Consider the following 57,498-nt stretch of genomic DNA (forward strand, 5'->3'; position numbering starts at 1 on the left):
GGTCCGGGGGCGGGGCCTCCAGCTCACGCCGCGTGGCCTGCGGCGGGTCCCTCAGCTCACGCCGCGTGGCCGCCGTCCACCGCGAACTCCGCTCCCGTCACATAGGTCGCGCCCGCCAGGTACGCCACCATCGACGCCACCTCGCCCCCCGTCCCGAACCGCCCCAGCGCGGTCATCGCCGCCTGGCCTCCCGCATACGGCCCGTCCGCCGGATTCATGTCCGTGTCGATCGGCCCGGGATGGACGAGGTTCGCCGTGATCCCCCGCGGCCCCAACTCCCGCGCGAGCCCCTTCGTCAGCCCGACCAGCGCCGACTTGCTCAGCGCGTACAGCGTCCCCCCGGGCCCCGGCACCCGCTGGACCATGCAGCTGCCGATGGTGATGATCCGCCCGCCGGCGCCCATCCGCCCGGCGGCCGCCTGGGAGGCGAGGAAGACGCCCCGCACGTTCACCGCGAGCACCCGGTCCACGTCCGCGAGCGACAGGTCCTCCAGCGGGCCGAGCACGCCGACCCCCGCGTTGTTCACCAGCACGTCGAGCCCGCCCAGCGAGTCCACCGCCGTGCCGACCGCACCCGCCGCCTCCGCGGCGTCCGCGGAGTCCGCCCGCAGGGCCACCGCACGGCGTCCCAGGGCCTCGACGGCCCGTACGACGTCGTCGGCCGCCTCCTTGCCGTTCACGTACGTCAGGGCCACGTCGGCGCCCTCCCGCGCCAGCCGTACCGCCGTCGCCGCACCGATGCCGCGGCTGCCGCCGGTCACCAGGGCCACCTTGCCGTTCAGGGTCTTCTCCGAAGTCGTCATGGGTCCATCCCAGCGCCGGACGCCCCGCCGTGCTGGCGGCGAACGGACGCCGACCTCGGCGATGAGTTGCGGGGAGGCACGGGGTCTGACCTGATGACAGTGGACCTCACCCCGAGCACCAGCAAAGGAGGGCACCCGTCATGGGCAAGCTCGTCCTCACCGGTTTCGTCACCCTCGACGGCGTCCACCAGGCCCCCGGCGGCCCTCACGAGGACCCCCGTGGCGGCTTCGGTCAGGGCGGCTGGAGCGTGCCGTACGGCGACGAGGACTTCGGCCGGTTCGTCACCGAGGTCTTCGACCGCGCCGGCGCCTTCCTCCTGGGCCGGCGCACCTACGACATCTTCGCCTCCTACTGGCCGAAGGTGACCGACCCCGCGGACCCGGTCGCCTCCCGGCTGAACGCCCTGCCGAAGTACGTGGCCGCCTCCGCGCCCCTCGCCGACCCGGTCTGGCCGGGCGCCACCGCGGTCCACGGCGACCTCGTCAAGGAGGTCACCGACCTCAAGGAGCGCACCGACGGGGAACTCCAGGTGCACGGCAGCGGCGCCCTGGCCGGCAGCCTCCTCGCCATGGACCTGGTCGACACGCTGCACCTGCTGACGTTCCCGGTCGTGCTGGGCGCCGGCCGCCGCCTCTTCGCCGAGGGCGCCCGGCCGACCGCGTTCCGGCACACCGGCGGGCGGATCACCGCCGCAGGGGTCTCCATCCAGACGTACGACCTCGACGGACGGCCGAGCTACGGGACGTACGAGCTTCCGGACGGTGTCTAGCCGTCCTCGCCGGACCCGCTACTTCCGCCAGAACAGGTGGTGCGTCACGCCGCTCGGGCTGGGCACGACGTCCAGGTGGTACCGGTCGAGCAGTTCGTCGGGCGACTCCCAGAGTTTCAGTCCGGAGCCGAGCTTCTCCGGCGAGACCGCCACGTGCAGGGTGTCGACGAGGCCGGCGTCGAGGAACTGCCGGATGGTGGTGACCCCGCCGCCGAGCCGGACGTCCTTGCCCTGAGCCGCTTCCCGCGCCTGTTCGAGGACCGCGGCCGGGTCACCGCCGACGAAGTGGAACGTGGTGTCGGAGAGTGTGAACGAGGGACGCTCGTGGTGCGTCAGGACGAACACGGGCGTGCGGAACGGGGGTTCGTCGCCCCACCAGCCGCGCCACTCGTCGTCCTGCCAGGGCCCGCGCAGGGGACCGAACTTGTTGCGGCCCATGATCTCGGCGCCGATGTTGCGGGCGTAGTCCCGGGTGAAGTGGTCGTCGAGGCCCCGGCTGCCTCCGGGGTCGGTGCGCATGGGCCAGCTCGCCGTGGCGCCCGCCCAGGCGAACATCCTCCCGGGGTCGACGTGGCCGAAGGGCCGCTCGAAGCTCTGGTCCTCCCCGGCTCCGATGCCGTCGCTCGAGACGTTGAAGTTCTGGACTCGCAGCAGTTGAGTCACGTGTTCCTCCTGGTGCTGTCGGCAACGGAGACGAGACCGTCCGGGCGACCGTTTCTCATCGGTCCGGCCACGGCAGGTTAACTCCCGGAAAACTCGGCCGACTTGACGGGAAATTCCTGCGGTTGTCATTGACATGCCATCATCTACGCGCGTCATCATGGAGCCATGAGATTCCCCCCACGAATCACACGCATCGGCGGTGCCGCCGCCCTCCTGTCCGCCCTCCTCGTCGGCGGCACCGTCTCCGCCGGGTCGGCGAACGCGGCGGCGACCGCGGTCGGCAGCATCTGCTACAGCGACCTGCCCTCGCAGGCGTACACCACGCTGCGGCTGATCGACCAGGGCGGTCCGTTCCCGTACGCGCAGGACGGATCCGTCTTCCAGAACCGGGAAGGCATCCTGCCCTCGAAGTCCTCGGGCTACTACCCGGCGTACAGCCCGACTCGTCTGCCGCTCTTTATTTCCGCAGGTCAGATGCCGTGTTTGGCAGCTAAACAAACCCTCGGGGTCGAATCCGAGCTGCAGGTATCGTCGTTTCTGTCTGCTGCCCGTGCCGCATAACCGGGCATTCCGGGTGTCGAATGCGGTTCGGTGCCGCTCTGCAGCAGACATCTCGGATGCTGATGCACTCGGAAGTACATATACGAGCTGTCTCCTTGCTGACCTGCTCGGTCGCAATCTACGCACGGATGGGCGCGCCCTGCTGAATGCTCCTGCCGCGAAATACGACTAGTTCCTGGCGAAGGCGGTCGTGTTGTCAACGGTCCATTTGCAATCCCTCGGTGGCGACCAGATGTCCCTCGCACTCGTGACGTCTGGGGAGATGCTTGACAGTTCGTTCCCGTGACCTGCTTGACGCTGTCTCCGGAGATGGTTGGCGGTCCGAGGTGTTCCTCGACGCTCAGAGGCTGTCCAGGCGGTAGCGGGTCACCGGGTCACCTTTGCGGGGGTGGGTGGAGAGTTCGGTATCGCCGTCGAGGAGGCGGAAGCAGCCGTGGGCCTCACCGTCACCACCGCGGTCAACGGCGTCGAGATCGACAGCCGCACCCTCACCGGCGACCAGATCATCCGCCATGGCTACGGCTTCGCCGGCGGCAGCAACGCCACGATCCGCAACGTTAAGGTGACCGGCACCGGCGCCCCCGACTTCGCCATCGACCTCACCACCGGCGCGAACCCGTTCGAGGCCGGTATCGGCACGCTCTCGGGCCTGACCTTCCCGCCCAAGAACCCCTTCATCCCCGCCGAGAACGCGATTCTCCCCATCGCCAACCCGGCACCCCTGCTGCCCCGCGCCCGCCGTCTCCAAGGCCCGCCGGCAACGTCACCTTCACCCTCAACGGCGACCCCATCACCGTCGACGGCAAGTGGGCGACCCGCGACAACACCAACGAGCCCGCCTCCTGACCGACCAGAGCAACTACGACCGCACCGTCCTGTACGACACCTTCGACGTCACCGCATTCTTCCGCGACGGCCGCGAGAACGTCGTCGCCCCGAACTCGACCGTGGCTGGCGCGGGGTGACGACCCCTCAGGAGTGGTACTGCAGCTTGCCCCCTACAGCGGCGCGCCTCGCCTGCGCGCGAAGCTCGTCGTGACGTACACCGACGGCTCGGCCACCAGCCTCGTCACCGACAAGGACTGGCTCACCGCGGACGGCCTCACCACCTTCGACTCGGTGTACTCGGGGGAGAAGGACGACGCCCGCCGCGCCGACGAGTTAGGGAGAGTGGCGCTCGGCCGGCCACCGTGCTGATCCCGCCGGGCAGTTGCTCCGGACTGTCCCCGGGTACCACAGCACGCTTGCCGCGACGACGATCCCCGACGGCCATTGGCGGCTCACTCGGCCCTGGTACAGGATCGCGTCGACGATCTCTCACATCTCGTACCGGCCCTCATGACCGCTGACCGAGCGGTGCTGTCCCTTCCAGGACGTGATGACCGGCCGGATTAGCTGCCACGCCTCCAAGTCGCCTTAGCGTCAGCACCGCGCACTGACCGGTGTGATGTCCCGTCAACCGTTCGCGCTGCGCCCGGCGGCTGGCCTGGTAGCTAGACTTGCCGCTGGCTCTGGCCGGTGTCCCAGACCGTCTCATCGTCCAGGCGGTGGGTCGCGCCGAGGGTCGGGTATCAGCGCTGCCGCTGAGGTTCCTCGCGGCGACGGCCGTGCTCTACGAGCGCTCGGCCACCGCTCACACCTCCAGCACCAACCGCTCTCCTTCCGGTGCACGCGAGACGCAGGGCAACATGGCGCCGGCTGTACGTTCGGTGGCGGTGAGCCGACGGTCACGGTGATCGACCTGGCCATGGGCCACCCGTACCCGGCAGGTGCCGCAGAACCCCTGGCGGCAGGAGAACGGCAGGTCCGGCAGGGCCTCGTGGAGAACATCCAGGGCGGAGCGGTCGTAGGGCACCGGCAGAACCCGTCCAGTGTCGCCCAGTTGAAGTTCGAAGGGACGGCCGTCCGTGATCGGGACCGGGCCGAAACGCTCGAAGTGCAGGGACGACGCGCGGCTGCCACCGAACGCGTGCCGAACGCCGTCGATCATGGGCGCGGGCCCGCAGCAGTACACCGCACCCGCCTCCGGGATCGAGCTGAGTAGTTCGGCTGCTTCGGGCACGCCGGACTCGTCGTCAGGACGGATGGAGACCCGGCCATGGGCTGCGGCCGCCAGTTCGGCCAGCTCTGCCCCGAAGGGCATCGAGCCGCGGCTGCGGCCGGTGTGTACGAGCCTCCAGTCCAGCCCGCGTCGGGCGGCTTCCCGGGCCATCGGCAGGATCGGGGTGATTCCGATGCCGCCCGCGATGAGCAGGACGGATGCTTCGGCGGCGAAGGGGAAGGCGTTCCGGGGCGCGGTGACGGCGACCCGCACACCGTCTTCGAGGGTGTCGTGCACCTCGGCCGAACCGCCTTTGCCGTTGGCGATGCGGCGCACCGCGATGCGGTACCGGTGCCGGTCGGCAGGGTCTCCGCACAGCGAGTACTGCCGCTTGCGGCCGGAGGGCAGGTGCAGTTCGATGTGGGCGCCGGGCTGCCAGGGCGGGAGTGTTCCGCCGTCGGGTGCTGTCAGCCGCAGGGAGACGACATCCTCGGCCTCTTGCTGCTTGGTGGCGACCACCAGTTCCCGGATCGCGGGCATCTCGGTGGTCGGCGGGCGCCCAGGCGGAGTGCTGCGCCGCGCAAGGCGCGTGACCGCTTTGTCGCTGAAAGCCGCCAGCTTCTGCATGAAGGAGTCGCTGCGCGGCCTGCCGTACAGGTCCGGCGGCTGAGTGACGGATGTGCTGATGTCCATGTCCATGGGCTGCCTCGCTGGTCGCAGGCTCATCGGGCAGCCGCTCGGGCGGCGGGGGACGCCGCCAGGTAGGCGACCGCCTGTTGGGTCGAGCCCTCCTGGGTCGGGTGGTAGCCGGGGCGGAAGTAGCGCAGCACCGAGCGGGCGAACGCGCCCGGCGGGGGCAACAGGTTCTTGCGGGCCGCGGTCAGGTAATCGCGGAGGCGGACCTTGACCCGGTCGTCGAGTTCGGGGTCGGCGCTCATCAGGAAGCGGACTCCGCGGATCCACAGCCGGGTCAGCACCGGAGCCGTGACGAGCATGCCGACCACGCGGCGCCGGTAGCGGGGATCGAGGTGCACCAGCAGGTCGAACGCGACCGAACGGTGTTCAACCTCCTCCGCGCCGTGCCAGCGAAACAGATCGAGCATCGCGGGGTCCGCGCCGGCCTGGTCCAGGTGCCGGTTGCTGAGAATCCAGTGCCCCATGTACGCGGTGAAGTGCTCGAAGGCCGCTATGAGGGCGAGCCGTTGGAGGAGGTGCGCGTGTGCGGCGACCGGTGTCAGCTCGGGCCGGTCTCCGAGCACCCTCCGGAAGATCCATTCGGACTGCAGGGTGTACGGAGCCGGGTCCAGCCCCTTGGTGAGCAGGTGTTCCAGGACCTCCTGGTGCGCCTCGGCGTGCATCGCCTCCTGGCCGATGAAGCCGCGTACGTCCTCGCGCAGCCGGTCATCGGTGATCAGTGGCAGTGCCTGCTCGAAGGTGCGCACGAACCAGCGTTCGAGTTCGGGGAGCATGAGATGGAGCACGTCGAAGGTGTGGGTCGCGAAGGGCTCACCCGGCAGCCAGTGCAGTGGGGTGGTGCCCCAGTCGAAGGTGACGTCCCGGGGTTGCAACACCAGGTCGTGGTGGTCGATGGGCTCGGACGGACGCTCCGGGTGGGCATGTGCGGCATGTGCGGCTCGGAACATGACAGGTTCCTCCTCCGTCAGCGATCGGTGTGTGGGAAGGGGCACGTCAGGCAGGCGTCCAGTACTGCTGGTCTGTCAGATCGGGTGCGCGGTGTGGTCCGGACTGCGGCGGGAGCCTTCTTCGATGCGGTCGGCGAATTCCGCGATCCGGGACGCGACCTCCTCGGGGTGGCTGAGCTGTACCCAGTGCCCGGCATCGATCGGGCGCCGTTGTATCTGCCGCGTCCAGTGCTCCACTCCGTACGACAGCACCGGGGTGACGCAGAAGTCGCGCGTGGGAATGATGAGTTGAACCGGCACGGTGGTCGGCCGGTGCCGGGGACGCAGCAGGCGGGGCAGCATGTTGGCGCGGTACAGCGCGATGCCTGATGCGGCGTCGCGGGCCAGCGTCGGCGCCGGGTAGGGGGTGTGGTCGGGCACACCTTGGGAGCCGGTGAGGAAAGCGCGCCAGCGGTGTCCCAGTGCTCTCCAGGTCAGGGCGGGCAGGAGCGGAAGGTGGAAGTAGGCGATGTACCAGGACCGTGCGGCCTGTCGCAGCAGCTTCGGCAGGTCCGGGTGCCGCGGTCGGAGGCGGGCCCGGATCAGGTGGCCGACGTGGTCCAGGCAGGGTCCGGAGATGGACGTGAACGAGGCGATCCGCCCGGCCAGGCGGGTGCCGGTGACCGACTCCCAGGAGTGGATCGATCCCCAGTCGTGTCCGACCACGTGCACCGGGCGGTCGGGGCTCACGGCGTCGAGAACCGCCTCCAGGTCGGCTTCCAGGCGGGACATCCGGTAGGCGCGCAGTCCCCTGGGCCGGTGGGAGGCACCGGCTCCCCGCACGTCGAAGGCGGTGACGTGGAAGCGGTCGGCCAGGCGTTCGGCGACCGGGCGCCACACGGCGCTGGTGTCCGGATAGCCGTGGACCAGCACCACCGGAGGAGCCGTGGACGCTCCCCACTGGTAGGAGGCCAACTCCGCGCCGTCCGCGCCGTCCACGGCGATTCGGCGGGCGGCCGGGCCGGTCACCGGCCACCGCCGGCAGGGGTCAGTTCGCCGTAGTTCAGACCGCCGTGGAAGAAGCTGGGCAGCACCGGCCACTGCCGCTTGAACGGGGCCAGCTCCGAGGAGGGCAGGATCTGCAGCCAGCGCGGATCGCGCCGGCTGGCGTCGGCGAGGGTCTTCTCCTTGACCATGGAGTCGTACTGGTCGAGGGAGTCCTCCAGGGTGTTGGCGTTGGGCACCACCTCATGGCCGTAGAACGCGGCGTGGCGGCGCACCCCGGGGATGCGGGATAGCTCGGGCTGCCAGTTGTCGGCCGAGATGCCGTTCTCGGAGGAGACCCACACTCCGTCGGGGGTATTCAGCACCAGGGAGTGGTTGCCGTCCGTATGGCCGGGGGTCCACAACAGGCTGACGCCGACGCCGAGTTCGACATCGCCGTCGAAGGCGGCGACGCGCTCGGGCGGTACCCCGTCCATGCCTCCGTCGACGTACCAGGCCCACTGCATCGGATGCGTCGATTCGAAGGTGCCCAGCTCCCTGCGGTGCACCAGCAACCGGGCGCGCGGGAACAGCGCTTCGCGGGGCGCCCGTTCGCCGGGAATGATGCTGGTACTTCCCATGATCATGCGCACGTCCTGGACGTGCAGGTGGTCGAAGCTGACGAAGTCCACGTCCTCGGGTCGCAGACCGCAGGAGGGCAGGACAGTGTTCGGATCCTGGTAGAAGCGGGCGAAGACGTGCTCGGTGAGAAAGTCCCCTGCCAGCCGCTTGAGCTGGGCGTAGAACGGCGCTTGAGCCGTTCCGGCGGCGACGGTCGGCTCCCACACCAGTGTTTTCGGCTCACCGTCGAAGCCGTCGAACTGCACGACGAGCATCCGGTTGACGATGCTCACGAACGGATTGACGGCGAGCGCGGCGCCGTGGAAGCCGAACCGGGTCGGGTACGGGGCCGCGGCGATGTCGAAACTGCGGACGGCGCGGATGCGGCCCTGCTGGACGAACCGCTCACGGTATGCGGCCGCGGCGCCGCGTACGGCGCGCAGCCGGTCACCGCGGGGCCATACGTCGTGGACACCTTCGAATTCGGGGATGGGACGCAAAGCGGCGGCGTCCTGGACCCTCCTGGCCTTCTTCGCGCTGGGCGCCGGCTTGGGCGTGGTGGTCACGGGCTCAACCTTCGGGATGGCGGGCGGTCCGGGTGCGCTGCTCGTAGGCCGCGCGGACCGACCGGTCGGACAGGGCGGCGAGCTGGTCGGGGACAAGGAAGTGATGCAGGGCGTCGCGGGCACGGCCCGGCAGCACCGCGGCCAACCGGGTCAGGGCGGCTACCTGGCGGGGCACGAAGACCTCGAACCGCGGGCGCAGCACGACGTCGAGCACCGCGTCGGCCACCTGATCCGTCGTCAGGCGTCGGGTGGGGCCGGTCGCGGTGCCCACGGCCAGCTCGGTGTCCACGACGCCGGGCATCACCAGGGACACGTGCACGCCGGTGCCGCGCAGTTCGGCGCGGACGGCTGTGCTGTAGCCGTGGACGGCGTGCTTCGTCGCCGCGTAGGTCGCCTCGCCGGCCGGGGCGACCTTGCTGGCGGCGGAGGCGATGTTCACCACGTGGCCGTGACCGCGTTTCCGCATCCCCGGGATCACGAGTTTCATCCCCCGCAGTACGCCGTGGACGTTGACGTCGAACTGGCGCAGGGCGGCTTCCTCCGGTTCCTCCGCGAAGGGGCCCACCCACATGATTCCGGCGTTGTTGATCAGTACGTCGATCGGCCCGAGCCGGGTTTCCACGGTGTGCAGGAAATCTTCGAAGGACGGTGCGTCGGTGACGTCCAGAGGCAGCCCGAGCAGTTGGCCCCCGGGATGCGCGCCAATGGCACCGGCCGTCTCCATGGCGACCTCCGCGTCGAGATCGCCGATCGCCACGGCGGCTCCGGCCGCGGCGAGCCGGGCCGCGACGGCGCGCCCGATTCCGCGGCCCGCCCCGGTGACCGCGATCACCCGGCCGGTCAGCGGTTGAGTGCGGGGGAGCCTGTCGCGCTCTCTTCGGCTGAACGTGTACGGGTGCTTGGGCGGTGCTGCTGCCACGGTCGAGCCCCTTCCTTGCCCTGAGCATGAGCGGAACGCCGAGCGGCAAACGGCCCTCGTGCACTTCTGACACGATGCCGTGTCAGATGAACTGACAAGCTAGAGTGTCAGTTCGGAGCACACCGGTGTCAACACCTCTGCGAAGGGGAAAAATGACCGGCACACAGGCCGCCGGGCGGCGCTACGGCGGACGCGATGCGGCGCAACGACAGCAGGAGCGCCGCACCCGCCTCGTCCAGGCGGGCCTCGACCTGTTCGGCACGGCCGGATACGCCTCGGTCTCCGTCAAGCAGGTGTGCTCGCATGCCGGACTGACCGAGCGCTACTTCTACGAGTCGTTCCGCGACCGCGAAGACCTTCTCGCCGGGGTCTACAACGAGCTGATCACCACGATCAGCGCCGAGACCGCGCAGGCCGCAGCCGCTGCCGCACCTGATGTCGACGCCCAGCTGCGCGCCGGCCTCGAGGTCTTCATCCGCACACTCACCAGCGACGCCCGCAAGGCGCGCCTAGTACTCATCGAGGTCGTGGGCGCCAGCCCCCGCCTCGAAGTACGGCGCCGCGAGGTCCTGCATGAATTCGCCGCAATGGTCGCCGCCGTCGTCGCAACGCCACCTGGCCCGGAAGTCTCCTCCAGCCGGCTCACCATGACCGCGATGAGCCTGGTCGGCGGAGTCAACGAACTCCTCGTGGACTGGACGCTCGGCCACCAGAACGCCACCGTCGAAGAACTGATCGATCTGTGCCACACCCTGTACATCGCGGCCTACCGAGCCATCAGCGACCAGCCCTGATCACGCGGGCCCGGATTCCGTCCGGAGCTTCTGCACCGGACGTCAGCCCACGCCCTCTGCTCACCGGCCCGGCGCACTCAGCGGCCCTGTTTCGATCAGGGAGGCCGGCGAGAACCATCGCGCAGTGAAGGCAAGTGGCGCACCTGCTGACCAGGTGCGCCTGCGTCTCTGGATCGCAGTCACTGATTCCTACAGCAACCGGGGCAGCCATCCCAGTGCGCGGAAGCGGGGCTGGCAGGGCAGGGTAGCGGCGGGGCAGTCACCCGACGGTGGTCCGGCCGAAGATCTGCCGGGCGATGACCCACTTCTGGATCTCGTTGGTGCCCTCGTAGATCTCGCCGATCTTGCTGTCCCGGTAGATCGCCTCGACGGGGCCGGGGCTGCCGTCGGCACCGAGTTCGCGTGCGAAGCCGAGGCCTCCGAATGCCTGGACGGCGTCGCGCGCCAGTCCACCGACAGTTTGGTGGCGTAGTCCTTCGCCCTGTCCGCGTACAAGTGAACGCGCACAACTCCGCGATCGGCACGGCACACTACGGTTCCGGTTGCGCCCACGCTGCGGGAACGAGAGACCGGAAACTCGTAGTCATCATGAAGTCGCTGGATGTGAGGGGACTCGCAGTACTAGTGCAAAAGTGGTCAGCCGCAGATATTTTGGGTGCCACTTCAGACGCGCGTTACAAGAGGCGAGCTGTCGAAAGGGGGCGGCGCGTGCTCACGGTGCAGAAGACGACCCGGGACGTCAGCGCGGCTCAACGTTTCGAGTTCTGGCGCGAGGCGATCTCTGACACCTTCGTGGACCTCAATCCCACACAGGCCGCAGACGACGGCCGCGGCTTCGAGGGCCAGATCGCAGGCGGCCAGATCGGCGAGTCCCGGCTGTGCACCGTTGCAGCGCGGCCGCACCAGGTCGAGCGGTCGACGGGGCTCATCCGTCGCACGGGCGGCGACTACCTGTTCGTGAGTCTTCTTGTTCAAGGTGACATCGTCTACTCGCAGGCAGACAGGGTCGCCGAGCTCACTCAACCCGGTCAGCTGGTCCTGTACGACAGCGCGCGGCCCTACCGGGTGGCGTTCCGGCAGGACTCGAAGCAGGTCGTGGCGCGCTTTCCGCGAGACCTCCTCACGCGAAGGCTGCGAAACGTCGAGGGCGTCACGGCCCTCAGCATCGGCGGCCTGAACGGCATCGGAGCACTTGCATCGGGGTTGCTCCAGTCGCTGGCCGAGCGGGTGGCGGACGTCGAGGCCGAGGTGACTGCGCCGCTGCTGGACAATGCACTGGACGTACTGACTGCGGCGCTGCGCTGGCAGTCCGGGAGCAATGCAGACGCGGACGAATACCAGGACCTGCACCGAGCCCGCGCTCGCGAGTGCATCCGGAAGCGTCACTCCGACGCGTCGTTGACTCCTGCTGCCATCGCCCACGAGATCGGGATCTCCGAGCGCTATCTCTACCTTCTCTTCCACGCCGAAGGGACCTCGCCGGTGCGGCTACTCATGGAGGAGCGTCTCACCAAGGCACACGCGATCCTGACCCAGCGGGCGCCGCTCACCGGCACCATGGAATCACTCGCGCTGCGGCTCGGGTTCAAGCAGGCGAGCCACTTCAGCCGCGCGTTCAAGGAACGCTACGGACTGCCTCCGCGACAGTTCCGGGAACAGTCGCTTTAGAACCTTTCACGGAATGCTGCAGCTGACCTTGGATGTCGGTGTGTGATGGATTGTTAGCCTGCGCATGAAGGGGCGAGCAGTCGCCGTGGATCGTGCCGGATGGGCTGTGGGCGCGGATCGAGCCGTTGCTGCCGGTTGTGCCGCGCCGAACGGATTGCCCCGGCCGCAAGCGTCTGGACGACCGGAAGGGTGCTGTCGGGCATCCTGTTCGTGCTGTACACCGGCATTCCGTGGGAGTTCCTGCCCCAGGAGCTGGGCTTCGGCTCCGGCATGACCTGCCGGCGGCGTTTGCGTGACTTGAACGACGCGGGAGTCTGGCAGCGTCTGCACGAGTCGCTTCTGGCCGAGCTGAACGCCGTCGGCGCGCTGGACTGGTCGAGGGCGGTGATCGAGGGCTCGCACGTCAGGGCGCTCAAGGGCGGCCCAAAACAGGACCGAGCCCGGTCGACCGTGCCCGAACAGGCTCCAAGCACCATCTGATCACCGAAGGGCACGGCATCCCGCTGGCGGTGTCGCTGACCGGCGGAAACCGCAATGACGTCAGCCAGTTCATCCCCCTGCTCCAGGCCGTCCCGCCCGTACGCGGCCGGCGCGGACCACCCCCACAACGACCGGTCGTGGTCTACGCCGACCTGCGGCTACAACCATGACGAGTACCGCAAGCAGGTGCGGGCCCTGGGGATCACCCCGGTCATCGCGCGGCGCGGAGTCGGACACGGTTCCGGGCTGGGCGCGCACCGCTGGGTGGTAGAGCGGAGCTTTGCACTGCTGCACTGGTTCCGCGGACTGCGCGTCCGCTGGGAGATCCGCGACGGCATCCACGAGGCCTTCCTCGGCCTGGCCTGCAGCATCATCTGCCGACACCGACTGGTCAACCACTCACTCTGTGAGGAGTCCTCAGGCTGACGCGAGGCTCGACGCTGCTTCGTGGCAGCTGTTCGTGAAGGCGGGTGTCCGGCGTCTGGCGTCGTGCCCGCCACGAGCCCGGCTTCGACAACGCGGGCTTTTCCGTACGCCCGCCCTGCTGACTCTGCGCGCTGAGGCAATCACCTGTGCGGGCACGGATACGCCGCCCGGCATGCGGACGTGGCTAATTATCCACGTCCGGCGATCGGGAAAGGAGAGAACGAGCATGGGTCGCAGTGAGATCGACGCCCTCGTGCAACAGATCCGAGAGGCGCCGCTGTCGTTCGAGGCGCCCGCTCCTCAGCTGCGGGAGATCTTCGAAGGGATGCTGGAGTCCTTCCCGCAGCCCGAGACCGAAGTGGTGGCCGCCGACATCGCCGGCGTCCAGGTCCTGATGGATGCCGACCAGACGGTCGACGCGCCGGTGCTGCTCTACCTGCATGGCGGTGCCTACGTGGCGGGGACGGCGAGCGGGTACCGCTCCCTGTGGCTGGCGCTGGCCGACGCCGGTCACGCCCGTGGTGTCGCCCCCGAGTACCGCCTGGCACCCGAGGCGCCGTTCCCGGCGGCCCTCGACGACGCGGTCGCCGTGTACTCGGCGCTCCTCGACGATGGTGTGCGCCCGGACCGCATTGCCCTGGCCGGCGACAGCGCGGGCGGTGGGCTGGCGCTCGCGCTGATGCTGTCGCTCCGAGACGCCGGCATGCCCCTGCCTGCCTGCGCGGTGCTGCTGTCGCCGTGGCTGGACCTGTCCTGCACCTCCACTTCCATGAAGACCAAGGCGCAGGCCGATCCGTCGCTCACTCCAGCGGGGCTGATGATCCGGGCCGCCGAGTACCTGGGGGATGAGGACGCCGCACACCACCTGGCGAGCCCCCTCCACGCCGACCTCCAGGACTTGCCGCCGTTGCTCGTCGTGGCGGGTACGGCCGAGATCCTGTTGTCGGACGCCACGACGCTGGCCGCTCGCTGTGGCGAGGCGGATGTCCGGGTCACGCTCGAGATCTGGCCGCACTTGGTCCACGTCTTCCCGCTCTTCGCTTTCGCGCTGCCCGAGGGGCGCCAGGCACTGGACTCCGCCGGCGCGTTCATCAGGCAACGCACGGGCCTGTCGACACCGAGAAGTCACTGACCTTCTCCTGCACCTCAACCCCACCCGCACGGCCACATCCTCTGATCGCCGAAAGGGCATCGACATGACATCCGGAGCAACCACCGAGTACGACGTCGTGGTGGTCGGCGCTGGCTTCGCCGGTGTGTACATGCTTCACCGCGCCAAGCAGGCCGGGTTCACCGCACACCTCTACGAGGCCGGAGACGGACCAGGTGGCACGTGGTACTGGAATCGGTACCCGGGAGCGCGCTGCGACTTCGAGAGCCTCGACTACTCCTACTCCTTCGACGACGAGCTCCAGCAGGAGTGGAACTGGCCCGAGCGGTACTCCGGGCAGGCGGCGATCCTCGAGTACATCGAGCACGTCACCGACCGGTTCGGGCTCCGTGGGGACATGACCTTCGGGACAAGGGTGGCGGGCGCGTCCTTCGACGAAGGGACGGATCGCTGGCTCGTCGAAGGGGAAGGGGGGCCGCTCGCTGCGGCCCGCTGGCTGGTCATGGCGACCGGTTCGCTTTCGAGCCCGCGCTTCCCGGACATTCCGGGTATCGACAGCTTTCAGGGGCGTACGTTCCACACCGGGGCCTGGCCCGATGAGCCCGTCGACTTCACCGACCGGCGCGTCGCCGTCATCGGCACGGGGTCCTCTGGGGTGCAGGTCTCCGTCGAGATCGCCAAGCAGGCTGAACACCTGTACGTCCTGCAGCGAACCCCCAGCTTCATCGTGCCTGCACTGCACGAGCCGCTGAATCCCGACACCCTGGCCACGGAGAAGGCCGGATACGCCAGGCGCAGGGAGCTCGCGCGTCACTCACCCCTTGGCGTGGACTTCGCGACCCGCCCGGAGCCGGCCATGGCTCTCTCTGCGGAGGAGAGGACCGCGGAGTTCGAGCGCCGGTGGCCGGTCGGCGGCGCCGCACTCCTGCTCGCGTTCCCGGACCTGCTTGCCGACGAAGCGGCAAACCAGGCTCTGGCGGACTACCTGAAGGGCAAGATCCGGGACACCGTCCAGGACGAACAGACTGCTGCTCTGCTCACGGCCATGGACTACCCGGTCGGGGCGCGGCGACTGGTCGTCGGGCCTGGCTTCCACGCGATGTTCAACGAGCCGCACGTCGACCTGGTGGACGTAAGGAGCGCCGCCATCACCGAGTTCCAACCCTCGGGCATCGAGACCGAGGACGCCCTCTACGAGGTCGACGACGTGGTCTTCGCCACCGGGTACGACGCCATCACGGGAGCACTGCTCGCGATGGACATCCGAGGTCGCGAGGGGGAGCCGCTCCGTGATCACTGGGCGGCCGGACCGCTCACCTATCTGGGGCTCCAGGCCGCCGGCTTCCCCAACCTCTTCTTCATCAACGGCCCGCAGAGCCCCTCGGTGTTCAGCAACATGGTCCACTCGCTGGAGCAGCACGTTCAGTTCATCGGGAGTCTGCTGGAGACCGCCCGGGCGCGCGAGGCGACGACTGTCGAGGCGACTGCGGACGCCGAGTCCGCCTGGGTCCAGCACGTGTTCGACGTGGCCTCGCCGACGTTGTTCATGAAGACCGCGTCCTGGTACATGGGCGCCAACGTGCCCGGCAAGCCCCGCGTGTTCATGCCCTATGTCGCCGGGGTGCCTGCGTACCGCGCCACCTGCGACAAGGTCGTCGAGAACGACTACGAGGGATTCGACTTCAACTGACGGGGTCCGCGAAGCGGACTTCACCGGACAGCGCCTCGGGCGGGCCGTCACCAGCCGGGCCACACATCTTGCGCGGTTCACTCAACGAGGAGAAGAACAGCATGACGACACACCGCAGAACCATGGCCGCGGTGGCGGCCCTGATCGCAGTCGCCTCCTTCGCCGGATGCACGCGGAGCCCGGGCGACGCCAAGGGGAAGGCCGACTCCGATCTCGGCCAGAAGGTCGCCAGCTCGGACATCAAGTGCGGGCTCTCGAACGGCAAGAAGGCCGCCGGCAAGCCGATCAAGGTCGGTGCCATCTCCACCATGTCGAACGGCGTCGACTTCTCTTCGAGCCCGTTGGCCGCCAAGGCGTACTTCGACTGCGTCAACGCCAATGGTGGCATCAACGGCCGCCCGGTCGACTACGACAGTCAGGATGACGCCCTCGACCCGCAGAAGGGGTCCGCGCTCGCAACACAGTTCGCGGAAAACAAGGACGTGGTCGCGATGGTGGGCGATGCCTCGTTCGTCTCATGCGGCATCGAGCAGCCGATCTACGCGGCCGCGGACCTCTACTCCATCACCGGCGTCGGTGTCCCGCGGTCGTGCTTCTTCAGCAAGAACATCGCCCCGGTCAACGGCGGCCCGCGACTGAGCATGGTGTCGCAGGCGAAGTTCCTGGTCGACGAGTACGGCGCCACGTCGATCTCGACGCAGGTGACGGGCCTGCCCGACCTGGGTGACTGGCTGGTGCAGGGGCTGAAGGACTACGCGAGGGACGCCGGCATCGCCGTGCCACTGGGTGAGCCTGCCCCCGTCCCGGTCAAGGACGCCAACAGCGTCGCCGTCAGCATCGGCAAGAGCGGCACCGACGCCTTCATCGCAGGATTCCCGGGTCCCGACAACGCCTCGGTACTCAAGGCAGCACTCCAGCAGGGTCTCCAGGACAAGGTGCGGTTCGGATGCCTGACCTCGTGCTACGACAGCACCTTTCCGTCGCAGATCGGCGACGGCTGGAACGGCAAGTTCACCACCAACTCCGAGTTCACCCTGCTCAATGCCAAGACCCCGGACAACCTCAACTGGCGTGCGGTGATCTCCAAGTACGGCGAGCCCGACCAGGTTCGGGATTCCTTCTCCCAGGCCGGCTACGTCGCCGCGCGGATCCTCGTCGACACCCTGATGAGCCTGGACCCGAACGACATCACCAGGAAGTCGGTGTCGAAGGCCGTCGTCGGAATCAAGGACTTCAAGACCGACATGATGTGCACGCCCTGGTACTTCGGCGACAGCGACCACCACAACGCCAACCACCAGCTGCACAACGTCAAGCTCGACGGTGACGGCAATTTCGTCCCGGGTGCCGACTGCTTCGAGACCCCGGACCCCGAGCTGGCCGACGTGTTGGCCCAGGAAAAGGCGGACCCGTCGCTCATCGGTAAATGATCACCTCGCCGGGTGCCCGGGATCGGGTGGGCACCCGGCCGCTCGCCCCTGCACACACTGTCACGCTCGAAGAGGCCTCGGATGCTGTCCTATCTCGTGACCGGCCTCGCGGTCGGCGCCCTCTACGCACTCTCCGGGACGGGACTCGTCGTCCTGTACCGGGCTTCCGGCACCCTGAACCTCGCGTACGGCGCCGCGGGTGCCGGCGGGGTGCTGCTCTGCTGGGAGCTGTACACGTTCCAGAACCTGACCATGCTCACCGCGATCACTATCGGGGTCCTGGTAACCACGGCTCTGTCCCTGGCCTGGGGAGTGTTGATCGAGCCGCTGCTCATGGGCCGCGACGTTCTGGTCAAGGCCGCTGCCACGCTCGGACTCGCTCTGGCGATCCTCGGTCTGTGCAACTGGTACTGGAACGACAAGGCTCGGTCGTTGAACCTGCCCAGTGACGCGCATGGCTTCGACCTTGCCGGGGTCCGCGTCAACCTGACGCAGGTTCTCGCTTTCGCAGTCGCGCTGCTGGCGACGGTCCTGGCGAGCACGTTCCTGCGCACCTCGGTGACCGGCACGGTGATGCGTGCGCTCGCCAACGATCGCCAGCTGTCCAGCATGCTCGGGGTACGCGTTCGTCGCGTCGAAGCGCTCGCCTGGCTCATCAGTGGGTTCACCGCCGGGGTGAGCTCGATCCTTCTCGCGGACCTGACCCTGCTCACGGCGAACAACCTGACGTTCCTGGTGATCCCGGCACTGGCGGCCGCGCTCATCGGCCGGTTGGAGTCGCTGTGGCTGACCTTGGCCGGTGGACTGGTCATCGGTGTGGTCGAAGCGTCCCTGACGCAGTTCCCCGCCATCAGCCCGTACCGGGCCATGGCGCCGTTCGTGATCGCCATCGCCGTGACTCTGTGGCTGGGGCGGCACAAGGTCTACTCGATGAGGTCGATGGCATGAAGCTCGGCACACACGCAACGGCTCGCCGAACCCTCGTGGTGGGTGCGCCGGCAATCATGGGGGCCGCGATCCTTCTCGGTCTCGTCACTCCGATCCTTCTGACCGGCTACTGGACGAAGATCGCGACCCTGGCCGCCGTCTTCTCCGCGGTCGCAGCAGGCGCCGGGCTGCTGTACGGGCGCCTCGGCTACGTGTCCTTGAACCAGGTGGCCCTCACGGGCGTGGGCGGCTGGGTCTTCCTGCGCATCGCGCACGAAGTGGCGCTGCCCAGCCCGGTGCTCCTCGTGCTCGCAGGGGCAGTGACCTGCGTCATCGGCACCGTCATCGGGCTGCCCTCACTCCGGCTAAACGGGCTCATCCTCGCGCTGGTGTCCCTGATGGCGGCCGGCGCCTTCGAGATCCTCTTCTACGGCACCGGGTTCCCGGACGGCGGTGGAGGCTTCACGGGGAGAGCCACTGGCGCCCAGCTGGCCCGCACCGTGCCCCGGCCCGACTTTGCGACGTCCGACGACGCCATGTTCCGCTACACGGTCATCGTGGTCGGCATCCTGTTCCTCATCCTGTGGGTCACGCTCCGCGGCCGGGTCGGGCGTGCATGGGCCGCCATCCGCCAGTCCGAAGCCGGCGCGTACGCCACCGGAGTGCCCGTGACGCGGTACCGGCTGTTGGCGCTGGCCCTGACGTCGTTCTCCACCGGCGTGGCAGGAGCGCTGCTGGCGACCGGAACCGGTCGTCTCGATCCGATCAGCTTCCCGGCCCAACAGAACATCGTGCTGTTCGCGGTGGTCCTCATCGGCGGTGCCTACTCCCTCTTCGGGGGCGTCCTGGCGGGCCTTCTCTACGTGGCCTTCCCGGCCGTGCTCAACGACCTGGGCATCGACGCGAACCTGGTGTTGGTGATCCTCGGACTCGGCCTCGTCCAAGCGCTCGTGACCGCACCGAGAGGGATGGCCGGACAGGTTCAGGGACTCATGGCACGGCTCCGGCTCCCTGAGCATGTTCTCTCCGGCAGTGCCGGGCGGAGTCCCGACCGGCCCAGAGGCGACCAGACCGGCGAACCGGCAGAGGGGTCGAGCGACCTCGGCGCCTCGGAGAGGGCGGCACAAGATGCTTGAGATCCAGAGCCTCACTCTCCAATTCGGCGGTGTGAAGCCTCTTGACGACGTCACCGCGACCTTCGGACCAGGTGTGAACGGACTCGTCGGCCCGAACGGTGCCGGCAAGACCAGCCTGCTCAATGTCGTCAGCGGCTTCTACCGGCCGGCTTCGGGACGCATCCACGTCGACGGCATCGACCTCGGCTCCCTTCCGCCACACAAGCGGGCACGCGCCGGCGTGCGACGGACCTTCCAGCAGGAGCAGGTCATTCGCGAGCTCAGTGCGCACGACAACGTCCTGCTGGCCGCGGAGAGCCTGGGCCTGGGGCGCGGCGACGTCGCAGAGGTCCTGGACGAAGTGGGCCTCTCGAACGTCTCACGACGGGCAACGGACCTCAACATGATGGAGAGACGGCTGGTGGAGATCGCCAAGGCGCTGTTGGGGAAGCCCCGCGTGATCCTGCTCGACGAGCCCGGGGCGGGACTGGCGGAAGCCGACACCGCGTGCCTGGTACCGCTGGTACGCCGCATGGCCGAGCGGAACGATGCCGCGGTGGTCCTGATCGACCACGACATGGAACTGGTGTCCTCAGTCTGCTCCGCGGTCACCGTCCTCGACTTCGGGCGGCTGATCGCCCACGGACCCACCGCTGAAGTCCTGGCCTCGTCGCAGGTGCGACGCGCGTACCTCGGAACGGAGGAGGTGGCATGAGTCGCCGGAGGGACCGCAATGGGCCGGTCACAGGATCCTTGGTGATCAAGGATCTCCAGGTGTCGCGCGGTGGGCGGCCGGTGGTTCGAGGGGTGGACCTTGCCATCCCGAGCGGCAGGATCACGGCACTTCTGGGGCCGAACGGGGCGGGCAAGTCGAGCCTCGTGCTGGCCCTCACCGGCGTGCTTCCCGCTGACTCGGGCTCGGTTCAGGTGGACGGCCTGGAGGTGCGCGGTCGCCGTCCGCACGCCGTCCGCGAGTCCGGACTCGCAGCGGCTCCGGAGGGCCACCGCATCCTGAGCGACCTGTCGGTCGGTGACAACCTCCGCGTCGCCGGCTCCCGGATGCGCGGGCCCGCCTATGACGAGGGGCTTCGGCGGGTTCTCGAGCTCTTCCCTGAGTTGGAGACTCTGCTGAACCGACGCGCGGGCAAGCTCTCGGGCGGCCAGCAACAGATGGTCGCGCTGGGACAAGCGCTCATCGACAGCCCGCGGTTCCTGGTCATCGACGAGCTCTCCCTCGGTCTCGCACCGGTCGTTGTCCGGCGGCTCGCCGCCAGCCTGGGCCAGATCGCCCAGCAGGGAGTCGGCGTACTCCTGATCGAGCAGTTCACCACCCTCGCCCTCTCGCTCGCCGACAGGGCCGCGGTCATGGTGCGGGGCCGGATCCAGCTCACCGAGGACGCCGAGACCCTGCGACTCAACCCACACCTGGTGCACAGCGCCTACCACCTGATCGACGACAAGTCCCCGGCCCAGAGCCGGCCGGCTCTTCCCGCGGGGCACTGACGTCGTCCCGAGACCACCACCATCGAAGAGGAGAAAAGAATGACGAACTTCAGCGGACGGACCGCCGTGATCACTGGGGGCGGCGGTGGCATCGGCCGTGCCACCGCGGTGCGGCTGGCCGAGGCCGGTGCAAACCTGGTGCTCGTCGATCGAGACGAAGCCGCTCTCGCCGAGACGGCCGCACTCCTCGACACGGCGACCACACTCACCCACCTCGGTGATGTCAGCTCGTCGGCCGACGTGGCCGCCTACGTCAAGGCTGCCATCAGCCGCTTCGGCGCGATCGACGCGTTCTTCAACAATGCCGGCATCGAGGGTCCCGTCGCTCCGTTGGCGGAGTACCCCGAGGACGGATTCGACAAGGTCGTCGCGGTCAACCTGAAGGGGGTCTTCCTGGGCCTGCGCCACGTGCTGCCGATCATGATCGAGCAGAAGAGAGGAGCCATCGTGAACACGGCATCCATCGCGGCCGAGCTCGGGCTTCCGGCCACAGCGGCCTACAACGCAACCAAGGCCGGGGTGTGTGCCCTGACGCGTACGGCGGCCACCGAGGTTGCGCACCTGGGTATCCGGGTCAACAGCGTCGAACCGGGTGTCATCGAGACGAGGATGACCCGCTCCCTCTCGCAGGACTTCAACCCAGCCGACCCCTCGGCGGCGTGGAACGCGATGGCGGGGTCCACCCCGATGGGACGGTTCGGTACGCCGGACGAGATCGCGACCGTGGTCAGGTTCCTGCTCTCCGACGAGGCGAGCTACGTCACGGGAGCGGCGTGGCAGGTCGACGGCGGCGTCATCAACTGCAAGGTCGTCGCGGACAACGTGTGACGAGTGGCTCACGAGGAGATCAGATGGAGACCGTCCACGCGCCCGTGGCCCTCATCACCGGTGGCGGCACAGGCTTCGGTGCCGCCACCGCCGAACTGCTGACCGCCCAGGGCTGGAACGTCGCGATCTGCGGTCGCCGGCCGGGCCCCCTCGCGTCGGTCGCCGCGCGCACCGGAGCACTCGACCTCGTCGCAGACCTGATCGAACCCGGAGCATGCGCCGACGTGGTCGACCGCACGGTGGCGCAATTCGGCCGCCTCGACGGGCTTGTCCTCAACGCCGGGGTCCAACGCCTCGGTGACCTTGAGTCGACGACCCTCGAGGACTGGGACCTCATCATGAAGACCAACGTCACCGGTCCCTTCCTCATCGCGAAGCGAGCGCTCCCGAGTCTGCTCGCCAGCGGCGGGCGTGTGGTGGCGGTGTCGTCCGTGGCCGCGGTCCGCACCGCACTGGGCATGACCGCGTACGGCACCTCGAAGGCAGCGCTGACCTCACTCGCTCTGTCCCTCGCCGTCGAGTACGGCCCCCGTGGCCTGCGCGCGAACGTTGTGTGCCCGGGGTGGGGCCGCACGGAGATGGCCGACGACGAGATGGCCGTCATCGGGAGCTCGCGAGGGCTGGACGTCGACGCTGCCTATGACCTGGTGACCTCGCTCGTGCCCATGCGGCGCGCCGGGTGGCCGAAGGAGGTGGCAGAGGCGATCGTCTGGCTTCTGTCCGACGGATCGTCCTATGTGAACGGCGCCACCCTCACGGTCGACGGCGGACACACAGCACTGGACCCCGGTACGGTCCCCTTCGACCCACGCGTCACCATCCAGGGCTGATGACGTGCCATGGGCCGTGTCGGAATCGCCATGACGGCGTATGCAACACACCGTCGCCGCGAGGTGGATCGCGTCGCGAACCTGGTCCGCGAGTGTCGCCTGGACGATCGTGCCGACGTACCGGACTTTCGCCGGGCCGAGCAGACCCTGGCCGGTCGCATTCCCCTGCCCGCCGGCGTGCGTCCGTCCACGGGTGAGTTGGGCGGCGCCCCGGTCCTGGCCACCGCTGCACGTGGGGACACCACGGCGACTGTGCTGTACGTGCACGGCGGCCTGCACGTGGCAGGGTCGGCGCGCGGCCACCTTCGCCTCTGGTCGACCATCGCGGGGCTATCAGGCGCCGCAGGGGTATGCGTCGCCCTGAAGAGGGCCCCGGAACATCCGTTCCCGTTCGCGCTCGGCGACGCCTTCGCCGCGTATCGCGGCCTCCTGAGCCGCGGCACACCGGCACGTCGCATCGTCGTGGCGGGAGACTCGTCCGGTGCCGGGGTCGCACTGGCCACTCTGGTCGCTGCCCGAGACAGCGGGCTTCCGCTGCCGTGCGCCGTCGTGTTGCTCTCACCGTGGGTCGACCTCGCGTCTCAGCACCAGTGTGACCACGTGGATTCCGTCGCGGATGTCTCGCAGACCGGCCTGTCACGCCGGGGCCACGACTACAGGGCGGGGGCCGATGCGTCGATTCCTCTCATCAGCCCCATCAACGCCGACCTGCGCGGCCTTCCGCCCGTCCTCATCCAGGTGGGCTCGGCCGAGCTTCTCGCCTCGGACGCGCACCGCCTCGCTGCTCGCGCGATGGCAGCGGGAGTCAGCGCGGCCCTGGAAGTGTGGCCCGGGATGATGCACGCCTTTCAGCGTTTCGACTTCCTGCTGGCCGACGCCGCCTCGGCGCTGGTGTCCGCAGCGGACTTCATCAAGGAGCAGCTGAGACTGGCGCAGGTCGGCAGGACCGGTGCCGCCCAGGTGCGCTCCGTCCAGTCGCGCGACATCGGCGCCCCGGAGGGGACGTGAGATGAGAGCGAAGGCAATGGTCATCGATCAGGTCAATGGCGACTTCCGGATCGGTTATCTGGAGCTGCGCGAGCCGGGACACGCAGAAGCGCTCGTCAAGGCGGGGATGCCTGCCGCCGCTGCGGATCCAGGCAGGTTCGTGCGCATTGCTTCCAACCGACGCCCGACCGGACAAGATTTTGAGATGGGAGAACAACATGACGCGTGCCATCGCTGCAGTGGTCAACGAGGTGGGCGGGGCCTTCCGACTGGAAGACCTGGAACTGGCCGACCCAGGGCCGGGGGAAGCGCTGATCAGGATCGTGGCGACAGGTGTTTGCCACACTGATGCCATCGCCAGGGACGGCGACCTGCCGATGCCCTATCCGGGAGTACTGGGCCATGAGGGCGCAGGCATCGTCGAGGCCATCGGCGAGGGCGTGACGTCGGTCGGTCCCGGCGACCACGTCGTCATCGGCTGGCCTTCGTGCGGCTCCTGCCGCAACTGCCGAGACGGGGAACCCCGGTACTGCGCTCGCCTCGGTGAGGCGCTGTGCTCGGGCGCCCGGCTGCTGGGACCGCACGCGGGCGATCCGTCGCTGCGCCGCAGCGACGGATCGGCGGTACACAGCCACTTCTTCGGCCAGTCGTCGTTCGCGTCCTACTCCCTTACATGGGCGGACTCTCTCGTCAAAGTCCCAGCGGATGTTCCTGTCGAGCTGCTGGGGCCGCTGGCGTGCGGCGTCGCAACCGGCGCAGGTACCGTCTTCAACACCCTCAAGCCACGCCCCGGCTCCAGCCTTGTCGTGTACGGAGCCGGTGCCGTCGGGCTGGCCGCGATCATGGCCGCTCGACTGTCACCGGCGACAAGAATCGTCGCTGTCGACCGGCACGGGAGCCGGCTTGAGCTCGCCACCCGTTACGGCGCCACGCACACCGTGCAGGTCGGTGGCGACGTCGATCCGGTGACCGCAGTTCACGAGATCTGTGGTGGTCCCGCCGACTACTCCCTCGAGTGCACCGGCGTGGTCACGGTGGTGCGCCAGGCGATCGACAGTGTCGGCATGCTGGGAACCTGCGTGCTTGTCGGAGGCGCCCCTGCCGGGGCGGAGTTCGCCGCCGACCACCTCTCCACGCTGTGGGGCAAGCGAATCGTGGGCACGCTCGGCGGAAGCGGACGAAGCGAAGAGCTGATCGGGACCCTGGTCGAGCTCTACCGCCAGGGGCGCTTCCCCTTTGACGAACTCATTCGCAGCTATGACCTCCGCGAGATCGACGCGGCGTTCGCAGCGAGCAGCAGTGGCGACGTCCTGAAGCCTGTGCTCCGCATGCCCCACTGACGCGGCACACCGCGACGTTCATCGTTCGCGACTCATCCGATGAAACAGCACCAACACACACAAGGAGGCAGCGCCGTGGGACTACTGGACAGCGTTGATTGGCAGGGCAAGATCTTCGTGGGCGGCGACTGGGTCCCCGGAGCCGGTGGCGACTACGCCGTCGTCGAACCGGCCACCGGCAAGCAGCTCGGCCGGATGGGCAAGGCCACCGCCGCGGACGTCGCCAGAGCAGGTCGCACCGCGATGGAGGCGCAACGCGAATGGGCAGCGCTCCCTCATTCAAAGCGTGCGGCCGTGCTGCGCAAGGCGGGGGACCTCTGGCAAGAGCACGCCGACGAGATCACCGACTGGAATGTTCGAGAGGTCGGCGCGGTACCGGGCATGGCCGGCTTTGCGTTGCACGTCGCCGCCGAGGAGTGCTGGAACGCCGCGGCGCTCCCCAGCCATCCCATTGGCGAAATGTTGGCTTCCGAGCAGCCGCGGCTGTCCATGGCCAAGCGAATGCCGGCCGGTGTCGTCAGCGTGATCTCACCGTTCAACGTGCCGATCATCCTCGGCATCCGATCGGTGGCGCCCGCGCTTGCGTTGGGGAACGCTGTGCTGCTCAAGCCCGATCCGCGCACAGCGGTGACCGGCGGTACCTTGATGGCCCGGATTTTCGAGGAAGCCGGCTTGCCGGCCGGTGTCCTCCAGATGCTGCCGGGCGGCGCTGATGTCGGCGAGGCCGTCGTCATCGATCCGAGCGTGCGGGTCGTCTCCTTCACAGGGTCCACCGCGGTTGGCCGGCGCATCGGCGAGCTTGCCGGCAAACACCTGAAGCGTGCGCACCTCGAGCTCGGCGGGAATTCCGCCCTCCTCGTCCTCGATGACGCCGACGTCGAAGCGGCGGTCAATCTCGCGGCTTGGGGTTCGTTCTTCCATCAGGGGCAGATCTGCATGACGACGGGCCGGCACCTCGTAGCAGGTGGCTTGTACGAAGAATTCGTGGAGCGCCTTGCCGACAAGGCCAGCCGGCTTCCGGTCGGCGATCCCGCCGCGAGCCAGGTTGCGCTCGGCCCGATCATCGACGAAGGACAACGAAACAAGATCCACGCCATGGTCACCGACAGCGTCGGCGATGGCGCTCGTGTGGCCGCGGGAGGCACGTACGACGGCCTGTTCTACCAGGCCACCGTCTTGGCAGACGCTGGTGTGACCTCACCGGCTTTCGCCCAGGAGGTTTTCGGTCCCGTGGCCCCGGTCACAAGAGTGTCTTCCGAGGACGACGCTGTTCGGCTTGCCACGGAGTCGGAGTACGGGCTCTCCCTTGGCGTCGTCACCCGAGACGTCATGCGCGGTCTCGCGCTGGCTGAGCGGATCCCCACGGGGATCGTTCACATCAACGACCAGACGGTCAACGACGAGGCGAACGCGCCCTTCGGAGGCGTCGGAGCGTCTGGGACAGGGTCGCGTTTCGGGGGCGCGGCAGCGAACATCGAGGCCTTCACCGAGACTCGGTGGATCACGATGCGTGGGGAGCCCGCGCGGTACCCGTTCTGAACCCGGGAGCGGTGGTGCGGGCCCGGGTCAGGTCCCGCACCGGCTGCGGCGGGAGGAACGAGGGGCGGACCAGTCCGTGGGCGCCGAGCTGGGCCGGCCAGGAGGAGTCGGAGACGTCCGTCCTACGGCCGGGCATGTTCTGACCTGCCGGGCGTTGACCAGGATCACGTTCAGGTCGTCGGTCAGCAGACACCATCCTGCCCGGCCACGGCGAGCCGACCACCCCCGCCATCAGGGCCGAGCTCACCGACTACGTCAACGCCGGCCGGGAGCTGCTCGGTGACGACGGCGACGCCTACAAGAAGGCCATCACCGAGCGCTACCCCGCCTACCAGGGCGCAGCCCTCATCGACGTCGCCAACGCCTACATGTTTCGGCCCCAAGAATTGAGTCCGCTCCGACATCCAGGAAAGCGCCCAAGTTCCAAGAGAGGGAACATCGTGACTTACCGCATGTCCAGCCAGCGCACGGCCACCCGTCGCATCCTCTTCGCCACGGTCGCCACGTCCGCCCTGCTGGGCGCCGCGACCGTACCCGCCGTCGCCTCGCCGCCCGTCAGCGCGGGTCACGCCTTCGGGCACGTCGACGGCGGCGCCCGGCTCGATTACCAGAAGACCGTTGCCGTACGCGTCCTTAAGGGGGCGTTCGAGCGGGGTGACACCGTGGTCGTGGACAGGTTCGTGCGGGCCGATTACATCCAGCACAACCCCCTCGCGCCCGATGGCGCCGAGACGTTGAAGAACTTGGCTGTCGGGATGCATCAGCAGTTCCCCAACGCCAAGTACGACATCAAGCGGGTCATCTCCGAGAACGACCTCGTCGTGGTGCACTCCAACCTCGTATTGACGCCGGGAAGTAGAGGCTCGGCCGTATTCGACATTTTCCGGTTCCATGGCGGCAAGATCGCCGAGCATTGGGACACCGGGCAGAACGTCCCCGACACCAGTGTCAACGGCAACGACATGTTCTCCACAGTCAGTCGGCCGCAGACCGGGCAACCCGGGCCGCGGTGGCTCACCGCCTACAACAAGAAGCTCGTCACCAAGGCGTTCGACCGGCTCATCGTCGACAAGGATCTCTCAGCGCTCGACACGTACTGGAGCACCGAATACCACCAGCACAATCCCACCATCGCGGATGGCCTGGCCGGTGCGCGGGACGGCCTCGGGGCGTACTTCCGGGCGTTCCCGGAGCTGGCCGTCTCTCGTAAGCGCGTTGTCGCCGAGGGGGACCTGGTCGCCGTCCACAGTCACTACGTGAACGCGCCCGGAGAGCGCGGGCAGGCCGTCGTGGATCTGTTCCGGGTGCGGGGCGGGAAGATCGTCGAGCACTGGGACGTGCTTCAGGACGTCCCGGCCACTTCCGCCAACGACAACACGATGTTCTGAATCTGAGGGGCGTTCAACGAACACAGAATGCCTCTTTGTGTTCCAGTAGGTTCCTCGCCGGGCGGGCGGGATCTCGCTTTCACACGCCGGCCGTCCATCGGTCCGTCCGTGTGCCCTGGCGACCTCGCCCCGACATGCGGACGGAGCCCACCGCAGGGGCCGACGGCGGAACGCAGTCCGCCGGGTCAGTGATGCACCTCCGCAATCGGCGGGTCGCCTCCGAAGCAGTCCGCCAGGTCCGCCGCGGCCTGGTCCGCACCTACGGGGACGCATCCCGCCGCCTCTCCCGCCCGCTCACGGTCGAGGAGATCAGCCAGATCGCCGCCCAGACCCGCCACAAGAACCTCGGCGTGCTGGTCAACCGCCACATCCGCCTACTCGAAGCCCTCAAGAACACCTGCAGCCGGGCGACTTCGGGCTCTGATCTCCTCGGCGACTGGGTGGACTTCGGAATCGACTCGCTTCGCCACGCCCTTGCCGGGAGAGGGAGCTGCATCCGCATGACGCACGTCCGCAGCGTCAGGGCCCATCTTGCGGACGTGGGACCTGTCGGGCCGCATTCCTGAACTGGATCGGGCTCTGTCCGGCTCGGGACTGGAAGTATTTGTTGAAGTTGGTGGCACTGCTGAAGCCGAGGTGTGCGGCAACGCGGGCGGCGGGCTCGTCGCTGTGGGCCAGGCGGCGCTTGGCTTCCAGCATGACTCGTTCGTCGATGAACTCCTTGGCGTTGGTACCGACCGCTGATGCGGTTGCCCTCCTCAGCGTGCGCGGGGAGTAGCCCAGGGCTCTCGCGTAGTCAGCGACCTGATGGGTCTTGGTGAAGTCACGCTCGACTGCCTCGCGGAATCGGCGGAAGGTCTCGCTGCCCTCCGTAGCGTTGGGAAGCCCACTCGGTCGGTCGGCCAGCCGGAGCACCAGCACGGACAGCAGGTGCCGCAGGATGGCGATGTGCACGTCGAGCGGACTCGCGCCGACGGCACCGAACTCATGACAGAGGTGCTCGATCGCCAGATCGACGGCATGGTCGTCGACGGCGAAGTACTGCACGGGGCTGCCCGGCGTCTCCAGGCGTGCCGCGACTACCGTGGCTGGATCGAGGAAGTCGCTCTCGAAGAGCACGAGATGCCCCTCGACCTCGCTCAGGTCCCCCCACCTCTGGACCTGCCCCGGACGGACCCACAACCAGCTCCCGGGGGTCGCGTCGTATGTGGTGAAGTCGACCTCCTGCTTCAGCGTCCCGCTGACCGTGGCGATGAGGTGGTGGAAATCGGGGCGTTGCGGCGTCGTGAACCAGCCGCCGCCACGCCGCCGGAACTCGGACAGTGACATCACCTCGACGCCGGCCGGAGTGCCGACGCGCGCGTTGAAGTCCACCCTCGGGATGGCATCGCGGGTGCTCTGTCCGATATTCACCATCACGAGACCAGAACCTACCGCAGCACCGACCGAATCTGGGACCAATGTTGATGTCAGAAACCCAAGCCGCCCACCAGGCCACAAGCACGAGGGAACGACGAATATGAGCGACAACAAGACCACCGTCCTCACCGCAGTCAAGGAGCTTTTCGGCGACAAGGACGCCACCGCCGTCGACCGGTGGGTCGCGGCCGACTACCGCCAGCACAGCTCGGCCGCGCCCGACGGTCCCGAAGGCCTGCGTGGGCTGATCGGGTCACTCACCGACGACGTCCGTCACAAGGTCGCCCGGACCATCGCCGAGGGCGACCTGGTCGCGGTCCACGGCGTCTACTACGGCTTCGGTCCGGACCCGCTGGTCGCCTTCGACCTGTTCCGCGTCGCCGACGGCAAGCTCGCCGAGCACTGGGACGCGCTCACCCCCCAGGTCACCAAGACTGTCTCGGGCCGCTCGCAGGTCGATGGCCCGGCAGAGGTCAGCGACCTCGACAAGACTGAGGCCAACCGTGCCCTGGTCCTCGAGTTCGTCGAGAAGGTCCTCAAGGGCGGTGACTTCTCCGTGCTGACCGACTTCATCTCCACCGAGCAGTACGACCAGCACCACCCGGAGATCGCTGACGGGCTTGACGGGCTCGGCGCCGCCTTTGCGGCGTGGACCGAACAGGGCAAGAAAATCGCCTACGGGACGACTCACCGGGTGATCGCCGAGGGCAACTTCGTGTTGGTGGTCTCCGAGGGCGAGTTCGATGTTCCGGTCGCGTACTGGGACCTGTTCCGTGTCGCCGACGGCAAGATCGTCGAGCACTGGGACATCGTCGCCCCCATCCCGGACACCCTGCCGCACGACAACGGCCTGTTCTGATCGCCGGACCCGAAAGGCGATGACGCGACGGGCGCGCCCCCGTTTGCCGGAAAGACGATCGAGCTCAGCGTCGACAACGGCGTAGCTTCGCAACAGCTGAGCGACGCCCGGGCCGGCGCCGACCCGGGCGTGACGGTCGGTGGTTTCCTGCCGGCACCTCTTTCCGCTTCGGCGTGACGGGCTGGTGCGACCGCGAGGGGCTCCACCGCATCCCCGCCCCGGACGACAAGCCGACGCAGGCTGCGGTCCCGGCATGGACGGAGGAGTGTCCGCGCCCGTTCCCCGGTCTTGGTCGCGCTGTGGGGCAGGCGGCCGCTCAGGCGGTGTGGAGGACCTGTTCGGCCCATATGGTCTTGCCCGCACGTGTATGGCGAGTGCCCCAGCGTTCGGTGAGCTGGGCGACCAGCAGCAGGCCGCGGCCGCCCTCGTCGCTCAGCCGGGCCCTGCGCAGGTGGGGGCTGGTGCTGCTGGTGTCGGACACCTCGCAGGTGAGTGTCCGGTCCTTGATCAGCCGCAGCCGGATCGGGCCGGTGCCGTAGCGGATGGCGTTGGTGACCAACTCGCTGACGACGAGTTCCGTGACGAACGAGGCCTCCTCGAGCCCCCACTCGGCGAGACGGTCGCCGGTGCGCTTGCGTGCCTCGGCCACGATCGCGGGATCGCTGGGCAGATCCCAGGTAGCCAGGCTTTCCGGGCCAAGAGCACGGGCGCGGATCAGCAGCAGGGCGACGTCGTCGCCGTCGGCCGCGAGGTGCTGGGTGTCCAGGACGGTGTCGCAGAGGGCTTCGAGCGAGGGTTGTGGCCGGGCCAGTGCCCGGCACAGGATTCGGTTGCCTTCGTCGAGGTCGTGGTGGCGGCTTTCGATGAGGCCGTCGGTGAACAGAGCCAGGACGCTGTTTTCGGGCAGCGTGAACTCCGCTGCTTCGAAGGGCAGGCTGCCCAGGCCGAGGGGAGGGCCCGCGGGCAGGTCCACGACCTGGGCCGTTGCGTCAGGCCCGACCAGGATCGGGGGCGGGTGGCCGGCGCGGGCCAGCGAGCATGTGCGGGAGACGGGATCGTAGACGGCGTACAGGCAGGTGGCGCCGACTTCTCCCGGGATCTGTGACGCCGAAACGTCGTCGGAGTCATCGGCGTCCTGGGGGAGCCCGGAGTGGGTCACGATGTCGTCGAGGTGGGTGAGGAGCTCGTCGGGCGCCAGGTCGATGTCGGCGAGGGTGCGTACCGCTGTGCGCAGGCGGCCCATGGTGGCCGAGGCGCTGATGCCGTGCCCCACGACGTCGCCGACGACGAGGCCGACGCGCGCACCGGGGAGCGGGATCACGTCGAACCAGTCGCCGCCCACCCCGGCGTTGCCGCCCGCAGGCACATAACGCGACGCCGTCTCCACCGCGGGGTGGAGGGTCGGCTTTCCCGGCAGCAGGGACCGCTGGAGCGCCAGCGCGGTGCCGCGCTCGTGGGTGAAGCGACGGGCGTTGTCCAGGCAGACGGCGACCTTGGCCACCAGGTCCTCGATGACGGTCAGGTCATCGGGGCCGAAAGGGTCGGGAGAGGACGAGTGCCGGAGGAAGAGGGCGGCCCCGAGGGTCACGCCGCGGGCCCGGACGGGCACCGCGAGCAGGGAGTGGGTGCCGAAGGCGCGGGCGTGCGCCGCCTGGCCGGGGTCCTCGGCGAGCCAGCGCACGATGTCGGGGTCCTGCACATGGCTCAGCACCGTGCGGCCGGTGACCTGGCAGCGGACGACGGGAGAGGACTGCGGAGGGGTGTGGACCGCGCCGACGCCAGGGGCGGCGCCGGGCGGAAGAGGGCGGGTGCCGCCCTGCGCCGCCCGTCGCAGCGAGAGGGGCCCCGTGCGGGTGCCGGGGCTGGGCAGCGCACCGCGGAAGACGTCCTCCAGGAGATCGACGCTGACGAAGTCGGCGAAGTGGGACACCGTCACGGTGACGTCGACGAGTTCCTGGGCGGTTCCCGCCACGTCCAGGCTCGCGCCGATGCGGGTCCTGGCCTCGCTGAGCAGGGCCATGCGTTCGCGGCTGTGGTGCTGCTCGGAGTAGTCGTTGCCCACCATGCCCACCGCGTGCACCCGGCCGTGCGCGTCTTTGAGGGGGAAGACGTCCACGGCCCAGGCGTGTGCCCGGGGTTCACGCGGGAGTGCGACGAAGAGTTCTGTGTATTCCGGCTCGCCGGTCTCGGCGACCCTGAGAATCCTGCGCTCCGCCTCCTCGAAAGCGGGTCCCGGGAGGAATTCGGTCAGGCGTCGGCCGCGGACTTCACTCTGGGGGAGGTCCACCGTCCGCCGTGCGGCCTCGTTGGACCACAGCAGCCGCCCCTCACGGTCGTAGATCGACAGAGACGGGGACTGCTGCTCCAGCATCCACCACATGAGGTCCTGCAGCTTCCCCGTCCCCGGTGACGCAATGGTTGTCACGAGGAAGTTCTGCTGCTGCGTGGCGCCGGACAACGGGCTCAGGTGGACCTGCGTGTCCAGCAGGCTGCCGTCGCGATGGCGCACCGTCTCACCGTCGGCGGAGACCAGATCGTCCAGGGGCCGGCCGATGATCTCCGCGGGGGTGTATCCCAGAAGTTCCTGGGCCTCGCGGCTCCAGTAGGCCACACGTCTGTCCCCGTCCGTCACCGCTATGGTCACGGACTCGACGGGGTGGGCCTTGTCCAGCTGCCGTGTGCGTCGGCCGGGCGGCCCGCCGGTGCGATGCATGGCGCACCTGGTCTTTCTGCCTTGTGCCGGAGCACTGTCCACGATCGTACGGGGAGCGGCGGAGGGCAAGACGGGACGGGGCGGCCGGCCGGGCGGTTCAGCCGTGGGGTCCCGTGCCGCGCGGGAACGTGTCGACGACGAGCGGGCCAGTGTGTCGGCGTTCTGCCGGACATGGTCCGGGTCGAGATCCGCGCCGCCGGCTGCGACTGCGGCCACCCCGCCTACTGTCGTGCGACCCGCGGCGTCCCTGCCCAGTTGAGCCGATTTCCGCATCGAGGCGCGCTCATTGGCCTCGTCTGCTTTGTGGCGCGGGCAGGCAAGGGATGGTCCCTGACACACCTGCCCGGCGATGGTTCGAATGGCGGCTACTGCCCACGCGGAGAGGTCGAATCGCCTCGAGCCCCTCGGGTTGGGTGACCTGTCCTTGGTCGGCGTGGACTCCAGCCGCCTGTCCTCACCAAGACGCTGCTGGGATTATCGCCGGCAAGGACGTGCGGGAGGCTCTCCGGGTAAATAGGCCCTAGAGCAAAAGGCGGTTCGCAGGCAGGTTCAGCATCTGCACAGCCTTTTCCCGCATCTCGATTTTGCGGATCTTGCCGGTGACGGTCATGGGGAATGCGTCGACGACGTGCACGTAGCGTGGAATCTTGAAGTGGGCCAGCTTGCCGCTGCAGAATTCACGCACGGCGTCGGTGGTGAGCGGTTCGGCGCCGTCGTGCATGCGGACCCAGGCCATCAGCTCTTCGCCGTACTTCGGGTCCGGGACGCCGATGACCTGGACATCCAGGATGTCCGGGTGGGTGTAAAGGAACTCCTCGATTTCGCGCGGGTACAGGTTCTCCCCGCCACGGATCACCATGTCCTTGATGCGACCGGTGATGCTGAGGTATCCGTCGTCGTCCATGACCGCGAGGTCGCCGGTGTGCATCCAGCGTGCGGCGTCGATGGCCTCGGCGGTTTTCTCGGGTTCACCCCAGTAACCGAGCATGACCGAGTAGCCGCGGGTGCACAGCTCTCCGGGTTCGCCGCGCGCAGCGGTCGTACCCGTCAGCGGGTTCACCACCTTGACCTCCAGGTGTGGACCGACAGTGCCGACGGTCGAGACACGGCGGTCCACCGAGTCGTCCGCGCGCGTCTGGGTCGAAACCGGCGAGGTCTCCGTCATGCCGTAGCAGATGGACACCTCGGCCATGCCCATGCGCTCGATGACCTCCTTCATCACCTCGATCGGGCAGGGTGAGCCCGCCATGATGCCGGTACGCAGGCTGGACAGGTCGAACGAGTCGAAGTCGGGGTCGGCGAGTTCCGCGATGAACATTGTCGGGACCCCGTACAGCGATGTGCAGGACTCCTCCGCGACCGCGGCCAAGGTGGACTTGGGGTCGAATGACGGTGCTGGGATGACCATGGCCGCGCCGTGACTGGTGCACGCGAGGTTCCCCATCACCATGCCGAAGCAGTGGTAGAAGGGCACCGGGATGCAGACGCGGTCGTTCTCGGTGTAATTGCACAACTCGCCCACGAAGAAGCCGTTGTTGAGGATGTTGTGGTGCGACAGGGTGGCTCCCTTGGGGAAGCCGGTGGTCCCCGAGGTGTACTGGATGTTGATCGGGTCGTCCGGACTCAGCGTGGCCTGCCTCTCGGCCAGCACGGCCGGGTCGCCCTGCCGTCCGTCCGCCAGCAGGGAGTTCCAGACGCGGTCGCCGAGCAGGATCACGTGCTCCAGCGCTGGGCAGCGCGGCGCCACTTCGGCGATCATGGCGGCGTAGTGGGAGGTCTTGAATGTCTCCGCGGCGATGACCAGCCGGATTCCGGCTTGGTTCAGTACGTACTCCAGCTCGTGGGAGCGGTAGGCGGGGTTGATGGTGACCAGGATGGCGCCGATTTTCGCGGTGGCGTACTGCGTGAGGGTCCACTCCGCACAATTGGGTGCCCAGATGCCTACCCGATCTCCTTTGCCGATACCCAGCTCCAGCAGCCCGTGCGCCAACGCGTTGACGTCGGCGGCGAGTGCCGCATAACTCCAGCGGCGCCCGGTGGCCCGCTCGATCAACGCATCCCGCTCGGGAAATGACAGCACCGTGCGATCGAAGTTCTCGCCGATCGTGTCGCCGAGCATGGGCTTTGAGTAGGCCCCTGATGCGTAGCTGGGCGCACTCTGCGTTGTCGGCACCAGGTATCTCCTTCATATGGCGACCGGTGGCGACCGGTAAATATGGTGCGCCCCTTGCCGCGTCATGGGCAGGGAATGCGGATGTCATCGAATCGTGTCGTGACCGCCGTTTGCCGTGGCGTTACGGCAACTTATGCTCCGGGTTACGCCGTTGGCTGGCTACCCCCGAAATGAGGTAGGGGCAAATGATCGCAAATCCGGACGATGTCATGAGGCCTGACGATGGAGACGCGATCCGGCACGCCCTTCGGCTGACCCAGGGGCGCGCCGGTCTGCCGGTCGTCTTCGGCGGGCAGGTGCGGGACGGGGTTCTGCACCTGCTGCAGTTCGTCGGTGTCCGGACGACGGCCATGCACGGGCTCGACATTCGTCCGGGCGCCGGCCTGGGCGGGCAGGTCCTGGCCCGGCGTCGGCCTGCCGCCGTGGCCGACTACCGGTCCGCCGACTCCATCACGCACGACTACGATGCCGCAGTGATGGCGGAGGGTATCCGCTCGATCGTCGCCGTCCCGCTGGTGGTGTCGGGCGCGGTACGCGGAGTGCTGTACGGAGCCACTCGTGGACCCGCGCCCCTCGGAGACCGCGCGACGACCGCCATGGTCGACGCCTCACGGCAACTGGCCGGGGAGATCGCCATCCGCGACGAGGTCGACCGGCGGCTGAGGCTCCAGCAGGCCGTTGCGGCCGACCGTGGATTTCCCGGAAGCCGGCTCGCCGCTGAAGAGGTCCGCCAGGTCCATGCGGAACTCCGCGTCCTCGCACAGGAAACCAGCGACGACGCTCTGCGTGAGCGGCTCCTTGAGGCGTCGCGGCGGCTGGCCGGTCTCGGTACGGCATCCGAGCCGGACGCCTCCTCCCCGCTGTCACCACGCGAAGTCGATGTCCTCGCCCAGGTGGCCCTGGGGTGCAGCAACGCCGAAGCCGGCAGGCGCCTGTCGCTGCTGCCGGAGACGGTCAAGTCGTATCTGCGCAGCGCCATGCGGAAGCTCGATGCGCACACGCGATTCGAGGCCGTGATCACCGCGCGGCGCCGCGGGCTTCTTCCGTAGGCACCTGGCGGTGGTCCGCATCGGTTCCGCGAGACTCCGCCTCCGCCCCTCCTGTGGCTGTGCCGACCACTCGCGAGATCGCTGTGATCGATGCGATGCCAGGCGGATCGCGACCGGCAGCAGCCCGCGTGGGTCCGGATCGACGGGGTCGCGGGTAGCGGCCACCTGCCGGTCAAGAGTCATGGACCGGTGGAGAGATACGGTCTGGGACGAGAGTGACCCATGGCCGCGGCCGTGGGCGCTCGCCCGCCCCGGCCTGCCCGGCGGCGGGGCAGGCCAACGCATGCTCCGCTACCGGTGCCAAGCGGCTGGCACGCGGTGGTACACCTGGCGCGGACTGCGGACCGTCGGTGACCGCCGCGGAACAGGACACCACACCGGAGTCTTCGGCATGAGGACTCCGGTGTCGCCGAACGCCATGGCGGAGGTTCGCGAGATCACAGGGACGGACGTCGCCGTTCTGGCGCACGGCATCGGCATCGGCGTCGGCCCGGTGTGCCGGCCCGCGCGCATCCACCTCGGGCCGGTCGGCCTGCGGTTGCCCGGTCAGCCGGCACGTTCTTTGGGGACGCCGAGCGCGGGAGCCACCGTGATGCCTGCTCCGCTCTTGCTGCGCACCTCCTCCACCGAGATCCCGGGCGCGGTTTCGGTCAGAACGAGGCCGTCTTGGGTGATGTCGATGACACCCAGGTCGGTGATGACGCGCTGCACGCAGTTCTTGCCGGTCAGGGGGAGCGTGCACTCCTGGACGATCTTCGGTGTGCCGTCCTTGGCCACGTGCTCCATCAGCACGACGACCTTCCGTGCGCCGTGCACGAGGTCCATCGCCCCGCCCATCCCCTTGATCATCTTGCCGGGGATGGTCCAGTTGGCGAGGTCGCCGGTGGCGGAGACCTGCATGGCGCCGAGGATCGCCGCGTCGATGTGCCCGCCCCGGATCATTCCGAAGGACAGCGAGGAGTCGAAGAAGGAGGCGCCCGGCAGTACGGCCACGGTCTCCTTGCCGGCGTTGATCAGGTCGGGATCGACCTGATCGGCGGTGGGATAGGGGCCGACGCCCAGTATGCCGTTCTCGGACTGCAGGACCACGTGCACGCCGGGCGGCAGGTGGTTGGGCACCAGCGTCGGCAGTCCGATGCCGAGGTTCACATACGATCCGTCGGTCAGTTCGGCGGCCGCCCGAGCGGCCATCTCGTCCCTGGACCAGGCCATCAGTTCTGTCCTCCCCTCGCACCAGGCTGTCCCGGCGCTCCATCGACGACCGCCGGGACCTGGCGCACCGTCACCTTCTCGATCCGCTTGTCCGCCGCTTCCGCCGCGCTCAGGGGAAGCACCGACTGCACGAACACGCCCGGCAGATGGACCGTGTCCGGGTCGAGCTCGCCGGGCTCGACCAGTTCCTCGACCTCCGCGATGGTCACCCGTCCCGCCATCGCCGCGAGGGGGTTGAAGTTACGGGCCGACTTGGCGAAGACGAGATTGCCGTGCCGGTCCCCTCTGACCGCCCGGACGAGCGCGAAGTCGGTGGTGATGGCTTCCTCCAGTACGTACCCAGCACCGCGGAATTCGCGCACCTCCTTCTTCGGGGAGGCCACGGTCACGGCGCCTTCGGCGTCGTAGCGCCAGGGCAGCCCGCCCTCGGCGACCTGGGTGCCGACGCCGGCGGGGGTGAAGAAGGCGGGTATGCCGCAGCCGCCGGCGCGCAGCCGTTCGGCAAGGGTGCCCTGGGGGACCAGTTCCAGCTCGATCTCACCGGAGAGGTACTGACGGGCGAACTCCTTGTTCTCTCCGACGTAGGAGGAGGTGGCGCGGACGATGCGCCTGGCTTCGAGGAGCACGCCCAGGCCCCGGTCGTCGACCCCGCAGTTGTTCGACACGACCTTCAGATCCGTCGTGCCGCGCTCGAGCAGCGCCTGGATCAGCGCCGAGGGGATGCCGCACAGGCCGAATCCGCCGACGGCCAAAGACGCTCCGTCAGGGATGAGCGCGACCGCTTCGGCCGCCGATGTGATGACCTTGTCCATCAGCGTGCCCCCTCCAGGTCGGCAAGGCCGAGTTGCCGGGCGATGAGCATGCGCTGGATCTCGCTGGTGCCCTCGCCTATCTCGAGGATCTTGGCGTCACGCCAGAAGCGGGCGACGGCGTACTCGTTCATGAAGCCGTAGCCGCCGTGGATCTGGGTGGCGTCGCGGGCGTTGTCGACGGCGATCTCGGAGCTGTAGAGCTTGGCGAGTGCGGCTTCCTTCTTGAAGGGCTCCCCGGAGACCAGCTTCGAGGCTGCGTGGTGCCAGGACAGGCGTGCGGTGTGCGCACGCATCTCCATGTCGGCGAGCTTGAACTGGATGGCCTGGTTGGCGCCGATGGGACGGCCGAACGCCTCCCGCTCGCGGGCGTACTTCAGGGACTCGTCCACGCAGCCCTGGGCCAGACCGGTGGCGAGCGCGGCGATGGCGACCCTGCCCTCGTCGAGGATCTTCAGGAACTGGGCGTAGCCGCGGCCGCGCTCGCCGAGGAGGTTGTGCGCCGGAACCCGGACGTCGGCGAAGGACAGCTCCCGGGTGTCGGAGGCGTTCCAGCCGACCTTGGAGTACGGCGCCGCCACCGTCAGGCCCGGGGTGCCCGCGGGGACGATGATCGCGCTGATCTCCTTGGTCCCGCTCTCCGTGGTGCCGGTGACCGCGGTGACGGTGATCAGCCCGGTGATGTCGGTACCGGAGTTGGTGATGAAGCACTTGCTGCCGTTGATCACCCATTCGTTCGTGGCCTCGTCCAGGCGCGCGGTGGTGCGGGTCGCCCCGGCGTCCGAGCCGCCGCCCGGTTCGGTGAGGCCGAAGGCGCCGAGGATCTCACCGGCGCAGAGCCGGGGCAGCCACTCGGCCTTCTGCTCCGGTGTCCCGAAGAGATGGATGGGCATGGCGCCGAGCGAGACGCCCGCTTCCAGCGTGATGGCCACTGAGGAGTCGACGCGGGCGAGTTCCTCCAGGACCAGGCCGAGAGCGAGGTAGTCCCCGCCCATGCCGCCGTACTCCTCCGGGAACGGCAGCCCGAAGAGGCCGAGCTTGCCCATCTCCCGGACGATCTCGTACGGGAACTCGTGCCGCTCGTAGTGGCCGCCGATCACCGGGGCGATCACATCGCGGGCGAACTCAGCGACTGTGCGCCGCAGTTGTTCGTGCTCGTCACTGAGCCGGTGGTTCAACATGTCGTCCTCAATCTCATGACGGATGGGCAAGGGGCCGGGCAGCTGTCGGCGGATGGGAGGGGCGGGATTTCAGGCGGCCGGGCTGTCCGCTCCCGAACGGGTGTCGAGGCCGTGGGGGTCGGTGGGCTGCCCTGCAAGGGCGCGCACCGTGCGCGAGGCACTGGGGCGCCCGAGCTGCCCGGCCATCCACACACTGGTGTCGACCAGCGAGGCGAGGTCGACCCCGGTGTGGATGCCGAGGCCTCCCAGCATCCACACCAGATCCTCGGTGGCGAGGTTGCCGGTGGCGCTCTTCGCATACGGGCAGCCGCCCAGTCCACCGGCCGAGGAGTCCACGACGGTGATGCCGGCCTGCAGAGCGGCCAGCGTGTTGGACAGCGCCTGCCCGTAGGTGTCGTGGAAGTGCGCGGCCAGCCGGTCCGTCGTGATCCCGGCGTCCGCCAGCGCCTCCAGAAGCTCGTGCACCAGGCCGGGCGTGGCCACGCCGATGGTGTCTCCCAGACTGATTTCGTCGCATCCCAGGTCGGCCAGGCGCCGGACCACATCGACCACTTGAGGCACGGGTACGCGCCCCTCCCACGGGTCGCCGAAGCACATCGACACATAGCCGCGCACCCGCAGGCCGCTCTCGGTGGCGCGCCGGACGACCGGGGCGAACATCTCCAGCGACTCGTCGACCGTGCGGCCCAGGTTCTGCCGGGCGAACGTCTCGGTCGCACTGCCGAAGACCGCGATGTGCTGGACCCCCAGCGCCAGGGCGCGGTCCAGGCCGCGTTCGTTGGGGACGAGTACGGGCAGGTCGGTGGAGTGCGGCAGGCCTGGCTCGTCCGCCAGGGCGGTGAGGACGTCGGCGGCGTCCGCGAGCTGGGGCACCCACGTCGGATGTACGAAGCTCGTCGCCTCGATCGTGGTCAGTCCGGCGGCCGCCAGACGGCGGATGAACGCCGCCTTGACGTCGGTGGGGACGACCGCGGACTCGTTCTGCAGTCCGTCGCGCGGCCCGACCTCGTGGATGCGGACCGCGTCCGGCAGTCCGGACAGAGTCGAGGTGGCGGGGAGCAGGTGATCGGGAACCGACGGTCGTGAAGGTCCGGCGGGCCGCGTCAACCGGGTCTTGTGGCTTGGCTCCGGCATCAGGAAGCCCCCTCCTCGTTCGTCGCCTCGTCGGCCGCTGCGGGCTCCACGACGGCGAGGACTTCGTCCAGGGCCACGGTGGCGCCCGGTGCGGCGCGCAGCTCAGCGACCGTTCCGTCGAAGGGTGCGGTCAGGGCGTGTTCCATCTTCATGGCCTCGACGACGAGGACGACCTGACCCGCGGTGACGGTGTCTCCGACGGCCGCCTTCACCAGGGTGACCGTGCCGGGCATGGGTGCGGTGAGTGCGCCGCCCGCGGTTGCTCCGGCGTCGGCGCCGGCCGCGGCAACCGGATCGAAGGTCCGCAGCCGCCAGGTGTCGGCGCCGCGGGAGAGCCAGTGCACGACTTCTCCGGCCGCGGTCGTCTCCACCGTGTGGTCGAGCCGCTGTGTCTGGCCTCCCCAGGCCAGCAGCACTCTGCCGGTCCCGTCGCCGCGTAGGTCGGCCGAGATGGGTGCGGCGCCTTCGCAGGACACCTCGTACCGGCCCGGGCCGTGGGGAGTGCGGCGGACGCGTATCTCGATCGGCGCGCGGTCGCCGTCCAGGAACCGGTGCGTGGTCCAGGCCGGCCCGCCGATCCGCCAGCCGGACGGTACGGAGAAGGGGTCGACCCACGCCTGCGGATCCTGCCCCGTGGCGGGTTCCCGGGCGAGTTGAGTCGCGAGCGCGGCGGCCAGCGGAACCTCGGGCGGCATCATGGCGTGCACCAGCGAGCCGAGCCGGGCCTCGACCAGCCCGGTGTCCAGGCGTCCGGCCACCACGTCACCGTCGTCGAGCAGCCGGCGCAGGAACCCGGCGTTGACGGTGACTCCGTGCACCCGGGTGTCGTCGAGGGCGGCGCGCAGCCGGCGCAGCGCGGTGGCGCGGTCCGGGCCGTGGGCGATCACCTTGGCGAGCATGGGATCGTAACGGCTTCCGACTTCGTAGCCCTCGACCAGGCCCGAGTCCACGCGAACCCCCTCGCCCGCCGGTTCCCGCAAGGTCAGCACGCGCCCACCACTGGGAAGGAAGTCCCGTTCCGGGTCCTCGGCGTACAGACGGACCTCGATGGCATGGCCGTCGAATCCGACCTGCTCCTGGCCGAAGGGCAGCACTTCACCGGCGGCGACGCGCACCTGCCACTCGACCAGATCCAGGCCGGTCACCAGCTCGGTCACCGGGTGCTCGACCTGGAGCCGGGTGTTCATCTCCATGAAGAAGTACTCGTCCGGGCGGTCGGCGGAGACGATGAACTCCACCGTGCCCGCGCCGGTGTAGCCGCAGGAGCGGGCGGCCTCGACCGCCGCCGCGCCCATCGCCGCCCGGGTGGCCTCGTCGAGCAGGACGGACGGGGCCTCCTCGACGATCTTCTGGTGGCGGCGCTGGAGGCTGCATTCGCGCTCGCCCAGGTGCACCACGTTTCCGTGGGCGTCGGCCAGCACCTGGATCTCGATGTGGCGGGGACGGTCGATCCAGCGCTCGACCAGCAGGGTGTCGTCGCCGAAGGAACCGCGCGCCTCGCGCCGGGCCGCGGATATCTCCTCCCGCAGAGAAGCCGACTCCCGGACCAGACGCATGCCCTTGCCACCGCCGCCCGCCGACGGCTTGAGCAGCACCGGCAGGCCGACCTGCGACGCCGCCTCGGCGAGCTGATCGTCCGTCAGTCCGCTGCCGCTGCTGCCCGGCACCACGGGAACCCCGTACGCGCTCACGGTGGCCTTGGCGCGGATCTTGTCGCCCATCAGCGTGATCGCGGACGCGGGAGGGCCGATGAAGGCCAGCCCTGCCTCGGTGACGGCCCGGGCGAAGTCGGCGTTCTCCGAGAGGAAGCCGTAGCCGGGATGGATCGCCTGCGCACCGGTACGACGGGCGGCGTCCACGATCTGCTGGATGTCGAGATACCCGTCGGCAGGCCCGCCGGGACGCAAGCCGAGTGCTGTATCGGCTTCGCGTACGTGCCGGGCCCCCGCGTCGGCCGCGCTGTGGACGGCGACGGCACGGATGCCGAGCCGGTGCAGGGTGCGGATGACCCGTACCGCGATCTCGCCACGGTTGGCGATGAGGACGGTGTCGAACACCTGGAACTCCTGGGATGGGAACGAGAGGGTCACATGCGGAAGAGGCCGAACCGCGGTTCGGCGAGAGGGGCGTTGGCACAGGCGGTCAGGGCCAGACCCAGCACCGTGCGGGTGTCGAGCGGGTCGATGATCCCGTCGTCCCACAGCCGCGCGGTGGAGTAGTAGGCGCTGCCCTGCTGCTCGTACTGCTCGCGGATTGGGCGCTTGAACTGCTCCTCGGCCTCGGCGGACCACTCCTCGCCGCGAGCCTCCAACTGGTCCCGCTTGACGGTCGAGAGGACGGTCGCGGCCTGCTCGCCGCCCATCACGGAGATCTTGGCGCCCGGCCACACCCACAGGAAACGGGGGGAGTAGGCGCGCCCGCACATCGAGTAGTTGCCCGCGCCGTGCGATCCGCCGACGACGACCGTCAGCTTCGGGACCCGGGTGGTGGCCACCGCCGTGACCATCTTCGCGCCGTGCTTGGCGATGCCGCCGTTCTCATAGGCGCGGCCCACCATGAAACCGGTGATGTTCTGCAGGAACAGCAGAGGGATGCCGCGCTGGTCGCACAGCTCGATGAAGTGGGCGCCCTTCTGCGCGGACTCGGCGAAGAGGATGCCGTTGTTCGCCACGATGCCCACCGGGTGCCCGTGGACGTGGGCGAAGCCGGTCACCAGGGTCTGGCCGTACTCGGCCTTGAACTCGGCGAAGCGTGAGCCGTCGGTGATCCGGGCGATGACCTCCCGTATGTCGAAGGGGGTGCGGTTGTCCGCCGGGACGACGCCGTAGAGACCGGCGGGGTCCACCGCGGGCTCCTCGAACGGGGTGACGTTCCAGGGCCGGGGCACCCGCGGGCCGAAGGTGGCCACGATGTCGCGGACGATGCGCAGTGCGTGGGCGTCGTCCTCGGCCAGGTGGTCCACGACTCCGGAGACGCGGGCATGCACCTCACCGCCGCCCAGCTCCTCCGCGGTGACCACCTCTCCGGTCGCCGCCTTCACCAGCGGCGGACCGCCCAGGAAGATCGTTCCCTGATTGCGCACGATGACCGTCTCGTCGCTCATCGCCGGGACGTACGCGCCACCGGCCGTGCAGGAACCCATCACCGCCGAGATCTGCGGGATGCCCCGGGCCGACAGGTTCGCCTGGTTGTAGAAGATCCGCCCGAAGTGCTCGCGGTCGGGGAAGACCTCGTCCTGCCGGGGCAGAAACGCGCCGCCGGAATCCACCAGGTAGATACACGGCAGCCGGTTCTCCAGGGCGACCTCCTGCGCGCGGAGGTGCTTCTTGACCGTCAACGGGTAGTACGTACCGCCCTTGACGGTGGCGTCGTTGGCGACGACTACGCACTCGCGTCCGGCCACGCGGCCTATCCCGGCGACCACTCCGGCCGCCGGCGCGTCCCCGTCGTACATCTCGTACGCCGCCAGCGGCGCCAGTTCCAGGAAGGGCGACCCGGGATCGAGCAGGGTCTCCACGCGGTCGCGCGGCAGCAGCTTGCCGCGGGCAACGTGCTTGTCTCTGGCCCGCTCACCGCCGCCCTCGGACGCTTCGGCCAGCCGCTTGCGCAGCTCCGCCACCTCCGCGGCGTGTCTCGCCTCGTTGTGCCGGAACGTCTGTGAGAGCGGATCGGCCGCGGTCGTGAGCCGGGGCCCCGTGGCAAGAGTGTTCATGCGATGCCTCCTCGCGCGGACCACCTGGCAGACGAGCCAGGAGGTGGCACACGCTTGGCAAGAAATGTTAGTTAACGTTAACTAGCGTCCTGGACGTTAGCCCTCGTTAACAACGCCTGTCGAGAGACGTGGGTCACGTTCGCGGCGCGGCAACGAAGGAGAAGTCATGACCGAACAGACCCCTGGCCTGGTGGCGACCGACATCAAGGCCGGCATCGCCACCCTCACCCTCGACTCACCGGGCAACCGGAAACGCCCTCTCGGCCGCACTCGTCGAGCAGCTCCTCGCCGGCCTGGATCACGTGGCCGCCGACGAGAGCGTCCGTGCCGTCGTCCTCACCCACACCGGCCCGACCTTCTGCGCCGGAGCGGACCTCAAGGAGGCTGCGGACGGGGGCATGCGGCAGGGCGCCGAGGCCCTGCTGGAACTGCTGCGAAAGATCGTGGAGACGCCTGTACCGGTCATCGCCCACCTGAAAGGGAACGCCCGGGCAGGTGGCACAGGCCTGGTCGCGGCCGCTGACATGGCGGTCGCTCCCGCCGACACGACCTTCTCCTTCTCCGAAGTCCGCCTCGGCCTCGCCCCCGCGATCATCTCCCTCGCCGTGCTGCCCCGCCTCGACGAACGAGCGGCGGGGCGCTACTTCCTGACCGGTGAGACCTTCGACGGCGCCACGGCGGCCGACATCGGTCTGCTGACCGAGGCCCCGGACGGCGCACAGGCGACGGACGAGCGCGTCGCGGAACTTCTCGCAGCCCTGCGCCTGTGCTCGCGACAGGGACTGACCGAGTCCAAGAAGCTGACCGCGGCGCGCACGCGCCGGACGATCGAGGAGCGGGGAGCCGAGATGGTGAGGCTCTCCGCCGACCTGTTCGCCTCCGAGGAGGCCGCGGAAGGGATGCGCGCGTTCCGTGAGCGGCGCCCACCACGCTGGGCGCTGAACAGCTGATCCGTCCGTCAGCGGGCGTAAGCCCGGCGCGCGACATGTGCCGTTCCCCTAGAGGATCGTTTTGAAGTCGTCGGGTAAAAGGATCAGCCGGTGAACCGGACCACGCTGGTGTGCAGGTTGGTGGCGCCGCCGATCGAGTACTGCTGGTCCTGGTCGGCGGGGCCGAGACCGACGACGACGGTGAGACGTCCGTCGGTATCCGGCACGACGCTGCTGGGCACGCCGTTGATCACGACCGTGACGGCTTTGGAACTGTGGAAGAGGGGCGGTGTCGTGACCCGGGTCGTTCCACTGCCCGTGACGGTGAACCCGTCGGCACTCGCCTGGTGCAGGTCCAAGAACTCCAACGCGCGGTTCGGGTCAGCCGCGACCGACCAGCCGAACACCTTGAACTCCGGTTCGATGGACCGGTAGTCGAAGGTTGCCGGTTCCGAAGTTCCCTGGGAGAACCGGTCCGTGAACCGACTGAGGCTTGCGGTGATCTCCTGCTTGAACATGGCGGGCGTGTGGCATCCCCAGTTGTACGCGGTGAACGTGTGCGGGATGCCGAGCGCGAGGAGCCGGTTGTGCAGGCTGTACGTCTCCGGGTTGACGATGCCGGACTCCAGAACGCAGCCGACCGGACTGGTGGGATCGCTCAGCTCGGCGGCTCCCGGAACTCCGTTTCCGGTGTAGAGCTGCACGTCGACACTGCCCAGGTTTCCCGCCAGGTCGGTCGGGTTGTGCCCGCGCCAGCGGATCTCGTTGGTCACGCGGGGCCCGTAGATCGAGTCCGGAAGGGCGAGGTCCAGAGCCGGGCTGAGCGAGAGGACGGCGGCTCCGGGAACCCAGTTGCTGTCAGCCGCTCCGGACAGACTTGAGGTCGCGGCGAACAGATCAGGGTGCCTGGCGGCGAGCATGAGGGCGCCGTAGCCGCCCATCGATGCACCGAGGACCACACGGTGGGCGCGATCGGGAACGGTACGGAAGTTCGCTTCGATCAGTGAGATGAGCTGCTGGGTCACGAAGGTCTCGTACATCGGCGGGCCACCCGCACCGTTGTTGTACCAGTCGCTCCAGTACCCGGCGTTTCCACCAGGGATGGTGTCGCCGGTGTCGATGACTCCCTGGAGCGGGCTCGCGCTCGGTGAGACGACGATCGACGGGTAGGAGGAGGTGAGGCTCTCGCCGTTCATCGTGGTACGGAAATTCGTCTGGTCGCCGTTGGTGCCGACCAGGAAGTACGTCACCGGCCACCGGCGGGTCGGGTCGGCCGCGTAGCCGGTCGGCAGGGTGACCTCGACCTTGGCCGGTGCGGTGAACGACGGCGTCGCGACGGTCAGCGACACGGTGCGCTGGGTGACCCACTGCTCTCCGGTGATCGTCGCGCCGGCGACCGGCACGGTCCCCGGCATCGGCGGCAGGTCCCCGCTCGCGGCCGATGCGGATCCCGGCGCGAGGCCGGTGACCGTGCCCGCGGCGACGCACAGGGCGAACAGCGCGGCACGGACTCCGCTGATGCGGGCGGAAAGGCGAAGCAGGCTCATACAGATCCTTCGGGCTGAATCGGTTCGGAACGTGCGGGGGTGATGTCACCTGCGTCCTGCGCCCGGCAGGGGGTTACCGCGAGATGTCGGTGATCTCGCTCTGCCACTCGGGGTAGCGATGGCAGGCGACCGTCCGGCCGTCGGCCGTCGTCCGGGCCTCCGGCCGGGTCTGCCGGCAGCGTTCCTGAACCACCGGGCATCGGGCGGCGAACGGACATCCGCTCCCCGGCTGGGGGTCGCCGTTCGCGAGTTCACCGGCCGCGGCGATCGCGCGGCGCTTGCGTTGCACGGCGGGGTCGGCGACCGGGGCGGCCAGCAGAAGTGCCCGGGTGTAGGGGTGTGCGGGTTCCTGTGTCACCAGGCGGGTCGGTCCGGCCTCCATCACCTGCCCTCGGTACAGGACCGTGACGTCGTGGCAGATGTGCCGTACGACGGACATGTCGTGCGAGATGAACAGGTAGCCGACTCCATGTGCGTCCTGGAGGTCCGACAGGAGATTGAGGATCTGGGCCTTGACCGACAGGTCCAGCGCGCTGACCGACTCGTCACAGATCACCAGCTGGGGCTCGGTCATCAGGGCACGGGCGATGGAGATGCGCTGGCGTTGCCCGCCCGAGAAGTCGCGCGGGTACTTCGCGGCGGCGGCCGGGTCCAGTCCCACGTCCTCCAGCATCCTCGCCGTCCGGCGCGCGATGATCTCCCGGGAGCGGATGCCCTGGGCCAGCATCGGCTCCGCCAGGCTGCGGCCCACGGTGTAGGAAGGGTTGAGGGAGCTGTTCGGGTCCTGGAAGACGGCTTGCAGAGAGCTGCCGAGCTTCCTCCTTCGCGCAGGCTTCAGGTGAGTCGTGTCCTCGCCGAGCAGACGCACGCTGCCGGATTGAGTGGGCGCGAGGCCCAGCACCACCTTGGCGAGCGTGGACTTGCCCGATCCCGACTCTCCGACGAGCCCCATGGTCGTACCGCGCGGGATGGTCAGACTCACGTCGTCGAGTGCCTGGAACAGCGGCTCCCGGCGTCGGCGTCTGAATCCCACACTGACGTTGCGGACGTCCAGAACGGGAGACGGCTCCTCGGTCATAGCGGTAGTGCTCCTTCACGGACGAGATCCTCGGTGCGGATGCAGCGGGCGGCCGCGTCAGGGCCGACCGGCAGGAGAGGGACGGGCCCGCCGGTGCACTCCTCGCGCGCATGGACGCACCGGCCGGCGAATCGGCATCCGGTGGGCCAGGCCCCGGGGGGAGGCACCCGGCCGGGCAGCGTGGGCAGTCGTGCCCCCGCCTGCGCGGTGCTCGGATCGGCGGCCAGCAGCGCCGCGGTGTAGGGGAAGCGAGGTGCGTGGAACAGCCTGTGGGCAGGGGCCTGTTCGACCACCTCCCCGGCGTACATGACGACGGCCCGGTCGGCGATGTCCGCGACGACGCCCCAGTCGTGGGTGATCAGCAGGATCGCCATGCCGGTGCTCTGCTGCAGCTCGCGCAGCAGAGCGAGGATCTCCGCCTGCACGGTGACGTCCAGCGCGGTCGTGGGTTCGTCGGCGATCACCAGTTTCGGCCGGCCGGCGAGCGCGAGGGCGATGTTGACGCGCTGGGCCATGCCGCCGGATATCTCGTGCGGGTACGAGGCGAGCACGCGGTCGACGTTGTGCAGTTTGACCTGGTGGAGCAGTTCGGCGGCTCGTGCGCGCGTCGCGGGTCCGGAGAGCCGTTCGTGGCGGCGGATGACTTCCTTGAGGTGGCTGCCGACCGTATAGGTGGGGTCGAGGCTGCCGAGTGCGTCCTGGGCGATGTAGGCGATGCCGGAGCCGCGGACGGCTTGGTATGCCTTGGGGCCGCCGTCCACGAGGTCCGTACCGCGATAGACGACCTCGCCGCTGGTGACGTCGACACCGTCCGGCAGCAGCCCCAGCAGCGCGAGGGCGGTCATGCTCTTGCCGCATCCGGATTCTCCGACAACGGCGACTGTCTCTCCGGCGCCGATGCTGAACGTCACGTCGCTGACCAGGGTGGTGTCCCGGCCGGACGTGCTCGCCGCCACGGTGAGTCCCCGCACGTGGAGCAGGCCGTCATCCGGACTGCCCGACGGTGTCACCACCCTCGCCCGCTGTGCCGCGTTCGTCCTGCGGCCGCGTCCCGCCCGGCGTCCGCGCGGTGCAACTGTCCTGTGTTCGAAGGCCGTCTGCTCGCGGATGGCATCGCCGAGCACACCGAATGCCAGCACGGTGAGGGCGATCGTCACCCCGGGAGGAACGAGCAGCCACCCGTCGGAGGTGACGACGGTGGATGCCTGGCTGATCATCTCTCCCCAGCTCGGCCGGTCGCCCGCGGACATGACGCCGAGGAAGGCGAGCGCGGCCTGGAAACCGAGGCCGACGCCGGCGAACACCGACGCCTGGGCCAGAATCGGGCCGAGCACCCGGCGCAGCACGTGGCCGCTCATGATCCGCAGAGGGCGTACACCGGCCACCAGGGCGGCGGTGACGAACAGTTCCTCGCGGACCACGAGCGTGGCGCCGCGCACCAGCCGGACGAGACCCGGTGCGCCGAGCACACCGAGGGTGATCATGGCCGCGGTGGGGCTCGAGGAGAAGACACCGAGCACCACCAGGACGATGATGATCGCGGGGATGCCGAGGATGAGTTCGGCCGTCCGGCTGATCGCGGTGTCGAGCCAGCCGCCCCGGTAGCCGGCGAGGATGCCCAGCGGCACACCCAGCAGCAGGAACACCGCCAGCGCGGTGAGCGTGTTCACGAGCGCGGGGTTGATTCCGTACAGCAGGCGGCTGAGCACGTCGCGGCCCACCGTGTCGGTGCCCAGCCAGTGCGCACCCGTCGGGCCGCTGAGTACGGTGCTCAGATCCTGCTCATCGGGTGAATAGGGGGCGATGGCGGAGGAGAACAGCCCGGCCAGTACCAGCACAACCAGGTAGGCCGTCGCCAGAGCGCCCAGTGGGTGCCGGCCGAGGGCGCGGCGCAGCCCCCGGGGTTCGGGCGCCGGCTTCACCGTCTGTGCGGAGGCCTGGGAGACCTCCCTGTTCACGGCATTCGTCGTCATGATGTGCGCACCCTCGGGTTGACGACGTGGTAAGCCACATCGACGAGGAGGTTCACCGCGATGACGATCATCGTGAAGTACACGACGACTCCTTCGATCAGTGGCAGGTCATGGGAGGCGGTCGCCTGGACGGCGGTGCTTCCCAGCCCGGGGATGGCGAAGATGAACTCCACGGCCACGGCCCCGCCGAGGGCGCCGACGAACACCGTGCCGATCACGGTGAGGACCGGGACCGCGGCGTTCTTCAGCGCGTGCCGGTAGACCACGGACCGTTCCGGCACCCCGGCCGCCCGCAACGTGCGGACGAAGGGCTGGTCGAGCGCGGTCGCCACGGCGTCGCGGCTCTGCTTGGCGATCACGGCGGTGGCCGGGACCGCCAGGGTGACTACCGGCAGGACCAGGGAGTCGAACCACGCCGCCGGGTCCTCGGGCAGTGCCACATAGCCCGTGGGCGGGAAGAAGGGCAGCTTCACCGCGAAGAGGACGACCAGGACGAGCCCCAGCCAGAAGTCGGGAATGGCGAGACCGATGATGGATCCCGACTTGACCGCCTGGCCCAGTACGCCTCGCTGCGCACCGCGGACTCCGAGCAGGATCCCGACGACGGCGGCGAGGAGGGTGGCGCCGATGATCAGCGACAGCGACGGCCAGAGCCGGTCGTCGAGTTGAGCGGTCACCGGCTGCCGGTTGATCAGCGAGGTGCCGAAGTCACCGTGCAGCGCCCTGGACAGCCACCTCCAGTACTGGACCCACAGGGGCTGGTCCAGGCCCAGTTCATGGCGTGCGGTGTCCAGTTGGGCCTCGGTGGCGTTCTGCCCCAGCAGGGAGCGGGCTGCGTCGCCCGGCAAAAGCGCCACGAGGACGAAGGAGACCGCCGAGGCGACGAGTGCCAGCGGGACTGCCCAGGCCAGGCGGCGCAGGACAAGCCTTACCATCGGTCACCTCTCTTCGCGGACGCGCTCATCAGCCCTCCCGGCGCAGATCGGCGAACGTGGGAACCCCGGAGTTGGCCGTCGTGGCCTCAAGACCCGTGAGGCCCTTGGCGAGGTAGTAGCTCAGCGGTGCGCCGACGACGGGAAGTGCCCATGCCTGCTTCATGAGGTAGGCGTTGATCTGCTTCTGCAGCGCGGCGCTGTCCTTCTCGTCCGCCGCGAAGTACTGCTTGTACAGCTCGTCGAGGTGCGGGTCGGAGGTGTGGAAGGGGTTGAACGGCCCCTGCGGATTGACGACGCCGACGTGCAGTGTGGCCATGTTGGCGAGGCCGTACGCGATCACGGGGGCCGGATACTTCCCCGAGACCATCGCGACGAAGTAGTCGTTCGCGGTCGGCTTCGTGGTGATCTGGAGCTTGACGCCGACCTTCGACAGCTGGCCGGACACCGCCTGCGCCATCTTGTCGAGCCCGACGACAGTGGTGTCGAGCACGGGAAGCGTGAACCCGTCCGGGTATCCGGCCTCGGCGAGGAGGCTCTTGGCCCGCGCCGGGTCGTAAGGGTAGGTGGCGTCGAAAGAGGCGTCGTATCCGGCCTGTCCGGGGAGGGCGTACTGGGCCAGGGCCAGCTTCTCGTCGCCATACAGCGCCTTGGCTATGGCCTTGCGGTCGACGGCGTAGTTCAGTGCCTGCCGCACTCGGACGTCGCTCAGCGGCTTGCTGATCTTGCCCTGCCGGTCCGCGAGGTTGAGCCCGGTCATGGCCTGCTGCGGGGCCAGGACGGTGAGTCCGGCGCCCGCGGCCGCCTGGAGTGTGGTGGCGTCGCCCAGCGCCGCCTGGATCTGACCGGCCCGCATCGCCTGGATCATCGACGACGAGTTGGGGATGACGCGGATCGTCACCTGCTTCCAGTGCTGCCGGTCCTTGTTCCAGTAGTGCGGGTTGGGCACGAAGGTGTAGTGGTCCGAGGCGACCGTCCGGCTCGCGTCCAGCATGTACGGACCGGCTCCGGCCGTACCGTTGTCCAGCGACGCGGGCTTGGCCAGCGCCTTCGGGCTGGCGATGTTCCCCGCGCCGAACGCCTGGGCGAACGCGAACGTCAGGTTGGGGTCGGACGCGCGCAGCTTGAGCCGCACGGTCAGGGGGCCGGTGGCCTCGATGGACTCCACGTTGCCCAACAGGCCGGCCATGCCGCCGGTCTTCTGGGACCTCTCGTAGTCCAGGTACGTCTTCACCGCCTGGGCGTCCAGCGCCGTGCCGTCGCTGAACTTGACGCCCTTGCGCAGGGTCAGCTCGTAGGCGCGGTTGCCCTTGCCGACGTAGCCCCACTTGACCGCGAGACCGGGGCCGAACGTGCCGTCGGGCTGCATGACCACCAGCGGGTCGTAGGCCCACTGGTAGAAGGAGTCGTAGGAGGGGTCACCGACCGCCGGGTTCAGGCTCGGCGGCGACAGCGGAGCGCCGAAGGTGAGGTCGTCGCCCACGCTCCCGGCGCCGCCCTTCGAGGACGCGCCCCCCGAACAGGCGGTGAGGACCAGGGCGGTGGCGGCAACTACCGCGATTGCCGCGCTGCTGCGCGGTCGGGGTGCCTGGAATCTGCGGTGGGACAGGCGAATGGACACGTTCATCTCCGGCGACTCTGGGGAGTTTATCGATTTAGCGCGCGAGAACCCGGCGCGAGGTATGCGGGATGCGTCTGCCTGGCGTCAAGACGATCAAGGAAGGCCGCCTGATGGTGCAGGAGGCCCGTTCGCGGCTCCACGAACTTCAGATATCCCGCGGTGGCGAGATCTCGGTGTACCTTGCTCAAAGGTTTTAGCAGGATGCGCTCGACCGGATGCCCCGTCAATCCCCCCGAACGGGGGTAGGGGCCCCGGGTCGAGAACGCCGGACGGCACGAGCCATGCTTGGAGGAGCGCATGCCCCAGCGGCGGGTGACACTGGCCGACGTGGCCCGGCGCGCGGGACTGTCCACGACCGCGGCCTCGCTGGTACTGAACAAGCGACCGGGGACCCGGCTGTCCGAGGACGCGCAGCAGCGCGTCCTCGCCGCCGCCGAGGAACTGGGCTACCGTCCCAACGCCGCGGCCCGCAGCCTCCGTACCCGCAAGAGCTCCACCGTCGCCTTCGTGTCGGACACGGTCGCCACCACGCGTTTCGCCGGCGACATGATCCGGGGCGCTCTCGACGCGGCACGGGAACAAGGACACGTGCTGCTCATCGCCGAGACCCAGGGCAACGCCGATCTCGAGCGGGAGGCGATCGAGGCGATGCTGGACCGCCAGGTCGACGGCATCGTCTACGCCGCCATGTACAGCCGCAGGATCGCGGTCCCACAGGAGATCCTGAGCCGCCCCACGGTCCTGCTCAACGCCACCTCGGACGACCGGCTGCCCTCCGTACTGCCGGCCGACGAGGAGGCGGGGCATACCGTGGCCACCGCACTCCTCGTCCACGGACACCGCCGACTCGCCGTCATCGGGCGCACGGAGGAAAAGGAGCGTGACCCGTGGAAGTCCCTCGCTGTCCGCCCACGGCTGCGGGGCATACGGCGGGCCCTCGCCGATCGCCGTCTGCGGCTCGTCGGCGCCGAGTACACCGCCGAATGGGAACCCTCGCACGGGTATGAGGCCATGACCGCGCTACTGGGGCGGGCCAACCCGCCCTCGGGGGTCATCTGCATGAACGACCGACTGGCCCTCGGCGCCTACCAGGCCGTGGCCGAGGCGGGGTTGAGCATCCCGGGCGACATCTCGGTCGTCTCCTTCGACGACGATCCCATCGCCACCTGGCTCCGCCCCGGGCTCACCACGGCCGCCCTGCCCCACGAAGACATGGGGCGACTGGCTGTCCGGCTACTGCTCGACGAGGATCCCGGTCCGGGAGTGCGCTGGGTGCCGATGCCCCTGCGGGAGCGCGGTTCCATCGGCGCCCCTCGCGCCGACTGACATCACCGGTACACAACAGCGCGACGAGCTGGCCCTTGCGTGGGAGCCGTACAGCACACCATGATGCTAAATCGATTGAGCAAGGGAGACCACAGCATGCTGCGTCTGGCCGACCACTGGGTCTGGGACAGCTGGTACGCGCGGGACGACGAAGGCCGGCACCACGCCTTCTTCCTCCGCGCCTCCCGCGCCCTGCACGATCCCGAACGCCGTCACCGAAGGGCGTCGATCGGGCACGCCGTCTCCACCGACCTGCGCACATGGGAACTCGGCGCCGATGCCCTCACGGCCGCCGACGCGCCCGCCTGGGACGACCTCGCCACCTGGACCGGCAGCGTGGTCCGCGGCCCGGACCGGCGGTGGTACCTCTTCTACACCGGCCTCACCCAGGCCGCCGACCGCCATGTGCAGCGCATAGGCCTGGCCGTGTCGGACGACCTGGACGTCTGGCAGCGCCACGGCGACAAGGCCCTGGTAGAGCCCGACCCCACCTGGTACGAGGACTGTGACCCCTCCGCGTGGCCGGGCGAGGCGTGGCGCGATCCCTTCGTCTTCGCCGACCCGGCCGGGGACGGATGGCACATGCTCATCACCGCCTACGCCAAGCAGCGTCCTGCCCACGGCGGTGGAGTGATCGGACACGCCTGGTCACCGGACCTGCTCACCTGGCAGGTCCGGCCGCCGCTGACCGAACCGGCCGGATTCGGCCACCTGGAAGTCCCGCAGGTGGCCGTCGTCGACGGCCAGCCGCTCCTGCTCTTCTGCAGCAACTACGCCGAACAGCCCCTGACCCACCAGATCTGGGTGGTGCCCGGCCCCTCCCTCACCGGCCCGTGGGACATGGCACAGGCGCGGCCCGTGCTGGTGGAGAACCTCTACGCACCACGCCTGGTGCGGGACGCGGCCGGGGGCTGGAACCTCATGGGCTTCACCGAAGAGCGCGACGGGCTGTTCGCGGGTGAGCTGTCCGACCCGATCCCTGTTCGTTACACACCCGACGAAGGCCTCCACATCGTCGGATGAGTGGTGAATTCCAAATCCCGAGCATCTTGCTAAATCCATTCACCACTGTGCATCCTGCGGGTGCCTGACCGAGAACCCTTGAGAAGGACAACATGCACGCTCATCACGACGGTCTCGTCGCCACGGGTTACGGCAAGGTCGCCGACGCCTTTGCCGCGGCGCTGACCCGCAGCTCACGCGGCGGCGCGGCGCTGACGGTCATGGTCGACGGCGAGAAGGTGGTCGATCTGTGGGGCGGAGCGGCTGACGCCGGCGACGGCCGTGCCTGGAACCAGGACACCCCCACCGTGACGTTCTCCTGCAGCAAAGGGCTCCTCGCCGTCCTCGTCGCCCGGCTCGTGGAAGCCGGAAAGATCGACCTCGACCTACCGGCCAGCACCTACTGGCCAGAGTTCGGCCAGGCAGGCAAGGAGACCATCCCCGTACGGTGGCTGCTCTCGCACCAGGCCGGCCTGTCCTATCCGACCGAGGACATCACGAAGGCCGACGTCCTCGCGTGGCATCCCGTCGTGGACAAGCTCGCCGCCCAGGCGCCACTGTGGGAGCCCGGCACCGGTCACGGCTACCACGCCTTCACCTACGGTTGGCTGGTCGGCGAGGTGGTCCGCCGCGTCACCGGCCGGAGCGTGGGTGAGGCGTTCACAGAACTGGTCACCGGGCCACTCGGCGCCCGTGCGTGGTTCGGCGTGCCGCGCCGGGAACTGGCATCGGTGGCGGTTCTCGCGATGGACCCCGACATCAACGTCGACGCGTTGCCGCTTTCCCCGGAGCTCGCCCCTGTGAAAAGATCCTTCACCCTCGGTGGCGCCTTCCCCGGCACGCTCGCCGGAACGGGCACCGGCTTGAACGACCCTGACATCCAGGCCGCCGAAGTCCCCGGTGGCGGTGCGGTCGCGACCGCACAGGCACTCGCCGGGATCTGGTCCTCGACGATCCTGCCCACGAGCGCGACCCAGCCTCTCGCGAAGGACGTGGTGACGGACATGGTGCACGTCCAGTCCTGCGGGCCACAGATCCTGGGCCCCCAGGGCATCCCTGAGCCCAGCTGGGGAACGGGCTTCATGCTCGACAGCCCCGACCGCCCGTTCCTGACCTCGTCGTCCTTCGGCCATGACGGCACCGGCGGCCAGCTCGCCTTCGCCGACCCGACCCATGGAATCGGGTTCGGCTTCGTCAGCAACGATGTGCGGGGAGCCGGGGACACCCGAGCCCTGGACATCCTCGACGCGCTTCGCCCTACCCTTTGAGCCGGCTTCGCCACGATGAAGACCGATGGCCTGCCGGCGGCGACCGGAAAGCCGGGATCCGCTGCCGACGATCGACGCGCAGTCGATCCGAAGCGGACTCCCTCACCCTTTCCACAGCCGGGGTCTGCCTGACGGCTCTCCGGTCGGCGCCGGCGATCGTCAAGCACAGCGCGCCGACGTCCCCTCCGCACGCTGCGCGTCCGCCCGTGAGTCACCTGTGAATCTCGTGCCGACGAGTCACGTTCCGAACCCGTCCACCGAAAGAACCGGAAATCAGGCAATGACCACCGCGCTTCCGCCTCACACCGCTTCAGCACCGCCGAGCCTGGCCGCTCGCGTAACCGACCGGGTCATGGCTCGCCTGCTGGCGTTGCCGGCCCCGCGATACGACTACCGGGTCGAACGGAACCTCCCGACGCCCGCGCGCGACGGAGCCATTCTGGTGACGGACCACTACGCCCCCGTCACCGACCGACCGAAGGGCACGGTCCTCGTGCGCTCGCCGTACGGGCGCGGCTTCCCGGACAACCTGGAAGCGAGGATGTACGCGGGCCACGGGTACCACGTCGTGCTGCAGAGCTGCCGCGGCACCTTCGGCTCCACGGGAGACTTCTACCCGATGGCGAACGAGGCCGATGACGCCCAGGACGCGGTGGCCTGGCTGCGGACCCAGCCGTGGTTCGACGGGCGGCTCGCGACCTCCGGGGGATCCTATGTGGGCTGGACCCAGTGGGCACTGCTGATGGATCCGCCCCCCGAGCTGCGCACCTCCCTGATCGCCATCGCCCCGCACAACATGCACACCGCGGTCTACGGAGGCGGAGCGTTCCAAGTGGGCGACTTCCTGCACTGGGCAGCGATGATGATCAATCAGGAGCGATTCACCGGGCTGCGGGCTGTGGCCCGGGCGCTGACGATGAAGCGACGGCTGGCCCCGGTCTTCGACGCCCTCCCGTTGGCCGACGCGACCGACGCGGCGACCGAGCACCGCGCGCAGTGGTTCCGCGAATGGCTGACGACTCCTCACTCCAACGATCCGGTATGGGATCGGCTCAAGCTCGACGAGGCTCTTCAGCGGGTGAACGTCCCGGTGCGGCTCACCGCAGGCTGGCAGGACCTTTTTGTCGACCAGACCCTCCACCAGTACCAGGCGCTGCGTACGCGTGGGGTCGACGTCTCGCTCACCGTCGGCCCGTGGACCCACAACGAACTGGGCCAGAAGGGCATGGGGCGCTTGCTCCGCGACAATCTCGAATGGCTTCAGACGCACCTCGCCGACGAAGCACCGGCACAGCCACGGTCCGCCACCCCCGTCGAGGTGTACGTCACCGGGCAGGGCGCCTGGCGACAGCTGGCCGAATGGCCACCGGCGGCGGGCGAGACCGTGCGCTACCTGCAGCCGGACGGCAAACTCCTGGCCGACGAACCTGGCGGCGGCGCGCCGTCCACGTACGTCTACGACCCGGCGCACCCCACGCCGACCGTCGGCGGCCCACTGCTCAGCATCGACGCCGGAAGCAAGGACAACGCGAAACTGGAGAGCCGCCTCGATGTGCTCACCTTCACCACCGCCCCGCTGACCGAGCCGCTGGAGATCATGGGAGTACCGGTCGTCGACCTGGCGCACACCAGGAGCAACCCGCACGCCGACGTCTTCGTACGGCTCTGCGACGTCGACCCCAAGGGCGTGTCCCGCAACTTCGCCGAGGGATTGCTCCGCCTGGATCCCACCTCGCCCATCGACCAGGTGCAGACCGTGCGCGTACGGCTGGACGCCTGCGCACACGAGGTCAAGGCCGGACACCGGGTACGTCTGCTGATCGCCGGCGGCTCCCATCCACGGTACGCACGCAACGAGGGCACCGGCGCCCTGCCCGGCACGGGAAGCGAGTTGCGCCCGTGCACGCACACCGTCCACCACGACGCCGACGCGGTCTCCCGCGTGCTCCTGCCGA

The 57,498-nt window shown here is 68.9% G+C and carries 50 protein-coding genes and 3 pseudogenes (1 of these 53 cut by a window edge); 28 read left to right on the forward strand and 25 right to left on the reverse strand.

Features of this window, described 5'->3' with window-relative positions; translation table 11 throughout:
* Positions 1–56 precede the first annotated feature (56 nt).
* The gene (locus tag ACFWJX_RS01160; RefSeq protein WP_383234940.1) at positions 57–803 is read right to left on the reverse strand and encodes an SDR family oxidoreductase; all 747 of its coding nucleotides are present in this window, start codon (positions 801–803) and stop codon (positions 57–59) included.
* Positions 804–943: 140 nt separating this feature from the next.
* Between ACFWJX_RS01160 and ACFWJX_RS01165 the strand changes: the two genes are divergently transcribed.
* Positions 944–1,573, forward strand: coding sequence for a dihydrofolate reductase family protein (locus tag ACFWJX_RS01165; RefSeq protein WP_383234943.1), 630 nt, complete (start codon positions 944–946; stop codon positions 1,571–1,573).
* Positions 1,574–1,591: 18 nt separating this feature from the next.
* Here the strand turns inward: ACFWJX_RS01165 and ACFWJX_RS01170 are convergent, their stop codons facing one another.
* The gene (locus ACFWJX_RS01170; RefSeq protein ID WP_383234946.1) at positions 1,592–2,236 is read right to left on the reverse strand and encodes a dihydrofolate reductase family protein; all 645 of its coding nucleotides are present in this window, start codon (positions 2,234–2,236) and stop codon (positions 1,592–1,594) included.
* Positions 2,237–2,401: 165 nt separating this feature from the next.
* Between ACFWJX_RS01170 and ACFWJX_RS01175 the strand changes: the two genes are divergently transcribed.
* The gene (locus ACFWJX_RS01175; RefSeq protein ID WP_383234949.1) at positions 2,402–2,797 is read left to right on the forward strand and encodes a ribonuclease domain-containing protein; all 396 of its coding nucleotides are present in this window, start codon (positions 2,402–2,404) and stop codon (positions 2,795–2,797) included.
* Positions 2,798–3,137: 340 nt separating this feature from the next.
* On the opposite strand, the gene ACFWJX_RS01180 is transcribed toward ACFWJX_RS01175, so the two are convergent.
* On the reverse strand, positions 3,138–3,311 hold the full coding sequence (locus ACFWJX_RS01180) for a hypothetical protein (RefSeq protein WP_383234951.1): 174 nt from the start codon (positions 3,309–3,311) through the stop codon (positions 3,138–3,140).
* A gap of 292 nt (positions 3,312–3,603) precedes the next feature.
* Between ACFWJX_RS01180 and ACFWJX_RS01185 the strand changes: the two genes are divergently transcribed.
* Together ACFWJX_RS01185 and ACFWJX_RS01190 are read left to right on the forward strand one after the other, a co-directional pair.
* Positions 3,604–3,762 (forward strand): hypothetical protein, encoded by a 159-nt coding sequence (locus ACFWJX_RS01185; RefSeq protein ID WP_383234954.1) that lies wholly within the window; start codon positions 3,604–3,606, stop codon positions 3,760–3,762.
* Positions 3,763–3,775: 13 nt separating this feature from the next.
* Positions 3,776–3,994, forward strand: coding sequence for an alpha-L-rhamnosidase N-terminal domain-containing protein (locus ACFWJX_RS01190; protein ID WP_383234957.1), 219 nt, complete (start codon positions 3,776–3,778; stop codon positions 3,992–3,994).
* Between the two features lie 123 nt (positions 3,995–4,117).
* On the opposite strand, the pseudogene ACFWJX_RS01195 reads toward ACFWJX_RS01190, so the two are convergent.
* The 6 genes and pseudogenes from ACFWJX_RS01195 to ACFWJX_RS01220 form a co-directional block, all read right to left on the reverse strand.
* A pseudogene (locus ACFWJX_RS01195) lies at positions 4,118–4,207 on the reverse strand (IS5/IS1182 family transposase); the annotation flags it as partial.
* Positions 4,208–4,430: 223 nt separating this feature from the next.
* A complete protein-coding gene (locus ACFWJX_RS01200) occupies positions 4,431–5,531 on the reverse strand; it encodes a PDR/VanB family oxidoreductase (protein ID WP_383234959.1) in 1,101 nt (366 codons plus the stop codon).
* Between the two features lie 29 nt (positions 5,532–5,560).
* A complete protein-coding gene (locus ACFWJX_RS01205) occupies positions 5,561–6,481 on the reverse strand; it encodes a metal-dependent hydrolase (protein ID WP_383234962.1) in 921 nt (306 codons plus the stop codon).
* 75 nt (positions 6,482–6,556) lie between these two features.
* Positions 6,557–7,489 carry an alpha/beta fold hydrolase gene (locus ACFWJX_RS01210; protein ID WP_383234965.1) on the reverse strand — a complete coding sequence of 311 codons (933 nt, stop codon included), beginning with the start codon at positions 7,487–7,489 and terminating at the stop codon, positions 6,557–6,559.
* Positions 7,486–8,631, reverse strand: a complete 1,146-nt coding sequence (locus tag ACFWJX_RS01215) for a hypothetical protein (protein ID WP_383234967.1) — start codon at positions 8,629–8,631, stop codon at positions 7,486–7,488. Before ACFWJX_RS01215 ends, ACFWJX_RS01210 begins: the two co-directional genes overlap by 4 nt.
* Before the next feature lie 4 nt (positions 8,632–8,635).
* Entirely contained in the window at positions 8,636–9,550 is a 915-nt protein-coding gene (locus ACFWJX_RS01220; RefSeq protein WP_383234970.1) for an SDR family oxidoreductase, read from the reverse strand.
* Between the two features lie 152 nt (positions 9,551–9,702).
* On the opposite strand from ACFWJX_RS01220, the gene ACFWJX_RS01225 reads away from it, so the two are divergent.
* The gene (locus ACFWJX_RS01225; protein ID WP_383234973.1) at positions 9,703–10,344 is read left to right on the forward strand and encodes a TetR/AcrR family transcriptional regulator; all 642 of its coding nucleotides are present in this window, start codon (positions 9,703–9,705) and stop codon (positions 10,342–10,344) included.
* 259 nt (positions 10,345–10,603) lie between these two features.
* Here the strand turns inward: ACFWJX_RS01225 and ACFWJX_RS01230 are convergent, their stop codons facing one another.
* Positions 10,604–10,873: an acyl-CoA dehydrogenase family protein gene (locus ACFWJX_RS01230; protein WP_383234975.1), complete on the reverse strand. Its 270-nt coding sequence runs from the start codon at positions 10,871–10,873 to the stop codon at positions 10,604–10,606.
* Positions 10,874–11,052: 179 nt separating this feature from the next.
* Between ACFWJX_RS01230 and ACFWJX_RS01235 the strand changes: the two genes are divergently transcribed.
* The 14 genes and pseudogenes from ACFWJX_RS01235 to ACFWJX_RS01300 all read left to right on the forward strand — a co-directional run bounded on the left by ACFWJX_RS01235 (position 11,053) and on the right by ACFWJX_RS01300 (position 26,218).
* A complete protein-coding gene (locus tag ACFWJX_RS01235) occupies positions 11,053–12,012 on the forward strand; it encodes a helix-turn-helix domain-containing protein (protein WP_383234977.1) in 960 nt (319 codons plus the stop codon).
* Positions 12,013–12,101: 89 nt separating this feature from the next.
* Positions 12,102–12,918: pseudogene (locus ACFWJX_RS01240) on the forward strand (IS5 family transposase).
* 226 nt (positions 12,919–13,144) lie between these two features.
* On the forward strand, positions 13,145–14,050 hold the full coding sequence (locus ACFWJX_RS01245; RefSeq protein WP_383234980.1) for an alpha/beta hydrolase: 906 nt from the start codon (positions 13,145–13,147) through the stop codon (positions 14,048–14,050).
* A 64-nt stretch (positions 14,051–14,114) separates the two neighbouring features.
* Entirely contained in the window at positions 14,115–15,719 is a 1,605-nt protein-coding gene (locus ACFWJX_RS01250) for a flavin-containing monooxygenase (RefSeq protein WP_383234983.1), read from the forward strand.
* 101 nt (positions 15,720–15,820) lie between these two features.
* Positions 15,821–17,149, forward strand: a complete 1,329-nt coding sequence (locus ACFWJX_RS01255) for an ABC transporter substrate-binding protein (protein ID WP_383234986.1) — start codon at positions 15,821–15,823, stop codon at positions 17,147–17,149.
* Between the two features lie 81 nt (positions 17,150–17,230).
* A complete protein-coding gene (locus tag ACFWJX_RS01260) occupies positions 17,231–18,097 on the forward strand; it encodes a branched-chain amino acid ABC transporter permease (protein ID WP_383234988.1) in 867 nt (288 codons plus the stop codon).
* Entirely contained in the window at positions 18,052–19,212 is a 1,161-nt protein-coding gene (locus tag ACFWJX_RS01265) for a branched-chain amino acid ABC transporter permease (RefSeq protein ID WP_383234991.1), read from the forward strand. Before ACFWJX_RS01260 ends, ACFWJX_RS01265 begins: the two co-directional genes overlap by 46 nt.
* Positions 19,213–19,243: 31 nt before the next feature.
* Positions 19,244–19,906, forward strand: a complete 663-nt coding sequence (locus ACFWJX_RS01270; protein WP_383234994.1) for an ABC transporter ATP-binding protein — start codon at positions 19,244–19,246, stop codon at positions 19,904–19,906.
* Between the two features lie 41 nt (positions 19,907–19,947).
* Positions 19,948–20,694 carry an ABC transporter ATP-binding protein gene (locus ACFWJX_RS01275; protein ID WP_383234997.1) on the forward strand — a complete coding sequence of 249 codons (747 nt, stop codon included), beginning with the start codon at positions 19,948–19,950 and terminating at the stop codon, positions 20,692–20,694.
* A 39-nt stretch (positions 20,695–20,733) separates the two neighbouring features.
* Positions 20,734–21,522 (forward strand): SDR family NAD(P)-dependent oxidoreductase, encoded by a 789-nt coding sequence (locus tag ACFWJX_RS01280; RefSeq protein WP_383234999.1) that lies wholly within the window; start codon positions 20,734–20,736, stop codon positions 21,520–21,522.
* A 23-nt stretch (positions 21,523–21,545) separates the two neighbouring features.
* Positions 21,546–22,352, forward strand: coding sequence for an SDR family NAD(P)-dependent oxidoreductase (locus tag ACFWJX_RS01285; RefSeq protein WP_383235001.1), 807 nt, complete (start codon positions 21,546–21,548; stop codon positions 22,350–22,352).
* 30 nt (positions 22,353–22,382) lie between these two features.
* Positions 22,383–23,360, forward strand: coding sequence for an alpha/beta hydrolase (locus tag ACFWJX_RS01290; protein ID WP_383235004.1), 978 nt, complete (start codon positions 22,383–22,385; stop codon positions 23,358–23,360).
* 197 nt (positions 23,361–23,557) lie between these two features.
* The gene (locus ACFWJX_RS01295) at positions 23,558–24,679 is read left to right on the forward strand and encodes an NAD(P)-dependent alcohol dehydrogenase (protein WP_383235006.1); all 1,122 of its coding nucleotides are present in this window, start codon (positions 23,558–23,560) and stop codon (positions 24,677–24,679) included.
* A 75-nt stretch (positions 24,680–24,754) separates the two neighbouring features.
* Positions 24,755–26,218: a benzaldehyde dehydrogenase gene (locus ACFWJX_RS01300; protein WP_383235009.1), complete on the forward strand. Its 1,464-nt coding sequence runs from the start codon at positions 24,755–24,757 to the stop codon at positions 26,216–26,218.
* Here ACFWJX_RS01300 and ACFWJX_RS01305 read toward each other — a convergent pair.
* Positions 26,211–26,422 (reverse strand): annotated as a pseudogene (locus ACFWJX_RS01305) (IS110 family transposase); the annotation flags it as partial. The gene ACFWJX_RS01300 and the pseudogene ACFWJX_RS01305 overlap by 8 nt on opposite strands.
* Before the next feature lie 248 nt (positions 26,423–26,670).
* Between ACFWJX_RS01305 and ACFWJX_RS01310 the strand changes: the two are divergent.
* Positions 26,671–27,606, forward strand: coding sequence for an ester cyclase (locus ACFWJX_RS01310; protein WP_383235011.1), 936 nt, complete (start codon positions 26,671–26,673; stop codon positions 27,604–27,606).
* A gap of 191 nt (positions 27,607–27,797) precedes the next feature.
* The gene (locus ACFWJX_RS01315) at positions 27,798–28,172 is read left to right on the forward strand and encodes a hypothetical protein (protein ID WP_383235013.1); all 375 of its coding nucleotides are present in this window, start codon (positions 27,798–27,800) and stop codon (positions 28,170–28,172) included.
* Here the strand turns inward: ACFWJX_RS01315 and ACFWJX_RS01320 are convergent.
* Positions 28,126–28,980 (reverse strand): helix-turn-helix domain-containing protein, encoded by an 855-nt coding sequence (locus ACFWJX_RS01320; protein WP_383235016.1) that lies wholly within the window; start codon positions 28,978–28,980, stop codon positions 28,126–28,128. The two genes, ACFWJX_RS01315 and ACFWJX_RS01320, sit on opposite strands and share 47 nt — an antisense overlap.
* Positions 28,981–29,125: 145 nt before the next feature.
* Between ACFWJX_RS01320 and ACFWJX_RS01325 the strand changes: the two genes are divergently transcribed.
* The gene (locus ACFWJX_RS01325; protein WP_383235019.1) at positions 29,126–29,884 is read left to right on the forward strand and encodes a nuclear transport factor 2 family protein; all 759 of its coding nucleotides are present in this window, start codon (positions 29,126–29,128) and stop codon (positions 29,882–29,884) included.
* 316 nt (positions 29,885–30,200) lie between these two features.
* Here ACFWJX_RS01325 and ACFWJX_RS01330 read toward each other — a convergent pair whose 3' ends face one another.
* Together ACFWJX_RS01330 and ACFWJX_RS01335 are read right to left on the reverse strand one after the other, a co-directional pair.
* Positions 30,201–32,597, reverse strand: coding sequence for a SpoIIE family protein phosphatase (locus tag ACFWJX_RS01330; RefSeq protein ID WP_383235022.1), 2,397 nt, complete (start codon positions 32,595–32,597; stop codon positions 30,201–30,203).
* Positions 32,598–33,117: 520 nt separating this feature from the next.
* The gene (locus tag ACFWJX_RS01335) at positions 33,118–34,716 is read right to left on the reverse strand and encodes an AMP-binding protein (protein WP_383235025.1); all 1,599 of its coding nucleotides are present in this window, start codon (positions 34,714–34,716) and stop codon (positions 33,118–33,120) included.
* Between the two features lie 263 nt (positions 34,717–34,979).
* Between ACFWJX_RS01335 and ACFWJX_RS01340 the strand changes: the two genes are divergently transcribed.
* Positions 34,980–35,819, forward strand: a complete 840-nt coding sequence (locus ACFWJX_RS01340) for a LuxR C-terminal-related transcriptional regulator (RefSeq protein ID WP_383235028.1) — start codon at positions 34,980–34,982, stop codon at positions 35,817–35,819.
* 546 nt (positions 35,820–36,365) lie between these two features.
* On the opposite strand, the gene ACFWJX_RS01345 is transcribed toward ACFWJX_RS01340, so the two are convergent.
* From ACFWJX_RS01345 to ACFWJX_RS01370, 6 genes are all read right to left on the reverse strand, one after another.
* The gene (locus ACFWJX_RS01345) at positions 36,366–37,031 is read right to left on the reverse strand and encodes a CoA transferase subunit B (RefSeq protein WP_383235031.1); all 666 of its coding nucleotides are present in this window, start codon (positions 37,029–37,031) and stop codon (positions 36,366–36,368) included.
* On the reverse strand, positions 37,031–37,843 hold the full coding sequence (locus tag ACFWJX_RS01350; protein WP_383235034.1) for a CoA transferase subunit A: 813 nt from the start codon (positions 37,841–37,843) through the stop codon (positions 37,031–37,033). The genes ACFWJX_RS01345 and ACFWJX_RS01350 overlap by 1 nt, the downstream gene beginning before the upstream one ends.
* On the reverse strand, positions 37,843–39,018 hold the full coding sequence (locus ACFWJX_RS01355) for an acyl-CoA dehydrogenase family protein (protein ID WP_383235906.1): 1,176 nt from the start codon (positions 39,016–39,018) through the stop codon (positions 37,843–37,845). The genes ACFWJX_RS01350 and ACFWJX_RS01355 overlap by 1 nt, the downstream gene beginning before the upstream one ends.
* A gap of 72 nt (positions 39,019–39,090) precedes the next feature.
* A complete protein-coding gene (locus ACFWJX_RS01360; RefSeq protein ID WP_383235037.1) occupies positions 39,091–40,155 on the reverse strand; it encodes a hydroxymethylglutaryl-CoA lyase in 1,065 nt (354 codons plus the stop codon).
* Complete coding sequence (locus ACFWJX_RS01365; protein WP_383235040.1) at positions 40,155–42,212, reverse strand: acetyl/propionyl/methylcrotonyl-CoA carboxylase subunit alpha; 2,058 nt, start codon at positions 42,210–42,212, stop codon at positions 40,155–40,157. Before ACFWJX_RS01365 ends, ACFWJX_RS01360 begins: the two co-directional genes overlap by 1 nt.
* 29 nt (positions 42,213–42,241) lie before the next feature.
* Positions 42,242–43,867 (reverse strand): carboxyl transferase domain-containing protein, encoded by a 1,626-nt coding sequence (locus ACFWJX_RS01370; RefSeq protein ID WP_383235043.1) that lies wholly within the window; start codon positions 43,865–43,867, stop codon positions 42,242–42,244.
* Positions 43,868–44,169: 302 nt separating this feature from the next.
* Here ACFWJX_RS01370 and ACFWJX_RS01375 point away from each other — a divergent pair, with 302 nt between their 5' ends.
* Positions 44,170–44,817 carry an enoyl-CoA hydratase-related protein gene (locus ACFWJX_RS01375; protein ID WP_383235046.1) on the forward strand — a complete coding sequence of 216 codons (648 nt, stop codon included), beginning with the start codon at positions 44,170–44,172 and terminating at the stop codon, positions 44,815–44,817.
* 83 nt (positions 44,818–44,900) lie between these two features.
* Here the strand turns inward: ACFWJX_RS01375 and ACFWJX_RS01380 are convergent, their stop codons facing one another.
* From ACFWJX_RS01380 to ACFWJX_RS01400, 5 genes are all read right to left on the reverse strand, one after another.
* Positions 44,901–46,343, reverse strand: a complete 1,443-nt coding sequence (locus ACFWJX_RS01380) for an alpha/beta hydrolase (RefSeq protein ID WP_383235049.1) — start codon at positions 46,341–46,343, stop codon at positions 44,901–44,903.
* Positions 46,344–46,416: 73 nt separating this feature from the next.
* Positions 46,417–47,421 (reverse strand): oligopeptide/dipeptide ABC transporter ATP-binding protein, encoded by a 1,005-nt coding sequence (locus tag ACFWJX_RS01385; protein WP_383235052.1) that lies wholly within the window; start codon positions 47,419–47,421, stop codon positions 46,417–46,419.
* Positions 47,418–49,394, reverse strand: coding sequence for a dipeptide/oligopeptide/nickel ABC transporter permease/ATP-binding protein (locus tag ACFWJX_RS01390; protein WP_383235054.1), 1,977 nt, complete (start codon positions 49,392–49,394; stop codon positions 47,418–47,420). The genes ACFWJX_RS01385 and ACFWJX_RS01390 overlap by 4 nt, the downstream gene beginning before the upstream one ends.
* On the reverse strand, positions 49,391–50,329 hold the full coding sequence (locus ACFWJX_RS01395) for an ABC transporter permease (RefSeq protein ID WP_383235056.1): 939 nt from the start codon (positions 50,327–50,329) through the stop codon (positions 49,391–49,393). Before ACFWJX_RS01395 ends, ACFWJX_RS01390 begins: the two co-directional genes overlap by 4 nt.
* Positions 50,330–50,357: 28 nt before the next feature.
* Positions 50,358–51,953 carry an ABC transporter substrate-binding protein gene (locus ACFWJX_RS01400; RefSeq protein WP_383235059.1) on the reverse strand — a complete coding sequence of 532 codons (1,596 nt, stop codon included), beginning with the start codon at positions 51,951–51,953 and terminating at the stop codon, positions 50,358–50,360.
* Positions 51,954–52,244: 291 nt separating this feature from the next.
* Between ACFWJX_RS01400 and ACFWJX_RS01405 the strand changes: the two genes are divergently transcribed.
* The 4 genes from ACFWJX_RS01405 to ACFWJX_RS01420 form a co-directional block, all read left to right on the forward strand.
* Positions 52,245–53,273 (forward strand): LacI family DNA-binding transcriptional regulator, encoded by a 1,029-nt coding sequence (locus ACFWJX_RS01405; protein ID WP_383235061.1) that lies wholly within the window; start codon positions 52,245–52,247, stop codon positions 53,271–53,273.
* Positions 53,274–53,369: 96 nt separating this feature from the next.
* Positions 53,370–54,296: a family 43 glycosylhydrolase gene (locus ACFWJX_RS01410; protein WP_383235064.1), complete on the forward strand. Its 927-nt coding sequence runs from the start codon at positions 53,370–53,372 to the stop codon at positions 54,294–54,296.
* Between the two features lie 92 nt (positions 54,297–54,388).
* Positions 54,389–55,543 (forward strand): serine hydrolase domain-containing protein, encoded by a 1,155-nt coding sequence (locus ACFWJX_RS01415; protein ID WP_383235067.1) that lies wholly within the window; start codon positions 54,389–54,391, stop codon positions 55,541–55,543.
* Positions 55,544–55,895: 352 nt separating this feature from the next.
* A protein-coding gene (locus tag ACFWJX_RS01420) for a CocE/NonD family hydrolase (protein ID WP_383235070.1) crosses the window boundary here: on the forward strand, positions 55,896–57,498 show its 5' portion. 23 nt of this gene lie beyond the right edge of the window; the window shows 1,603 of its 1,626 coding nt (coding positions 1–1,603); it begins with the start codon at positions 55,896–55,898; the stop codon falls past the right edge of the window.

Source organism: Streptomyces sp. NPDC058335 (assembly GCF_042723915.1).
Taxonomy (GTDB): Bacteria; Actinomycetota; Actinomycetes; order Streptomycetales; family Streptomycetaceae; genus Streptomyces.

Coding starts and splice junctions, on each gene's coding strand:
- ACFWJX_RS01400 (WP_383235059.1), bottom strand. CDS start 51,953: ATGAACGTGTCCATTCGCCTGTCCCACCGCAGATTCCAGGCACCCCGA.
- ACFWJX_RS01175 (WP_383234949.1), top strand. CDS start 2,402: ATGAGATTCCCCCCACGAATCACACGCATCGGCGGTGCCGCCGCCCTC.
- ACFWJX_RS01160 (WP_383234940.1), bottom strand. CDS start 803: ATGACGACTTCGGAGAAGACCCTGAACGGCAAGGTGGCCCTGGTGACC.
- ACFWJX_RS01370 (WP_383235043.1), bottom strand. CDS start 43,867: ATGAACACTCTTGCCACGGGGCCCCGGCTCACGACCGCGGCCGATCCG.
- ACFWJX_RS01310 (WP_383235011.1), top strand. CDS start 26,671: ATGTCCAGCCAGCGCACGGCCACCCGTCGCATCCTCTTCGCCACGGTC.
- ACFWJX_RS01360 (WP_383235037.1), bottom strand. CDS start 40,155: ATGCCGGAGCCAAGCCACAAGACCCGGTTGACGCGGCCCGCCGGACCT.
- ACFWJX_RS01180 (WP_383234951.1), bottom strand. CDS start 3,311: ATGGCGGATGATCTGGTCGCCGGTGAGGGTGCGGCTGTCGATCTCGAC.
- ACFWJX_RS01200 (WP_383234959.1), bottom strand. CDS start 5,531: ATGGACATCAGCACATCCGTCACTCAGCCGCCGGACCTGTACGGCAGG.
- ACFWJX_RS01340 (WP_383235028.1), top strand. CDS start 34,980: ATGAGGCCTGACGATGGAGACGCGATCCGGCACGCCCTTCGGCTGACC.
- ACFWJX_RS01335 (WP_383235025.1), bottom strand. CDS start 34,716: ATGCTCGGCGACACGATCGGCGAGAACTTCGATCGCACGGTGCTGTCA.
- ACFWJX_RS01315 (WP_383235013.1), top strand. CDS start 27,798: ATGCACCTCCGCAATCGGCGGGTCGCCTCCGAAGCAGTCCGCCAGGTC.
- ACFWJX_RS01405 (WP_383235061.1), top strand. CDS start 52,245: ATGCCCCAGCGGCGGGTGACACTGGCCGACGTGGCCCGGCGCGCGGGA.
- ACFWJX_RS01250 (WP_383234983.1), top strand. CDS start 14,115: ATGACATCCGGAGCAACCACCGAGTACGACGTCGTGGTGGTCGGCGCT.
- ACFWJX_RS01165 (WP_383234943.1), top strand. CDS start 944: ATGGGCAAGCTCGTCCTCACCGGTTTCGTCACCCTCGACGGCGTCCAC.
- ACFWJX_RS01350 (WP_383235034.1), bottom strand. CDS start 37,843: ATGGACAAGGTCATCACATCGGCGGCCGAAGCGGTCGCGCTCATCCCT.
- ACFWJX_RS01325 (WP_383235019.1), top strand. CDS start 29,126: ATGAGCGACAACAAGACCACCGTCCTCACCGCAGTCAAGGAGCTTTTC.
- ACFWJX_RS01395 (WP_383235056.1), bottom strand. CDS start 50,329: ATGGTAAGGCTTGTCCTGCGCCGCCTGGCCTGGGCAGTCCCGCTGGCA.
- ACFWJX_RS01390 (WP_383235054.1), bottom strand. CDS start 49,394: ATGACGACGAATGCCGTGAACAGGGAGGTCTCCCAGGCCTCCGCACAG.
- ACFWJX_RS01415 (WP_383235067.1), top strand. CDS start 54,389: ATGCACGCTCATCACGACGGTCTCGTCGCCACGGGTTACGGCAAGGTC.
- ACFWJX_RS01255 (WP_383234986.1), top strand. CDS start 15,821: ATGACGACACACCGCAGAACCATGGCCGCGGTGGCGGCCCTGATCGCA.
- ACFWJX_RS01205 (WP_383234962.1), bottom strand. CDS start 6,481: ATGTTCCGAGCCGCACATGCCGCACATGCCCACCCGGAGCGTCCGTCC.
- ACFWJX_RS01245 (WP_383234980.1), top strand. CDS start 13,145: ATGGGTCGCAGTGAGATCGACGCCCTCGTGCAACAGATCCGAGAGGCG.
- ACFWJX_RS01345 (WP_383235031.1), bottom strand. CDS start 37,031: ATGGCCTGGTCCAGGGACGAGATGGCCGCTCGGGCGGCCGCCGAACTG.
- ACFWJX_RS01410 (WP_383235064.1), top strand. CDS start 53,370: ATGCTGCGTCTGGCCGACCACTGGGTCTGGGACAGCTGGTACGCGCGG.
- ACFWJX_RS01260 (WP_383234988.1), top strand. CDS start 17,231: ATGCTGTCCTATCTCGTGACCGGCCTCGCGGTCGGCGCCCTCTACGCA.
- ACFWJX_RS01295 (WP_383235006.1), top strand. CDS start 23,558: ATGACGCGTGCCATCGCTGCAGTGGTCAACGAGGTGGGCGGGGCCTTC.
- ACFWJX_RS01290 (WP_383235004.1), top strand. CDS start 22,383: ATGACGGCGTATGCAACACACCGTCGCCGCGAGGTGGATCGCGTCGCG.
- ACFWJX_RS01285 (WP_383235001.1), top strand. CDS start 21,546: ATGGAGACCGTCCACGCGCCCGTGGCCCTCATCACCGGTGGCGGCACA.
- ACFWJX_RS01225 (WP_383234973.1), top strand. CDS start 9,703: ATGACCGGCACACAGGCCGCCGGGCGGCGCTACGGCGGACGCGATGCG.
- ACFWJX_RS01380 (WP_383235049.1), bottom strand. CDS start 46,343: ATGAGCCTGCTTCGCCTTTCCGCCCGCATCAGCGGAGTCCGTGCCGCG.
- ACFWJX_RS01385 (WP_383235052.1), bottom strand. CDS start 47,421: ATGACCGAGGAGCCGTCTCCCGTTCTGGACGTCCGCAACGTCAGTGTG.
- ACFWJX_RS01330 (WP_383235022.1), bottom strand. CDS start 32,597: ATGCATCGCACCGGCGGGCCGCCCGGCCGACGCACACGGCAGCTGGAC.
- ACFWJX_RS01280 (WP_383234999.1), top strand. CDS start 20,734: ATGACGAACTTCAGCGGACGGACCGCCGTGATCACTGGGGGCGGCGGT.